The sequence below is a fragment of the Luedemannella helvata genome (assembly GCF_039528415.1).
GTDB lineage: Bacteria > Actinomycetota > Actinomycetes > Mycobacteriales > Micromonosporaceae > Luedemannella > Luedemannella helvata.
The window spans coordinates 1-57,671 of record NZ_BAAALS010000028.1; the positions used below are offsets into that span (position 1 = coordinate 1).

The following is a 57,671-nucleotide window of genomic DNA, read 5'->3' on the forward strand; positions in this document are numbered from 1 at the left end:
TCATGGCCACCGAGGGCTACCAGAGCAGCGGCAGCTCCAACATCACCGTCAGCGAGGGCAACACCCCGATCACGAGCGGCCCGGTCACGAGCGGCCCGGTCACGAGCAACCCGATCACGAGGGCTCCTACGTCCGGCGCCCCGCAGACGACCGGCGGCAGCAACCCCGGTGGCGGGGCCTGCACGGCCACCTACAACCAGGTCAACCAGTGGCCGGGTGGCTTCCAGGGCGACGTGACCGTCAGGGCCGGCAACTCGTCGATCAACGGCTGGACCGTGACGATGAACTTCGGCGGCGGCCAGACGGTCACCCAGTTGTGGAACGGCGTGGCCAGCGGCACCAGCTCGCCGGTCACCGTGAAGAACGCCTCCTACAACGGCAGCCTCAGTGCCAACGGCTCCACCACGTTCGGCTTCACAGGTTCGTCGAGCGGCAGTGCCTCGGCGCCGTCGCTGACCTGCACGAGCCCGTAACCAGGTAGTTCCCGACGGCGCGGCGGCCACCCGGCTGCCGCGCCGTCGGCTATGCGCGGACCATCGGGGTGTCGGCGCCCAGCGCCGCGGACACGTCCCGGGCCGCGGCGATCACCTCGGGTGCGCGCTGCTCCAGCCCGGCCATGTCGCTGACGATCGTCAGGGTGGAGATGGAGATGCCGCCGAGCACCTGCCCGGTGTGGTCGAACACCGGCGCGCCGACGCAGCGGATGCCCGGCTCGTTCTCCTCGTCGTCGACCGCGTAGCCCACGGCGCGGACCCGCGCCAGGTGGGTCAGCAGGTCCTCCTCGCTGGTCAGCGTGTTGGGCGTACGCCGGGGAAGGCCGGTGCGCCGGCAGATCGCGAGGACCTCGTCGTCGCTGAGCTGCGCCAGGATCGCCTTGCCGATGGCCGTCGTGTGCAGGGCGATGCCCATCCCGACGCGCGACAGCATCTGGAACGGCCGCCGGCCCTCCTGCTTGTCGACGTACACCGCCTCGTCGAGGCTGCGGATCGCGAAGTGCGTCGTGAACCCGGTGGACTCGCACAGGGCGCGCAGCGTCCCGGACGACTGGCGGGCGGGGTCGAACCGGAACATCACGCGGCCCGCCAGGGTCAGGATGCGCGGGCCGGGTTCGTAGCTGCCCGTGCCGTCGGGGCGGGCGAATCCCCACAGAACGAGCGCTTGCAGGATCCGGTGCGCGGTCGACTTGGAGACGCCGGTCGCCGCCGCGATGTCGGTGACGCGCTGGTGCTCGGCAAGCGCCTCGAGCACCGCAAGCGTCTTGTCAATGGAGCTGCCTTCCCTGGCCACCGGTACAGGATACGGGGACTGTGTCGGGGCGGCGGACGGTCAATCGGTGTTCTGCAATGGACCGCGGTGGTGCCCGTACGGACCGCTGCTTGCATGAGATGCCGGCCTCCGGCCAGTTGACCAAGGGGGTCACAATGCTGGCGGTAGTCCGATGGAGGGGCGGTCAATCGTGTCGTTCGCGCGCCAGTGGCTTCTGCGCATCAGCAGTTTCGCCCTGACGGGACTGTACGCCGCGTACCGGATCAATCCCGCCGTGTGGCGGCTGATGGCGCGCAACTACCGCCCGTGGATGGCCCGCTTCGCCCGCCTGCACGCGTGGATGACGTGCCAGTTCGCCGCGCTCGACGTGCCCGCCTACACCGAGCACCTGCGCGCCAACGGGTGGCGGTTCCGCTGGTTCGATCTGTCGTCGTACCCGCCCACCGACAAGAAGTCCTACGTCATGGCGTACCCGGAGCATCAGCGTTGCTGGAACGGTCGCATCGAGATCGAGGGCACCGTGGTCGACGAGTCGTCGGGCTCGTCGGGCACGCCGTTCAACTGGATCCGGGGCCGCCGCGAGCTGCGTACGGTGCACAAGAACCTGGCCGGCTACACCACCGCCGTCTTCCCGTCGCGGCGCCGGTTCGTCATCAACGCGTACTCGATGGGCGCCTGGGCGACGGGCACGAACACCGGCATCGCGATGTCGCGCATCGCCATGGTGAAGAACACCGGACCCGACCTCGCGAAGATCGCCGACACGTTGCGGCACTTCGGCCCCGACTTCGAGTACATCGTCGCGGCGTACCCGCCGTTCCTCAAGCACCTGCGCGACAAGCTCGACGCCGAGGACTTCCCCTGGTCGGACTACCGCATCAACGGCCTCGTCGGCGGCGAGGGCATGACCGAGGCGCTGCGCGACTACCTGGAGGAGCGCTTCCTCAAGGTGCGTTCCGGGTACGGCGCGAGCGACCTGACGATCGGCATGGCCGGCGAGACGGACCTGACCGTGTGGCTGCGCCGCCGGCTGCGTACGGACGAGCGCCTGCGCGAGGCGCTGCTCGGCCCCGGCGAGGGACGCCTTCCGATGATCTTCCAGTACAACCCGTTGGAGACGTACCTGGAGGTGACCGACGACAGCGAGGTGCTGTGCACCATCAACAGCACGGCCGTGCTCGCCCCGAAGGTGCGCTACAACGTCGGCGACGAGGGCCGGCTCATCTCCTTCCCGGACGTGATGGCCGCCACGGGACACGATCCCGGTGCGGTGGCCGCGTTCCGGGTGGACCGCATGCGGCTGCCGCTGCTGTTCCTGTTCGGCCGCAAGGACTCCACCGTGTCGTACATGGGCGCCAACATCTACCCGCAGGACGTCGAGTACGGCCTGTACCAGGGCAACCCGATGGCGCATCTGCTGGAGAGCTTCTGCCTGGCGCTGCACGAGACCGCCGACCTGGAGAGCCGCCCGGTCGTGCACCTGCAACTGCGCGCGGACGCCGGCCTCGACGAGGCCGGCCGCGCCGCGCTGGTCGAGCACTGCCGCCGGGGCGTGTTGGAGCACCTGAGCAGCGTCAGCCGCGACTTCGCCGAGTCTGTCGTCGAGGACCCGTCGGCCGCCGACATCCGGGTACGCGTGCACGACTTCGGCACCGGCCCGTTCGCCCGCCACCACGGCAAGGTCAAGAATGTGTACCTGGTATGAGAACGAGTGACTTCTCGCGGGCGCCCCGCGTGGCCCAGGCGACCGCCATGTTCGTCGGCGCCACCCGCTACAGCGGCCCCCGCTCCATCGTCGTGTTGACCATGACCTGGTTCCGGATGGTGCGCCAGATGAAGCGCCTCGACGGGTACCGCTGGCACAAGGTCTACTGGGAGTTCCCGTTCACGCTCGGCACGATCGCGTTCTTCCGCGACCGCGACGCCCTGCTCGCCTTCGCCCGCACCAAGTACCACCGCCAGCTCATGTGCTGGGTCACCGATCACGACACCCGCAACGCGACCGGCGGCTACATCCGCCTCTACAACGCCGAGGAGCAGGGCTACTCCAACGGCGTGTGGCGCGCCGAGGGCGACGGCATGGCGCACATCGACACGTTCACGCCGCTGGCGCGCGAGAGCGCCGGGCCGCCCGTGCACCGGCCGTCGTCGTGACGGCGCGCGTGTCGCGGGTCGAGGACGCCCGGGCCCTGCGCGAGTTCTGCGACCTGCCGCTGCGCCTGCACCCGCGCGACCGCTACGTACCGCTGATCCGTTCGGTGGTGCGCGACTGGTGGCGGGGTCGCGGTCCGCACGCGCGTTACGGTCCGGTCGACTTCTATGTCGTACGCGATGACGCGGGCACGGTCGTCGGGCGTACCTGCGTGCACCGCAACCCCAAGTTCGACGCGAAGCTGGGGCGCACCCACCAGCTGTTCGGGCTCACGGAGTTCGTCGACGACGACGCGGTGGCCGCCGCGCTGTTCGACCTGATCGCCGAACGGGGCGCGGGCACGGACGCGCTGTTCGGCCCGGTCGGGCTGCTGCCCAACCAGACCGGCGGGGTCATCACCTCCGGCTTCGACGAGCGCGGCTTCGTCGACTCCGCCTGGAACCCGGCCTACTACCCGCGCGCCTACGAGCGGCACGGTTTCACGCGGCGCTTCGAGGCCGACACGTGGATCTGCGAGGGCTTCGACGGCGAGCCGTACGCCTTCGACGACGCGCGCCTCGCCGCCGAGGACCTGGTGATCCGGCACGGGTCGCGGCGCGGGTTCGCCGAGCAGTTGCCGATCCTGCGCGGCCTGCTCAACGCGAGCTTCGCCCAGCTCGGCTACTACACCGAGATCGACGCCGACGAGCTGGCCGCGCAGACCGACGGGCTGGCGTACCTGCTCGACGAGGCGCTGCTGCTGTGGCTGGAGCGGGCGGGGGAGCCGGTCGCGTTCATCGTCGCCGTACCGGACATCTCCGAGTACCTGATGAAGGTCGGCGGCAACCTGAGCGTGCTCAACCAGGTACGGCTGCTCGCCACCCGGTCGCGGTACCGCCGCGACGCGGTGCTCATCATCAAGGGCACCGTGCCGGCCGCCCAGGGGCGCGGGTACCTGACGCTGCTCTCCCGCGAGCTGCACCGCGGCCTGCGCAGGCACGGGTACGCCGCGCTGCGCAGCACGTACGTGGAGCGCGACAACGCCGCCTCGGCGGCGCAGTACCGCCGCGCGGGCGGCCGGCCGCTGCACGGCTACACGTTCTACGCCAGGGATGTGGCATGACCGGCTGGGTCGACGAGCTGCGGCACCGGGAGGCCGTGTTCCGGCGCGCGCCCAGCGCCCACAACACCCAGCCCTGGGTGGTGCGCTACGGCGCGGACGAGGTGGCCGTGCACTGGGATCCGGCCCGGGCGCTGCCCGATTCCGACCCGACCGGGCGCGACCTGTTCCTGTCCCTGGGCGCGTTCGTGGAGGCGTGCCTCATCACCGCGACCGACGCCGGCCTGCCCCTGCGCGCGGAGGTCTCGGTCGACGCGGCGCGGCGCCGCGTGGCCCGGCTGCTGCCCGGTTCCTCGGGGTATCCGAGCCGCTTCACCGCCGAGGCGCTGGAACGCCGACGCTGCGCGCGGGCACGCTACCGCCCCGGCCAGCTCGACCCGGTGACCTTGGGCGAGGTCGCCGAGCAGGCGGACCTCACCGGCACCGGAGCCGAGCTGCGTGCGGTGCCGTGCCGCGACCTCGCCGGGCTGCTCCTCGACGCCGACCGGTGGATGTTCGGCACGCCTGCGGTGGTGCGTGAGCTGCGCGAGTGGTTGCGCCTGTCGCCCCGTCACCCGAGATATGCGGTCGACGGGCTCTCCGACCGTGCCCTGGCCATGTCGCGCGCCGAGGCGTCGGGCCTCGCCGCGGTGCTCGCGCCCCGCGTCTACCCGGTCGCGCGCCGGCTCGGGGCGCCGGCGCTGCTGGCGGCCGCGTCGAAAGGCCTGCTGCGCTACGACGGCAGCGTGCTCGTGCTGGTCGGCCGCGCCGAGAGGCCGGAGGATCTCGTCGAGCACGGCCGGTCACTGCTGCGCGTGTGGCTGTCGTTGGGGGAGCGGGGCCTGGCGGTGCACCCGCTGAGCCAGCTCATCGACTGCGCGTCGACGGCCCGCGCGCTGCGCGACCTGCTGCACCTTGGGCCGGAGGAGGCCCCGCTCGCGGTCTTCCGCGTCGGCCGCCCCGTCGAGGAGCCGGTCCGCTCCGCCCGCCTCCCACCGCCGTGAGCGTGAGGTTATGGATTCAATGGGTCGTTATACCGGCCGAAGGATCCATAACCCAGCGCGGCTAACCCAGGTCGTCCGCCTCGGCGTTCTTGACCTTGCTGGTGTCGCGCAGGCGCATGTAGGGCTCCTCGGCGGGCGGCTGGCCGGCCGCGATGGCGCGCTGGCGTTCCAGTTCGGCGTTGAGTTCGGCGCCGTAGAGGATGGCCAGGTTGCTCAGCCACATCCAGACGAGGAACACGATCACGCTGCCGAGCGCGCCGTAGGTCTTGTTGTACGACGCGAAGTTCGCGGCGTACACGCCGAACAGGACCGACGCGACCACCCACAGGATGACCGCCACGACGCCGCCGGGCGTCACCCAGGAGAAGCCACCGTGCCGGACGTTGGGCGCGGCCCAGTAGAGGATCGCGAACATCAGGCTGACCAGGATGACCAGCACGAACCACTTGACGATGTTCCAGGTGTCCACGACCGCGCTCGACGCGTCGAGCGCCTTGCCGATCTGCTCGGCCAGCCGCCCGCTGATCACGACGATGAGCACGCTCGCCACCAGCAGCATGCCGGTGACGATGGTGATGCCGAGGCGTACGGGCAGCTTCTTCCAGATCGGACGGCCCTCGGGCACGTCGTAGATCGCGTTGGAGGCCTGCATGAACCCGGCGACGTAGCCCGACGCCGACCAGACGCCGATGAGCAGACCGATGATCGCGGCCAGGCCGGCCTTGCCCCCGCCGGCCTGGATGTTCTCCAGCGCGCCCGTGAGGATGTCGCGGGCCGGGCCGGGCACGATCGGCGCGACCGTGTTGAGCAGCTCCCGGGTGAGGCTGTCGCTGAGCAGCCCGAGGACGGCGACCAGCACGAGCAGGCCGGGGAAGACGGACAGGATCCCGTAGTAGGTCAGCGCGGCCGCCCATACGGTCAGGTTGTCCTTCTGGAACTCCGTCACCGACCGGCGCATCGCGCCCCACAGGGACCGGCGACCCAGCTGGGCCGGGTTGTCCGGCCCGGCGTCCGGCGGCGGTGCGCTCTGCAGCTCGGGGTGCGGCTCGGCCTTGTTGTCCGCCGCGCCGGCGTGATCGTGGTCCTCGTGCGCCATGTGCCTGCATTACCCGGCTGGCGGGCGGCCAATCGCCGGGCGGCGCGGCGGGGTACTGTCGCCCGGTGGTGCCTGCAGACGATCACGTTCACAGTGAGTGGTCGTGGGACGCGCCGGGCGGCGCGATGGAGCGGACCTGCGCCCGGGCGATGGAGCTGGGCCTGCCGGCGGTCGCGTTCACCGAGCACGCCGACTACACGCCATGGGTGCTCGACCCGAGCCTGCTCGACGGGGACCACCAGCATCTGCTGGCGAATGTCGGCGCCGACAACCTGCTGCGGCCGCCACCGATCGATCTCGACGGTTACCTCGAGTGCCTGCGCCGGTGCCGGGAGAGGTTCCCGGACCTGCGCATCCTCTCCGGAGTCGAACTGGGCGAGCCCCACTGGCACCGCGACGAGGCGGCGCGGCTGCTGAGTGCCGGGGGTTTCGACCGCGTGCTCGGGTCGCTGCACTGCCTGCCGGCCGGCGACCGGTTCTTCGAGTCCGCCGACCTCTACCTGCGGCAGCCGGCCGGCGAGGTCCTGCGCCAGTACCTCGCCGAGGTGTGCCGCATGGTCGCCGGCTGGGAGGCGTTCGAGGTGCTCGCCCACCTCGACTACGCGATCCGCTCCTGGCCGGCGCAGGCGGGACCGTTCGACCCGTACGCGTTCGAGGACGAGCTGCGCGAGACCCTGCGGGTGCTGGCGGGCGCCGGGCGGGTGCTGGAGGTCAACACGCGCGGGCCGATGCACCCGGAGATCGTCCGCTGGTGGCGCGAGGAGGGCGGCGACGCGGTGAGCTTCGGCAGCGACGGCCACAGCCCGAACGCGCTCGCGTTCCGCTTCGCCGAGGCGGCCGCCATGGTGGAGGCCCAGGGCTTCCGGCCGGGCCGCCACCCGTACGACTTCTGGATCCGCTGAGGTCCGTCACCCGGCGGGCTGGAAGAGTTCCACGAGGTTGCCGGCCGGGTCGGCGATGAGGACCTGCCGCCCGCCGGGGCCGGCGACCGGTTCGCCGCGGAACGGGACCCCGGCGGCGCGCAGCCGGTCGATCTCGGCGTCCAGATCGTCGACGATGAGGTGGACGCGGTTGCGGCCCGGTGCCGCCGCGTCGGGCGGGGTGGCGCGGGCGCCGGAGCTGGCGGGTCCGGACAGCAGCAGCCGCAGCGGGCCGCGTACGACGTCCGCGAACGCGGGGGCGGGGCTGGTGTTGAGCGCGAAGCCCAGGTGCCGGGTGTAGAAGTCGACGGCGGCCGGTACGTCGTCGACGAGGTAGCGGACACTTGCGTACTGGTCGGCAGCATTCACAGGGCGGCCCTCCTGGCGATGGTCGGTACCAGTGCCATCAAACCACCCCGAACGCCGCGCGGCCGCCCGTCAGGTCAGCGACGGGCGGCCGCGCGGCCGGGGATCGCGTCTACCAGGTCAGCGGCAGGGTGCCGAGGAAGCTGGTCAACCTGTTGGCGATGAGCTGGTTGTCGCGCAGCGACGGGTGCCAGTCGCAGCCCAGCAGGTCCAGCCCGAGGGCGTTGTTGTCGTAGTACAGGGCCCTCACCCGGGTGTCGCCCCGGGCGGTGCGGGTGGCGACGACCTGCTGCACGGAGTCGGCCAACGCGGTCGTGTTGCCCAGGCTGGGGTAGGTCAGCACCAGGTAGGTGTCCGGGCCGTACCGGGCGCGCAGCGTGTCGAGGAACGTCAGGTACGACGCCTGGTAGTCGGCGACCAGGGCGGCCTGGGTGGTCCACTTCTCGCCGGCGGTCAGCGCCGTGGAGAAGTCGTTGATGCCCAGCCCGATCACGACCACCTGCGGCTTCCAGGTGCCCGGGTTGGGCCAGGTCGTGCTGTTCCACAGCGCCTGCAGGTCGGTGTCGTAGTAGCTGCGGAAGCTGGTGGCGGTGTTCTGGCCGCCGTAGTTGCGCACGACGCCGAGGCCCGACCACGCCTGGATCTGGTAGTCGGCGTTCAGGGCGCGGGCGGCGAGCGCCCCGAAGGTGAGGTCGGCGTTGGAGTTGCGGGTGACGCCGCCGTTGCTGGAGCAGTCGCGGGTGGTCGACATGTTGCCGTAGCCGGCCGTCCACGAGTCGCCGATGAACTCGATCTGGCGGGAACGCGGCGCCGGCCTGGTCAGGATCGCCCCGCCGGGCGCGGCCACGAGCCCGCCGAACTCGCCGGCCGCCCATGGGCTCTCGGTACGCTTCGCCAACCGTACGGTGTGCTCGGTGTTGCTGAGGTTGTTGACCCAGTAGGTCGTCTGGCCGGGGGTGACCAGGTTGGCGACGGTCGTCCCGTCGACCTGCACCACGTAGTCGTTGTTGGCGTCGTTGAGCACGAGCCCGACCCCGGTGCCCCGGAAGCGGCCCTCGAAGTAGACGCCGGGCCACGTGAACTGCGCCCCGGTGCCGACAGCCCGGACCCGGCCGGGCGTGTGCACCTGGTTGAGGACGCCCGGCGCCGGCGTCGTCGGCCCGGCGCTCGTGACGGGCGCGCTCGTCGGGGGCCGGCTGGTCACGGGCGCGCTGGTCGGCGGCCGGCTCGTCACCGGCGCGGAGGTGACCGTCCGCGTCGTGGTGACGGCCGTCGTCGTGACCGCGCCGGTGCACGCGACCCCGTTGACCGCGAAGGCGGTCGGCACCGGGTTCGCCGCGTTGTTCCAGGAGCCGTTGAAGCCGACCGACGCCCGCGCGCCGGTGGCGAGGCTGCCGTTCCAGGCGGCGTTGGTGACCGTGACCTGCGCGCCCGACTGGGTGGCCGTGCCGTTCCACAGCTGGGTGACGGTCTGCCCGGCCGTGAACGACCAGGTCAGGCGCCAGCTCGTGAGCGGGTCGCCGAGGTTGTCGATGTCGATGGTGGCGCCGAAGCCGCCCGGCCACTGGTTGGTCACGGCGTATGTGACCCGGCAGCCGGTGGCGGCGGAGGCGGAGGTGGCGGTGGTGATGACGGCGGCCGCGGCGACGGTGACGGCGAGCGCGGCGGCGATGCGGGACTGGCGGGGGGTGAGTCGCATGCGTTCGTCCAGATGATCGAAGCTCGTGAATCTGTGGGCGCCGCCAGTATGGCCAGTTCACGATATCGATCGCAAGCTATGGGGCAACTTTCGTGGTCGGATGGCGCCTGGGTCGTTGTGACCAGTACGGCAACCGGAAAGTGTTTCTCGCTCAGGAGCGCACGACGGTGAGTTCGGCGAGCGCGGGTGCCTGCCCGCCCGAGCGGGTGGCCGGCAGCAGCAGCCGCACCTCGTCGGCCGCGAACCCGCCGACCCGGATCCGGTCGACCAGCGCGGCCGACGACGGCACGGTGGCGATCGTGCGCCAGGCGCCGCCGTCGCGCCGCGCCTGCACCGTGTAGGTCGCCAGTGGCCGAGCCCCCGACCACGCCGCCGTGACGGCGCCGATCGCGGTCGTCGCGCCCAGCGCGACCGTGAGCGTGCCCGGCTCGGCCGGCTCGGCGCCCGCCGTCCACGCGGTGACCGGGCTGCCGTCGACGGCCGCCTCGGGCGGCCCGCTGGGGTCCGCGGCGCTCGCCGTCACCGGCCGGCACCGGGCCGCGTCACGCACCGATCCCGCCTGGGTACGGGTGGGGAGCGTGACCGGCGTGCCGACCGCCAGGGTGCGCCGCCCCGCCGGCGTGCCCACCGGCATGGCCCCGCCGACCCGCAGGGTGACCGTCGTCGTCCGGGCGCCGACGTCGATGTCGAGGATGCGCCCGTGCCAGCGCACGCCGGTGACGCGCAGCCCGCCGGCCAGCTGCGGCGGCAGCATCGGGTCCAGGTACGGGCCGCCCGCGCGCCAGCGCAGGCCCGGGTACCCGTACAGGAACTCCTGCAGGAAGCCGCCCTCGCCGGTCAGGAACGTGAACACGCCCTGCCCGGCGCGCGCCTCCGTGAACTGCTCGTACGGGCCGCGCACGAACGGGTCCACGCTGCGGCGCGTATACGTCCACGCCGAACAGTCGTCGCCCAGCCGCGCCGCCACGACGCTGTTCACCGAGTCGGTCATGGCCGGGCCGTCGGGGTCGTAGCGCGCCGCGTAGTAGCGCAGGTTGTCGCGATCCACGGCGGCCGGCTGCGGGTACTCCCACGGGTAGGTCAGCAGGACCACGTCGGCCTGCTTCACCCGCTGGCCGGCGTACCCGCGAAACTCCGGGCGCACGAACCGGTGCCCGCCCATCGGCACCGGACGGTGCACCATCAGGCCGTCGGCCACCTGCGACCAGCGCGCGGGCGGGCGTACCCCGACAATCGCGGCCGTGCGCGCCGCGATGCGCAACGTCATCGCGGCGGTCGCGTTCGTGTACGTCGAGTCGTCGACCGGCCAGTTCTGCTCGTCGGGACCCTGCACCCGCGGGATGTGCCAGCCGTCGCGGCGGCGCTGCGCGCGGCTGGCCCAGAACCGCGCCGCGCCCTCGATCACCGGCCAGCCCCGCGCGCGCAGGCGGTGGCCGTCGCCCGTGGCCAGGTAGTGCTGCCACTGGGCCAGCGCCACGTCGGCCGTGATGTGCTGCTCCAGCTCGCCCGTCTCGGCCCACGCGGGGGTGACCTCGTCGCCGGTCAGGGCGCTCTCCCAGGCGAACCGCGTGCCCGCGTACCCGGTGCGCCGCGCGTTGCGCCGGGCGCCGGCCAGCGTGCGATGCCGGTAGTCGACGACGCTTCCCGCCTCGTCGGGATGCTGTGCCAGCAGCGCCGGGTAGATCCACGTCTCGGCGTCCCAGAAGACATGGTTGTTGTACCCGCTCCCGGACAGGCCCACCGGGCTGACGCTCCACCGCACCCCGGCGCGGACGGAGGCCAGCAGGTAGAACTTCGCGGCCCGTACCCGGCGTTGCAGCTGCGGCTGGCCCGGCAGCTGGATGTCGGCCGCCCAGAGGCGCTGCCACGCCGCCGCGCTCTCCGCCAGCGCCTGCCCGGTCGCCGGAGCCTCGGCGGCCGCGGCGCGGGCGGCGGCGAGCGGGTCGCGCGCGTCCAGCGAGGTGGCGAAGCCGACCACCTTGGCGACCTCGTACGACGCTCCGGCCCGTACCGCGATGGTGGCCGTGCGGGTGACGCTTGTCGCGTCCGCCACGGCGACCACCGCGCTGCTCGCGGGCGCGCGCAGGCGGGAGGCCTGCGCCACCGTGATCCCCGTGCCGGCCGTCCGGGCGGTGAGCGTCGTCTCGGCGGGTCCGGCAGTCGGGCGCACCCGCCGCAGCGTCGGGTCGGCGCCCCCGCCGAGCACGTCGCGCACCTCGACCGTGCCCGACCACCGCGGCGTGAACCGCAGCCGGACCAGGCCCACCCGCATGCGGGCGCGATCCACCACCACGTCGTACGCGAGGTCGGTGACGCGCCCGCCGACCGACCAGGTGGCCGTCGTCGTCACCACGCCACGGCGCAGGTCGAGGCTCTGCCGGTAGTCTCGCGCGGCGGCCGCCGTGTAGGCCCGGCCGGCCACGACGACGTCGAGCCGGGTCCAGCCGGGCAGGCTCACCGAGCCCTGCGGCTGGTGGCCGCCGTGCACCCGGTCCGGCACGGCGGCATACACCCCGGCGATGTGCGTGCCGGTCGCGACGGGTCCTGACACGTAACCGGCGCCGTCGGCCGGGATGCGGGTGCCGACGTAACCGTTGCCGACGTACGCCGGTGCGGCGGCTGCGGCGGCCGGGTCGGTGGTCGACAGCGCCCATTCGCCTGCGGCCGGCTCGGCGGACCGCGCGGCGCGTGTGGCGTGGGCGGGCAGCGCGCCGAGCGCGATGAGCACAACGGCCGCGACGGCGCGCGCTGGTGCGGGGCAGGCGACCATGGGCGCCCCTCCTGGACAGGGCCAGTTCCTCCCCGCCCGGTAAGGCCACCATAGGCGATCACCCGCCGGGATCGGCGCCCACGCGGCCGGAGATCCCCGGGAACGGGTGACCCTGGTGGGGCGGGAAAGGTAGGCGGTGCACTGGCGGACAACGCGTTCTCCTGAAAGGAGCACCATGTCCGCCATCACCGCCCCGCCGCCCGGCGCGGTCGTCGAGGCCACCACCGCGCCCACGGCACGGGTGCTGCGCACCGCCGGTCGCGCCGCGCTCGCGTACGCGGGTCTGTACCTGCTGACGTTCGTCGCGAACTCGTTCGCTTCCACGATGGTCGCCAGCTTCGCGGAGGAGTACCCCACCGCGGCGCAGTTGCAGGACCAGTTGCCCATCTCCGCTACCTTCGCGGCCGTCTTCGCCGCTGCTGCGGTCCTCGGCATCGTCGCCCTGACCGGCGTCGCGACGTACATCGGCCGGGCCGGGTCGACGCTCGCGCCCGCGCTGCGGGCACTCGCTGGCGCGGTCGGCGTCGGGATGTTCGGCTCCGCCGTCGCAGCCCTCGTCCAGCGCGGCATGATCAACGACTACATCGCCGGGTCGGGCGCCGACGCCGCCGCACAGTCGGCCGTCATCCAGGGCCTGTTCGCGCTCCCGCAGACGTTCGCGGCCGTGACCGGGATCGCCTTCGCGTCGTGGCTCGTCGTCGCCGCGCTCACCGGGCTGCTGCCCACCTGGATGCGGGTGATCAACCTGATCGTGGGGCTGGTCAGCGTCCTCGCGCTCTACGTAGGGTTTCCCATCGGCCTGCTGCTCTCGATCCCGTACTTCGCGGCACTCGGGACGTGGGCCCTGCGGGCGTCCCGTACAGCGTGACCGGGTGAGGGAGATCTGATGCTCGCCGCGCAGATCCTGGTCCAGGCGGTGTCATGGCCCCTGGTGGCGATGCTCGCCTGGCCGGGTCCGCGCGCCCGCGCGAGCGCCGTCGCGGTCGTCGGCGTCGTCGTCCTCGTGGGCTCGAACGCGTTGCTGGCCACGGACGCGACGGGGGAGTCCGGGCTGGCCCGGGTCTGCGCGGCGGTCATCCAGTGCGCGGTCGCCGTGGTGTTCGCGGTCTATCCCAGCGGGCGGCCGGTGCCCGCGTGGATCGGCTGGGTCGCCGGCGCCGGCATCGCCGTTCAGGTGACCAACCTCGCGGCCGGCTTCCGCCTCGAGGCCCAGCCGTGGTGGTCGTGGCAGTACGTGCTGACCTGGTCGCTGCTGCTGTGGGGCCAGCTGTCGCGCTACCGCTCCCGCGCGGACGCCCGCGAGCGTCAGCAGGTCCGCTGGGTGCTGGCGACCTTCCTGACCATGGTCGCCGGGTTCCTAGTCATGACGATCGTGACGGTCGACGGCCTGGTCGCTGAGGAGGCGACCGAGCCGGCGGCGATGCTGCTGCTGACCCTGCCCGGGGTCGGGCTGTCGCTGGGCCTGCTGGTGCCCACGTCGGCGAACCTGGACCGCGTCCTGCGCTGGGTGCTGGCCATCGGCGGCTGGTCGCTGCTCGTGTCGACCACGATCGCGTTGTCAGCCGCGGCCGCCGCAGGGCTCTCCGCCGCCGGTACCCGGTGGGTTGTCGCCGGCTGCGCGGCGGCGGTCGGCGCCGCCGGCTGGCGCGCGGCCGGCCGCCTGGCCGAACGCGTCGTGTACGGGCGCCGCCGCGACCCGCTCGGCGCCCTGACCGACCTGGACGGCATGCTGGCCGCCCACCACGACGCCACGGTCGTGCCGCAGACCGTCGTCCGGGTGATCGCCCAGGCCCTCGGCGTGGAGCGGGTGGAGATCCGGGCGGGGGACGCGTTGCTGGCGGCGGAGGGCCCAGCGCCGGACGGCCCGGTGACGGACTTCCCGGTCGTCTACCGGGGGGAGCGGGTCGCGACGGTCGGCGTCGCGCCCCGGCGCGGCGAGCAGACCCTCACGGCCGCCGACGTCGCGGTGGTCGCGCGGGTCTGCGCTTACGCGGGCCCCGCGCTCCAAGGGGCCCGCGCGCTGGTGGAGCTCGTGGAGTCGCGGGCCCGCACCGTGCTGGCCCGCGAGGAGGAACGCAAGCGACTGCGCGCCTACCTGCACGACGACCTGGCCCCGACATTCAGCGGCCTGGGCCTGTCGGCGGCGGCGCTGGAGCAGTTCGCCCTGGCGGGTGACGCCCGCGCGATCGCGGTCGCCCGCCGGTTGGCGGACGAGTTGGCGACGGCCACCCGGCAGCTGCGCGAGGTCGCCTACGACCTGCGCCCGCCCGCCCTCGACGACCGTGGCCTGGTGGCCGCGCTCAGCGACCGGATCGTCGTGCCGGGCAGCACGCCGCAGGTGCGCCTGACGGCCCGCCTCGACGACGCCCGCCTGCCCGCCGCGGTCGAGGCGGCCGCGTTCCGCATCGTCTCCGAGGCGGTGATGAACGTCCGCCGGCACGCCGCCGCCCGATCGTGCACAGTGGACCTGCGCGCGGCGGGCGACCGGCTGGAGTTCGCCGTCGCCGATGACGGCGTCGGCGTGGGCCCGGCGGTCACCCCCGGGGTGGGGGTGCGGTCCATGCGCGAGCGGGCCGCTGAGCTGGGCGGCGACCTGACGCTGAGCCGCGGGCCCGACGGCGGCACGATCGTCGCCGGCTGGCTCCCCCTGACGACGGCGACGACCGCGACAACCGCGACGGCCATGACGACTGTGACGACGGAGGCGACGCCATGACGCGGCTCGTGATCGTCGACGATCATCCCGTGTTCCGCCACGGACTGGTCGCGCTGTTCGAGTCCAACGGGTTCGAGGTCGTGGGCCAGGCCGCCGGGGCCGCCGAGGCGGTCGCCGTCGTCTCCCGCGAACGGCCCGACGTGGTGCTCCTCGACCTGGGCCTGCCCGACGGCCGGGGCGCGGACGTCGCCGCCCGGCTCACCGGCATGCTGCCCGAGGTGCGCGTCGTCGTGGTGACGATGTACGACGACGATGGTTCGGTCCGCGAGGCCCTTGCCGCCGGGGCGACCGGGTACGTGGTGAAGGACGCCTCCCCGGCCCAACTCGTCGCGGCCGTACGGGCGGCCGAGCAGGGCGCGGTCGTCCTCGGGTCGGGCGTGGCGCCCACGGCGGGGCTGCGGGTGCGGGCCCCGGCGGCGGATCCGTTCGGGCTCACGCCCCGCGAGCGCGACGTGCTCGACCTGCTCGTGCGTGGCCTGTCCAACCCGCAGATCGCGGAGCGGCTCGCCGTGTCGGGCAAGACCGTGAGCAACAACGTGTCCGCGCTCCTCGCCAAGCTGGGTGCGGCCGACCGTGCGGCGGCGGCCCGCATCGCCCGTGAGACGTTCGGCGGATGAGCTGTCGCCGAAGGCTACTGGCCGGTAAGTTATGCGGGCATGAGCGTCGTTGCCCGCGAGTTCCATCTCGCCTCGCGTCCCACCGGCTGGCCCACGGCGGACAACTTCCGGTTCGTCGAGACCGAGCTGCCGCCGCTGGAAGAGGGACAGGTCCTGGTGCGCAACCGGTACGTGTCCGTGGACCCCTACATGCGCGGGCGGATGAACGACGCCAAGTCGTACGTCGCGCCGTTCGCGCTCGACGCGCCGCTGGAGGGCCACGCCGTCGGTGAGGTCGTCGAGTCCCGCTCGCCCGAGCACGCCGTCGGCGACCTCGTGCTGCACAGCGCCGGCTGGCGCGACTACGCCGTCCTCGACGCCGGCCGCGCCGCACTGGTCGCCGACCCGGTCGAGCCGGTGTCGTACTACCTCGGCGCGCTGGGCATGCCGGGCCTCACCGCGTACGCCGGCATCGTCGAGGTGGCCGCGATGCGGCCCGGCGACGCGGTGTTCGTCTCCGGCGCGGCGGGCGCCGTCGGCAGCCTGGCCGGGCAGATCGCCCGCCTGCGCGGCGCCAGCCGGGTCGTCGGCAGCGCCGGCTCGGCCGCCAAGGTCGAGCATCTCAGGGAACTCGGCTTCGACGCGGCCTTCTCCTATAAGGACGGCCCCGTGCGTGCCAGCCTCAAGGCGGCCGCGCCGGACGGCATCGACGTGTACTTCGACAACGTCGGCGCCGAGCACCTGGAGGCCGCGCTGTCGTCGCTGCGCCCCTTCGGCCGCATCGCGGTGTGCGGGGCGGTCGCGCAGTACAACTCGGAGCCGCCGGCCGCGCCGCGCAACCTGGCCCTGGTCATCGGCAAGCAGCTCACCATGCGCGGCTTCCTGGTCGGCTCGTACGGGCACCTGCGCGACGAGTTCCACGCCCAGATGGCGGGCTGGCTGCGCGACGGGTCCATCCGCATCGACGAGACCGTCGTGGACGGGCTGGAGCGCATGCCGGACGCCTTCCTGGACATGCTGCGCGGCGCGAACACCGGCAAGATGGTCGTCAAGGTGAGCTAGCGAGCACGAGCATCAGCTCGAACCGGGCGGTCGGGTCGTCGAGGTCGTCGCCGAGCAGCTCGCGCAGGCGCTTGAGCCGGTAGCTGACGGTCTGCGGGTGCACGTACAGCTCGGCGGCCACGTCGGCGCGCGAGCCCCAGTGGCGCAGCCAGCTGCGCAGGGTGGCGAGCAGGCTCTCCCGCTGGGTGGGGCGCAGGTGCGCGAGCGGCGCGAGCCGGCGCTCCGCCAGCACGGCCAGCGCGCCGGTCTCGCCGCCGAGGGCCAGCGACGCGAGGCGGTCGTCGACGAACACGACGTCCGCCGGGTCCGGCGAAACGAGCTCGGCCAGCCGTACGGACTGCGGGACCCGGGCCCAGTCCAGCGCCGGGCCGACCACGGCGCCCCGCCCCCGTAGCGCGTCCGCGAGCTGCTCGCGCCGGGCGCGCGGGCCGTCGCGCAGCAGCAGCACGGCGTCGCGTTCCCGCTCGGCCACGACCCCGTCCGGGCCGTACCGGAACCGCGCGTCGCGGGCCTGGTCGCGGGGCAGCAGCACCGGCACGACCGTCCCGATCGTGCGCCAGCCCACCCGGGCGGCCGCGGCGGCGACGGTGTCGGCCGGGGCGTTGCCGCGCAGCAGCAGCTCGGCCAGCTGGCGCCGGCGGTCGTCCTCGCCGGCCAGCTCCCGCACCTGGAGCGCGAACCCGTCCGTGCTGGCCGCCGCCAGTTCGTCGATGAAGGCGCTCACCGCGTCGGACAGGTCGATGAGGGCGCCCGCGCCGACCGGACCCAGGTCGGACAGCGCCTCCGAGGCCGTACGCAGCATCAGCCGCGACGCGAGCCGCAGCGCGGTGAGCAGCGCCTCCGGCCCGCGGTCCTCGCGGGCCTCGGCGGCGCCGAGGGCGACGAACACCTCCCTGATGCGGGGCGGCAGCGCCGGCTCGTCGGTCCCGATCAGGTCGAGGAAGCGGTCGAGCGCCGTCCGCACGGCCGCGCGCACGTCGCGGGCGACCTTGGCGTCGCCGGCGGCGAAGGCGGGCACGCCCCCGGCGATCGCGTCGGCGATGGCCGAGACCGTGGCCGGCACGCGCGGCCGCATGACGGCGGCAAGGCCTCCGGGGAGTCTTTCCCAGGGCGCAGGGGACAAGTGCACACCGCATTTTGTCACGCGGTGATAAAAGCAGCGCCGGAGGTCGCTGGCGGCGGGACGGTGCTCAACCAGGCGCCGAGGGGGACGATGTAGCCTCCGTCACCCCGGTTGCGAGGAGTTCTCGTGAAACACCGCACCTCTCGCGAGCACGTCGTCGCCATGTGCCGCACGATGCTCGAGCGCGGCTACCTCAAGGCGACCGAGGGCAACGTCTCCGTGCGCATCCCGGGCCACCGCCTCTACGCGGTCACGCCGAGCAACTACGACTACGACAGGATGCGCGTCGAGGACATCTGCGTCGTCGACTTCGACGGCAAGCACGTACCGGATGAATCGGGCGCAGCGCTCAAGCCGTCGATCGAGTGCGGTATGCACGCCAACATCTACCGCGAGCGCCCCGACGTGAACGCGATCGTGCACACCCATCAGCCGTACGCCTCCGCGCTGGCCGTGCTGCGCAGGTCCATCCCGGCGCTGTCGGACGAGCAGGTGCGCTTCCTCGGCAAGGAGGTCGCGGTGGTCGACTACGCGCCGTCGGGCACCGGGTTCCTCGCCAGGAACGTGCAGAAGAAGGTCGCGAGCGGCGACAACGCGTTCATCCTCGCCAACCACGGCATCGTCGCCCTGGGCACCGACCCCGACCGGGCGGTGTTCAACATGGCGCTGCTGGAGAAGGTTTCCATCGCCTACCTGATGGCACTGGCCACCGAGTCGGGCAAGGTCTACACGATCCCGACCGCCATCCGCGAGATCGCCTTCGGCAAGCTGCGCGCCGACGAGAAGCGCATCGCCGCCCAGATCACGCGGGCCGTCGAGCCCGTCCGGGTGCCCGTGGACGAGGTCCTGCCGAGCGTCGCCGAGGCCCCTGCGCTCCGGGACGAACAGCACGGCTACGCCATCTCCGAGTACCTCGACGTGGACGACACGATGCGCCGGCTCAAGGCCCTCGTCAACCAACCGGTGCGCGGCCTGCGTCACGACGCGCTGCTCGACGTGCTCAACTACTTCGAGACGAAGTGCCGCGCCAGCAAGGAGATCACCGACCGGGCCAGGACCCGCATCCCCGGCGGCGTCCAGCACAACCTCGCCTTCAACTACCCGTTCCCGCTCGCGATCGCCAAGGCCGAGGGCGCGTACCTCACCGACCACGACGGCAACACCTACATCGACTTCCTGCAGGCGGGCGGCCCGACGATCCTCGGCAGCAACTACGGCCCGGTCAACGAGCGGGTCGCCGAGGTCATCAGGTCCTCCGGGCCGGTGACAGGGCTCTTCCACGAGTACGAGCTGAAGCTCGCGGAGATCATCCACCGGTACCTGCCGCACGTCGAGATGTACCGGTCCCTGGGTTCGGGCACCGAGGCGGTGATGGCCGCCGTGCGCGGGGCGCGCGCGTTCACGGGCAGGAAGATGGTCATCAAGGTCGGCGGCGCGTACCACGGCTGGTCCGACACGATGGTCTACGGCCTGCGCGTGCCCGGCAGCTTCCGGATGAACGCCAAGGGCATCCCGTTCGGCGCGACCGCCCGCACCCGCGAGACGTTCCCGCACGACCTGGGCACGCTCAAACGCAAGCTCATCGAGAACCGGCTGCGCGGCGGCACGGCGGCCGTCATCGTCGAGCCGGTCGGCCCCGAGTCGGGCACCCGCCCGGTGCCGCGCGACTACAACGCCAGGGTGCGCGAGCTGTGCGACGAGTTCGGCGCGCTGCTCATCTTCGACGAGGTCGTCACCGGCTTCCGGCTCGGCATGGGCGGCGCGGCCGGCTACTTCGGCGTCACGCCGGACCTGACCGTCCTCGGCAAGGCGGTCTCCGGCGGGTACCCGATGGCCGGTGGCGTCGGCGGACGCGCCGACATCATGGCCGTCTACGGGTCCGGCCTCGACGGCAGGAGCGGCGCGCACGTGCAGGTCGGCGGCACCCTGTCGGCCAACCCGCTGTCCTGCGCGGCCGGGTACTTCGCCATCGAGGAGATGGCCCGCACGAACGCGCCCGTCCTCGCCGGCCGCGCGGGCGACCGCCTCGCCCGGGGCCTGCAACGCCTCATCGACACGTACGGGCTGCCGTACGTCGCGTACAACCAGGGTTCGATCGTGCACCTGGAGTGCAGCGGGGTGATGCTGCTCGACACGCGCAGCCCGATCAAGCTGCTCAAGGAGAACAAGGCGCGCAAGCGCCTGATGGAACAGATGGGCGCCGCCTACACCGCGCACGGCGTCATCACCCTGGCCGGGTCGCGCATGTACACCTCCATGGCCGACACCGACGAGGTCATCGACGACGCCCTGTCGCGGTTCGACCAGGTCTTCGCCCAGGTCGAAGGGGTCTGAGTGGGCACGACGCCGCCGCGGGTCCTCGCGATCGACCTCGGCACCTCGGGGATGAAGGCCGCCCTCGTCGCCGCCGACGGCACGGTCACCGGCTGGGCCGAGCGGCCCGTCCCGCTGGTCGTCCTGCCGGGCGGTGGCGCCGAGCAGGACCCCCACGCCTGGTGGGCCGCGCTGCGCGAGGTCGTAGCCGACCTGGGCCGGCAGCACCCGGAGGCGTTGGCGGCGGTCACCACGGTCTGCTCCTCCACGCAGGGCGAGGGGACGATCGCGGTCGACGCGGCCGGGGAGCCGCTCACCCCGTGCATCAGCTGGCTCGACATGCGCGGCGCCCCGCACCTGCGGCGGCAGTTCGGTGGCTTTCCGTCGTACGCGGGGATGTCCGTACGCCGCATCGCCCGGTGGCTGCGGCTCACCGGGGGCATGCCGTCGCCGACCGGCAAGGACCCGGCCGCGCACATGCTGTTCATCCGGGACGAACTTCCCGACGTGTACGCCCGGACCGCGACGTTCCTCAACGTCCTCGACTGGATCAACCTCAAGCTGACCGGCCGGACCGTGGCCACCGTGGACTCGATCCTCACCTCGTGGGTGACCGACAACCGCCGGATTGACAAGATCGACTATTCCGGGCCGCTGGTAGCCGACTCGGGCATCGACCGCGACAAGTTGCCGCCCATCGTGGCCTGCACCGAGGTGATCGGCACCCTGTCGCCGGCCGCCGCCGACCACCTCGGGCTGCCGGCCTCGGTCCAGGTGGTGGCCGGGGCCATCGACAACACGGCCGCCGCGGTCGGCGCCGGCACCACGGGCGACAACCAGACCCACCTGTACGTCGGGACGTCGTCGTGGATCGCCGCGCACGTACGCCGCAAGAAGACGGACGTGTTCTCCTCGATCGCGTCCGTGCCGTGCGCCCTGCCGGACCGGTACCTCATGACCGCCCTACAGGCCACCGCCGGGGTCAACCTCACCTGGCTGCGCGACAAGGTCGTCGAGCACCCCGACCCGCTCGTCGGTGCCGGCCACGTCACCCGTGACGAGGGCACGATCTTCGACGCGTTCGACCGGATCCTGCCCACCGTGCCGGCCGGCGCGAACGGTGTCCTCTACACCCCCTGGCTGTACGGGGAGCGCGCCCCGGTCGACGACCCGAACCTGCGGGCCGGCTTCTTCAACATCTCCCTCGCCACCAACCGCTCGGACCTGCTGCGGGCGGTGTTCGAGGGCGTGGCGCTCAACACCCGCTGGCTGGCCGGCGCCGTCGACCGGTTCCTCGGCTCGCCGGTGTCCACCATGGTCATCACCGGTGGCGGCGCGCAGTCCGACGCGTGGTGCCAGATCTTCGCGGACGTCCTCGGCGTCGAGATCCGCCGCGACGCCCACCCGGTCGCGGTCAACGTGCGCGGCGCGGGCTGGATCGGCGCGGTCGGCGCCGGCCTGGTGAGCTTCGCCGACATCCCGGGCCTCATGCGCAACGACCACGTTTTCGCGCCGACGCCGGCGCACCGGGCGACCTACGACGAGGTTTTCGCCGTCTACCAGGACCTGCACAAGAGGCTGGCCCCCGTCTACCGCCGCCTCAACGCCTGACGGCGCGCGACCGGACACCGAGGACGGCACGTCCGGGCCTGTCGGGGTTCGGTGGCGCGGTTGGCCAGCCTCCGCGCCACCGCCCCCGTTATCAGGCCGCCGTACCGGTGTCGCGTCGCTTGCGGGCGAGCAGAAGTGCGGCCCCCGCAGCGACCATGCCCGCGCCGACCGCCAGCAGGACGCCGAGGGAACTGCCGGTGACCGGCAGGCCGCCCGAGGCCGGCGAGGTGGACGGTCCCGGCGTCGCCGGAGCGACCCCGGTGGTCGGCGCGCCGCTGGTCGGCGGCGCGTCGGTGGTGCCGGGCTCGCTGCTGTCCGGTACCGGCGTCGTCGCCGTGGCGGTCGTCGGCGGCACCGTCGTGGCGGCGGGCTTGGTGGGCGCCGGCGTCGTCGTCGCCGGCGCGGTGGTCGGGGTGCCGGCCGGGCAGGTGTGCGTGAGGACGAACTGGGGCTCCGGCTTGGTGACCACGGCGGTGGCGGCGGTGAGCTTCCAGCCGGCCGGGGTCGTGACGAAGCCCATGCTCGTGCCGATGAACACGATCGTGCCGTCCGGCGGGATCGTCTTCGTGACCGTCCCGGCGCCCGTGTCGAAGGTGGCCGTGATGGACTCGAACCGGGACTTCTCGGCCGCGGAGCCGCTGCTGGGCAGGTTGAAGACCCAGACGTCCTGGCCGGCGTAGGGTCCGCCGCCCTGGTTCGCGTCGCAGGACTGGTCGCCGAACGTGCTGGCGGACGTGCCGCCGGGCGCGATGTTGCCGGGGTTGATGGAAATCGTTACGGAATCTGCCGAAGCTGGGGAAGCGAACCCGAACACGACCAGGCCGGCGGTGCCGACGGCGGTCATGAAACGGGCGCGCCAGGCGCTCGCCATGGGGTGTCTCCGAGGGGGTGTGACGGTGGGGGGTGGTGCGAAGAGGGACGCCCTTCACCCCAACAGCGCTGTGGGCTCGCGTTTCGTCACTCCGGCTTCGCCGGCGCCCCCGTAGGGTGCGCCGGGGTGGGCCGGGCGGGGCTGCTCTTCACCTTCGGTGACGGCGCCGTAGCGGCCGCCGTCGTGAGCCGTGCGCAGAAGTCGTCGACCCGGTCCGCGCCGCCGGCGGCCGTCACGAGGGCCGCGAAGGAGCGGTTCTCGAGGGCCTTCTCCGGATTCTTGCCAGCGACGGTCGTGTACGCCTGACACAGCCCCGCGAGGGACGCGGCGGCCGTGGCGGCGTGGGAGGCGGGCGGCTGGGCGGTCGTCAGGGCGGCCGTGGTCCGGGGCGCCCCGGCGGCCGGGCGCGTCCCGGTGGCGGCGCCGGACGTGGCGACGCCCGGCCCCGGACCGCTGGGGCGGTCGCCACCGGGGGTCGGCAGGACTCCCGTGCCGGCGGCGATGGCGACGCCGCCGACGGCGAACGCGGCGATGGTGGCCGCCTTCACGGTGAGCAGGCGGGTGATGACCCGCCTGCGGGCCGCGCCCCGGCCGGGCGTGGCGGGCTGAGCCGCCCGGAACGCGGCCAGCGCGGCCGCCTCCCCGGCCAGTTCGGTCGGGCGGGCGGGTGCGGATGCGCGAGCCAGCAACTCCACCAGCTCGGGCGGCCCGTCCCGGCCGCCGTCGAGCAGCGACTCCGCGGCGGCGGCGTCGAAAGGTGGCCGGAGGCGTTCGGTACCCATGTCGTCTCCTTCAGCGCCCCAGCGCCCCAACGCGTCACGCACGGAGTCGACCGTCCGGGTCGGGCGTGGCCGCGAGCGTGGCCGCCGGGGCCTGATCGAGCAGCCGGCGGGCCAGCGTCTGCAGGCCCCGGTGCGCCGCCATGCGCACCGCGCCGGGTCGCTTGCCCAGGATCTGCCCGGCCGTCGCGGCGTCCAGTCCCATCACGGCGCGCAGCAGGACGGCCTCCGCCTGGTCGCGCGGCAGCGTAGCGATCATCGCGATCGCGGCCCGCGTGCCCAGCGCGTCCACCGCCCGCGCCTCGGTGTCCTCGTCGGCGGGCAGGTCCGCGAACGTCTCCGACGGTGCGGCGACCGAGGGCCGGCGGCGCTGCCGGCGCAGGTGATCGAGCGCCCGGTGCCGGGCGATCGTGACGGCCCACCGCCGGAAGCCGTCCCCGTCGCCCTGAAACGACCGGATGTCGCGGGCGATCTGCTCCCACGCCTCCGCGGCCACATCCTCCGCGTCAACGCCCACCAGGCCGGTCAGGTAGCGCAGCAGGCCCGGTTGCAGGAGCCGGTAGAGGATACGGAAGGCCTCCTCGTCGCCGTGGCGGGCGCGCGCGACAGCGCTCGACATGTCCGCCGGGGGTTGGGCCTTCACCGGCGCCATCATGCGCGAAGACCCGCCCCACGGAAAGTCCCGTTTGTTGAGGACCGGTCCCGAACCAGGCAAGCCCGGACATTAACGGTGCGGGCGGCCTCGCTGACCAGCGGAGGTGAGAACGTCAGGCCGGGCTGGCGAGCTGGATGAGGTTGCCGCAGGTGTCGTCGAGGACCGCCGTCGTGACCGGGCCCATGTCCGCCGGCGGCTGGGTGAACACGACGCCCAGCGCGGTCAGGCGCTCGTACTCCTGGCGGACGTCATCGACGGCGAACGCGGTGGCCGGGATGCCGTCGTCGACAAGAGCTTGCCGGTACGGGCCGACGGCCGGGTGGCCGGCGGGCTCCAGGAGGAGTTCGACGCCCTCGGGGTCGGCCGGCGAGACGACCGTGAGCCAGCGGTGCTCGCCGAGCGGGACGTCGTTCTTCGTCCGAAAGCCCAGGACGTCGGTGTAGAAGGCGAGCGCCTTCGCCTGGTCGTCGACGAAAACGCTGGTCAGGTTGATGCGGATCATAGCTTTTCCTCCGGAATCGGCCACCGGTCCACGACCGCGCGCAGCGGCCGGAAATCAGCGTAATGAAACTTGTATCGACCATTTCGCTCGGCTCGGACGAGCCCGGCCCTGGCGAGGATGTCGAGGTGCTGCGAGATCGCCTGCCGCGACGATCCGATGCCGTGCCTGGTGGTCAGCCGGGTGCAGATCTCGAAGAGCGTCTGCCCGTCGCGCTCGGCGAGCTCGTCGAGGATCGCCCGCCGGGTCGCGTCGCCGATCGCCACGAACACGTCATCCACCGGCATGCCGCCACCATAGGCAAGCTACAGCTTGCCTGTCAATCCGGACCCCGGCGCGGTTGTGGATCGTGTGGCCGGCATGGGGGACAGCGACACATCCCCACGGTCGAACGCACAGGTCACGCGTGCCGTGCGCGGACAGGCTCGGGCTTTCCGCGTACCCGGCGCGCGTGCCGCGCGCCGGGTACGCGGTCCATGACGGTTCAGCCAGTCGTGCCGGTGACCGTGCTTCCTGATCTGGTCACGTGGTAGGTGACCAGGGTGCCGCTCCAGAAGTGGAAGGTGAGCGTCACCCGGGCGCCGTCGGTGAGTGTGTTGAGGAAGTCGGACTTCAGGGTGATGGTGTTGGCCGGGTAGTCCGGCATGAAGGCGCCGCTGAACTCCTGGTAGGGCGTCCAGTTGGCGGTCCCGGCGTTGCTGCCGTCGGCGTACCTGGCCTCCATCGTGGCGAGCAGGTCACCCCGGAACTGGGTGGGGATGGTGAGCCCGCTGGTCGTTCCGCTGGCGCTGGACAGCACCGGGGCGTCGTACGTCAGCACATGGACCGACCATGGCACACCCTGGGAGAAGACCGCCTGCACGGTGGCGTTGACCCCGTAGGCCCGGCTGCCGGCCAGCCTGGTCAGCGCGGAGGCGGTCACGGTGAGTCGGTCGCCGCTGACCGTGTAGTCCGTGCCGGGTGTCAGTGCTGTGTTTCCCTGTCGCAGCCCTTGGAACGTCGTGCCGTTCAGGTTCAGCGTGAGCGTCCTGCTGGTGATCGGGCCCGACTTCGGCAGGAACACCAGATCGCTGGAAGCCGTGCCCGAGCGGGTCGTCCAGCTCGACGTGATCTGGGCCAGCAGGTCGGGGTCGCGCCACTGCAGGGTGTTGCGGTGGAGGAACGAACCCGCGTCCCACAACATGGTGGTGACCTTCTTCGTCCGCGCCTGGTAGCCGAGTTCCTCGAAGAACTTCTTCACCTCGCCGGCCTCGATGACTCCCGGTCGGGTGTAGTCGTAGCTGAGTAGGCCGTACTCGCCGAGGATGACCGGGATTTCCTTGCTGACGAACGTGTTGTACATGCGGTCGAAAGCGACGACCATGTCGTTCTTGGTGTCGGCGTCGAAGGTCGTCTTGCCGGCGATGTTGACGCTGAAGGGCCAGAACCCGTAGTAGTGCACGGTCGCGATCAGGTTGCGGTCGTTGAGCGCGCTGAGCGTGCCCGTCAGGGCGTCCATTCGGGCCTGGTCGGGTGAGCTGCCCAGGGCGGGCAGGACGAGCAGGCGGGTCGCGTTGTTGCCGCCCGAGGTGCGTACCGTGGTGTAGAAGGCTTTGTTGAGCTCGTCGAGCAGGGGAGCCGCCTGCTCGTCGGTGACGTTGGCGAACTGCGGCTCGTTCACGCTTTCGAAGGTCAGCTTGGCCGGTTCATCCTTGAGCGCGGCAGCGATCTGTGCCCAGGTCGCCTTGAAGCGGGCCAGTACGTTGTCGTGGTCGGTGGGCATGCTGCTCATCCACTGCCACGAGTCGTGATGCACGTTGAGCAGGACGTAGAGGCCGTCGGCGAGCGCCCAGTCGACCACCTGCCTGACGCGGCCGAGGTACGCCGGGTCGATGGTGTAGCTGGGCGCAGGACCCTGGTGGTTGCTCCACGTGACCGGGATGCGGACGCTGTTGAAGCCCTGAGCGCGGACGGCGTCGAACATCTCTTTCGTGATCGCCGGGTTTCCCCATGAGGTTTCGTCGGGGATGGCGTCGAGGGTGTTGCCGACGTTCCAGCCGGGCTGCATCGCGGCCACGGCCGCCATGGCGTTGACCGGGGGTGCCGAGGTGGGCGGCTGGCTCGACGGCGGCCGGGTGGACGGCGGCGCGCTGCTCGGGGGCGCGCTCGTCGCAGGGCGGCTGGTAGGCGGGGTGCTGGTGGCGACCCTGCCGGTGCAGGGGACCCCGTTGAGCGAGAACGACGTGGGCTTGGGGTTGCTGCCCGTCCAGGAGCCGAGGAACCCGAACGATGCGCTCCCGTTCGTCGGGATCGCGGCGTTGTAGCTGACGTTCGTCGCGGTGACCTGGGCACCGGACGATGTCGTCGTCGCGTTCCACACCTGCGTGACGCTCTGCCCCGCCGCGAAGGTCCAGGCCAGTCGCCAGCCGTTGACCGGGTCGCCGAGGTTGGTGATGTTCACGTTGGCCTGGAAACCGCCCGACCACTGGCTCGGGACGTCGTAGGTCACGGTACAGCCGGCCGCCGCGTTCGCGTTCGTGGCGAGCACCGCCGTGCCGACGAGCAGGCTGGTGAGTCCGCCGATGACGACCCCGACCCGTCGCAGGGCCCCGCGTGTAATGCGTTGTCGCATGGTTCCTCCAAGTCTCAGGACGAGTAGGTGGTACGAGCCGGGGTGGCGCATCATGTGCACCCCGCCCGGGCCGGCGCGGCGACTGCGGTGAGCAGGGCATTCCCAGGTGCCGCGGCGGTGCCCGCCGCCAGCCGGGGCCGCCGTCCACGGCTGCGGGACGTTGTCAGGTACATACCTACCGGCCCTTCTGGCGTGTACATGATTTTCGTCGGCGTCCGCGAGTGTTCGTGAGTTCGTCCGCGACGCCGCCCCATCGCTGCGATCCGGTCGCCGGGCGCGCAGTCGCCCCATCGGGATTCACAACGATCGCTGCGTTCATGACGTGCCGACTGTCGTCGACATGGGCCTACCTGTCAATGTGTGGCTCGTTCGGCGCTCGGGCGCCACCTCACCGATGCCGAGCCACCCGCGTCCGCGTGGGCGGTGGGCGACTGGTCCGGCCACGTCGGAGTGCGGCCGGAGACTCGTTCCGTCCGGCGGAGTGTTATTGAGATGTCCGGGAAGCGTAGAAAGTTTCCGCGAAACTCTGCGATCAACGCACTCGACGGATCGGGACAACCTCGGCACCGGCACGAGCGCCGGATACGACCTATCCTGGCGACGACCAATCCCGCCGGACATGGGAGCAGACCTTGTCGGAGGCCGAACCGCCCGGGCATGCGGCAGCGGACGAGCAGATCCGGGGCGACGCCTCGCGGCCGGTCACGATCGCCATCATCGCCGAGTCGGCCGGCGTGTCGGTGCCCACCGTTTCGAAAGTGATCAATGGGCGGTCGGGGGTGTCCGCGGACACCCGGGCGCGAGTCGAGGCAGCCCTCGGCAAGCACGGATACCGCCGGCCCGCCACGGCTACCCGCACGAGGATCATGGAGCTGGTCTTCCGCGAGCTGGAGAGCGTCTGGGCCGTTGAGATCATCCGAGGCGTCGAACGCGTCGCGAAGAAGAACCGCGTCCAGGTCTTCATATCCGACTTCGGCTTGCACGACGCCTACCGGCCCGACTGGTTGCAGCAAGCGCCCGCCCACCGTCCGACCTGCGTCATCTCGGTCGCACAGCTGTCCGCCGAGGAGCGCGACGAACTCAAGGCCCGGGGCGTTCCGTTCGTCGTTTTCGACCCGACCACCGAACTGCCCGGTGACGTTCCGTTCGTGGGCGCCACCAACTGGACCGGCGGTCAGTCCGCCGCACGGCACCTGATCGAACAGGGGCACCAGCGCATCGCGATGATCGCTGGCCCCGACCACATCCTGTTCTGCCGCGCGCGGCTGGCCGGTTACCGATCGGCGATGGAGTCAGCGGGCCTGTCCGTCGATGCCGACCTCGTGCTGAACACGGAGCACCTGACCCGCGACGCCGGCCACGCGGCCACGCGGGCGCTCCTGTCCCGCGAGCCCCGCCCCACCGCCATCTTCGCCAGCAGCGACCTGCAGGCGATCGGCGCGTACCAGGCCATCCGCGAAGCCGGGCTGCGCATTCCGGACGACATCAGCGTGGTGGGCTTCGACGATCTGCCGATCGCCGCCTGGGTCGACCCGCCGCTGACCACAGTCCGCCAGCCACTGACCGAGATGGCCGCGACCGCCACGGAAATGGCCCTGGCCATGGGCCGCGGAGAACACGCTACCCAGGTTGGCGTGGAGCTGGCCACCCGTCTGGTCGTCCGGGCCAGCACGGCGCCACCACCGAGCTGAGTCGACGGCCAGCTCGTACCCACCGGATCCATCACCGCGGCGGTTACGATGCGGCCGTGAGTTTCGACCTTGGCGTGTGGTACGAGGCGGCGCCTGTTTCGGCCGGGCACGCCGGCAACACGTACGAGCTGTTGTGTCGCGCGGACACCTCGACGGTGTCGGCGCATCCGGCGGTCAGCCAGTTCTACGAGGAGGTCGTCGCGCGGTTCCCGGAGCCGGACGCCTTCGATGCCGCGCCCGCCGGGTCGGACACGCACGTGATCCTGCCGATCAGCTGGTCGCGGCTTGAGGAGGTCGCCGAGTTCGTGTACCAGCGGGCCGGCCAGCTCGGCCTGGTCTGCTACGACCCGCAGGCCGGCGAGGTCGAGCTGCCCGAACGTGTCGACTGGTCGGCTTGACCGTCGTGCAACCGCCGCGTCGGCCCGCCGTGGCCGGGGCGGGTGCCGTCCCGGAGCGATCTGCGCGCGCGAACCCTGCTAGCGGGTCCGGGCGCGCAGGAGGCTCTGGGCGGCGCCGCTGCGCACCATGCGGTGCCACGGCAGCCGCACGCCGGCCAGCGCGGTCACCACGGACTGCACGACGACGAGGTACATGAGCTGCCGGTACACGAACTGTTGCAGCGGCAGCGACCACAGCACGCGCAGCCGTTCGCCGTCGAGGCGCAGGGCGTACGCGGCCGTCAGGGCGCCCAGCGCGGTGAACGCCAGCCACGGGACGGCCACCTGCGCGAGCGGCAGGAACAGCAGGCCGTAGATGGCGTAGACGTCGACGGCCGGCGCGGCCAGCGGCAGCAGGACCTGGAACACCGTCAGGTACGTCAGGCCGCGCCGCCCGAGCTGGCCGGCCGGGCCGCGGCGGGTGAGCGTGTCGCGGTGCTTCCACATCGCCTGCATGGTGCCGTAGCACCAGCGGTACCGCTGGCGCCACAGCTGGCGCAGCGTCGACGGGGCCTCGGTCCACGCGATCGCCTTCTCCTCGTACACGACGCGCCAGCCGGCCCGGATGACCGACATGGTCAGGTCGGTGTCCTCGGCCAGGGTCGCCGACGAGACGCCGCCCGCCCCCATGAGGACGCCCCGGCGGAAGGCGCCGATCGCGCCGGGGACGGTGGGCATGCACCGGCCGATGTCGAACATGCGGCGGTCGAGGTTGAAGCCCATCACGTACTCGAGGTGCTGCCAGCGGCCGAGCAGGCCGCCGCGGTTGGCCACCTTGGCGTTGCCGCTGACGGCGCCGACCTCGGGGTCGCGGAACGGCTGCACCAGCCGGCCCACCGCGTCCCGCTCGAAGATGGTGTCGCCGTCCACCATGATGACGAGGTCGGTGTGGGTGTGCGCCAGCCCGTTGTTGAGGGCCGCCGGCTTGCCGGCGTTGTCCTGGCGGATCACCCGTACCCGCGGCAGGCGCAGGTCGCGCACGATGCGGAACGTGTCGTCGGCCGAGCCGTCGTCGACGACCAGGACGTACACCTCGGGGTAGTCGCTGGCGACGAGCGAGCGGACGGTCGCCTCGATGTTCGCGGCCTCGTTGTACGCCGGAACGATGACGGTCACCGGCCCCAGGAACACGGGCCGGTGCCGCTGCCGCCGGGCCCGTCGCCGGTGTGCCCGGGCCGTGGCGAGCTGGAGCACGAGCCGCAGCAGCCCGAGCGCGAGCGCCGTGCCCAGCAGGGCGGTCATCGCGTGGTTCAGCCAGCCGCTGAGCGTCTGGGCCGCCCGCAGCGTGTCGCCGCGCAGCCGGTCGCCGGGGCCGGCCACGGCGGGCGGCGGCAGCGCGAGCGCCTCGGACACGGTGGTGAGCTGGTAGCCGTGCCCCTTGAGCCGGTCGAGCAGCGGGCCGAGCGCGGCCACCGTCTGCGACCGGTCGCCGCCGGAGTCGTGCAACATGACCACGCCGCCGCGACCGGCCGGTGGCAGGGCGCCGGCGACGATGGCGTCCACGCCCGGCCGGCGCCAGTCCTGCGTGTCGCGGTCGGCGAGCACGACGAGCAGCCCGGCGCCGGCCACGTCGCGCAGGGCCGCGAAGTCGTCCGCGCTCATCGCGTCGGGATGCGACGAGAACGGCGGCCGCATCAGGACGGCCAGCTGCCCGGTCGCGCCGGCGAGGGCGTTCTGGCTCAGGGCGATCTCGGCCCGCCGCCGCCATGCCGGCACGGCGGCCAGGTCGGCGTGCGTGAACGTGTGGATGCCGATCTCGTGGCCCTCGGCCAGGATGCGGCGGGTCAGCTCCGGGTACCGGTTGACCTTCGAACCGACGACGAAGAACGTCGCCCGGGCCTGCGCGCGGGCGAGCTGGTCGAGGATCTGCGGCGTCCATCGGGGGTCCGGGCCGTCGTCGAAGGTGAGCGCGACCGTGCCGGGCGGCAGGTGCCGGGTGGCGACGTCGCTGCCCGCCTCGATCCGCAGGACCGGCCCGCCGCCGCGCACCGCCTTCGGCGCAGCCGGTCCCGTGGCCGCCGCCCGCGGGGCGCCGCCCTCGCCGCCGACACCGTTGACGATGCCGCCGAGCGCCAGCTCCGCCAGCAGGGCCAGCATCGCGAACAGGAGCAGCGCCCAGTGCGCCCGGGGCACCTTGGCACCCGCGCGCGGGTCGCGGTGCCGGCTGGAATACCGCGCCACGTCCGCTACCGGTCCGTCGGCTTGCCGCGGTGCGTCGGTGCCCGGCCCGGCCGTGAGGTCGGCGCTTCGGAGGTGCCCGTCGTCCGCGCGGCCGCGCGCGTCGTGCTGGTCGCGGGCCTGGTCCGCGTGGCGGTCGGGGTGCGCGTCGGGGCGGCGGTCGTCGGGCGGGCGGCCGGTCGCGTGGTGACGCCGGCACCCGCCGCCCCCGGCAGGTCCGGGGCCGTGCCAGCGGGCGCGCCGGACAGGGCGAAGGCCAACATGCCCAGGGTCGCGGCGAGCAGGACGGCGACGCCGACGCCGACCAGTCGGGTGAGCCGGAGCCGCCGACCGGTGCGGTCGACGAAGACCGGTCGGCCGCGTCCCGGGGACCGGATCTGTCGCGGTTGCGGGGCGGGCCGGAGAGGCCGGGGCGAGGCCACCGGTGTCCGGTTCGGACCACGATGGGACCGTCCGGGGATCCTGTCTCTATTCATGTCACCGGTAATAGCGCCGTGCGCGCCGGAGGTGTCACACACCACCCTCGACCCGGTGAAGGCTCCCGCGCGTCAGAAGGTGACCGGGTCGCGGATGATGGGACACGTCATGCAGTGCCCGCCGCCGCGCCCGCGCCCCAGCTCCGCGCCGACGATCGTGATGACCTCGACGCCCGCCTTGCGCAGCAGGGTGTTCGTCAGCGTGTTGCGGTCGTAGGTGAACACGACGCCGGGCTCCACGGCGACCGCGTTGTTGCCGCTGTCCCACTGTTGGCGCTCGGAGGCGTACACGTCGCCGCCGGTCTCGATGACCCGCAGCTCGCGTAGGCCCAGCGCCTCGGCGACCACGTCGACGAAGGCGCGCGACCCGTGGTCGACGACCTCCACGCCGGGGGACCTGTCCGACGGGCGCAGCGAGAAGGTGTGGATCGCGTCCACGATGGTCGGGTACAGGGTGACGAGGTCGCGGTCGGCGAAGGTGAAGACCGTGTCGAGGTGCATGGCGGCCCGCAGCTTGGGCATGCCGGCGACGACGACATGGTCGGCCGCCTGCTGTTCGAAGAGCGCCGCGGCGACCTGGGTGATCGCGTGCCGGGAGGTGCGTTCGCTCATGCCCATGAGGACGGTGCCGTTGCCGACCGGCATGATGTCGCCGCCCTCGAAGGTGGCCTGCCCCCAGGAGAGTTCGGGATCGCCCCACCAGACCTTCGAGCCGACGAAGTCCGGGTGGTACTGGTAGATCGCCTTCATGAGCAGGGTCTCGTCGTGTCGGGCGGGCCAGAACAGCGGGTTGAGGGTGAGGCCCCCGTACAGCCAGCAGGTCGTGTCGCGGGTGTAGAGGGTGTTGGGCAGCGGCGGCATCAGGTACTCGCGCCCGCCCGCGGACTCCCGGGCCAGGGAGACGTACCCGGGCCGGAAGTCGGCGGGCAGGTCGTCGGTGGCGAGCCCGCCGATGAGGTATTCGGCGAGCTGGCGTGGCGCCAGGCCGTCCAGGAAGGCCCGCGTGTCGTCGATGAGGCCCAGGCCGACCTCGTTGCGATTGATCTTGCGGTCCAGCAGCCATGCCTTCGCCTCCGGGATGGCGACCGTCTGCGCCAGCAGCTCGTGCAGCTCGACCACCTCGACGTCGCGCTGGCGCAGCTTGTTGACGAAGTCGGCGTGGTCGCGTTGGGCGCTCTCCACCCACATCACGTCGTCGAACAACAGGTCGTCGGCGTTGGTGGGGGTGAGGCGGCGGTGGGCCAGGCCGGGCGCGCAGACGAGGACCTTGCGCAGCCGGCCGACCTCGGAATGCACGCCATAGTTGGACGACACGGGCTGCGTGTTCACGCTGATCTCCTTCGCGTTCGGGACGGTGTCAGATGGTGATCCAGCCGGCGATGAGGGCGACGATCCCGACGATCGCGCCGGCGACGGAGACGATGAAGAGCGCCAACTCGGCGGGGGAGAACACGCGCCGACCCTGTTCGCGGCGGGTGAGCGCGAACAGGATCGTCGCGGGGGCGTAGACGATGAACGACACCAGCACGTACTTCAGGCCGGCCGCGAAGAGCAGGAACACGACGTAGACGGTCGCGATGACGCCGATGGTCAGCTCCCGCCGGGTGCCCCGGGCCACGTTGGCGTGCCCGAGCGCCACCTTCACCGCGTACGCCGCGGCGAGCAGGAACGGGATGAGCGTCAGCGCGCTGGTCAGGTCGAGGGCGAAGCTGAACGCGTCCTCGGAGAAGAGGGTGACGATCAGGAACACCTGCGCCAGCGCGGTCGACATGATGAGCGCCGGGACGGGCACGTCGGCGGCGTTGATGCCACGCAGGAACCGGGGCATGTCGTCGTCCTTGGCGGCGACATAGAGCACCTCGGCCGCCATGAGCGTCCACGCCAGGTACGCGCCGAGCACCGAGACGATCAGGCCGATGCTGACGAAGACCTTTCCCCACGTGCCGACGGCCGCCTCCAGCACGCCCGCCATGGACGGCTGGCGCAGCTCGGCGATCTGCTCGATGGGCAGGATGCCGTACGAGACGATCGTGACCGAGGCGAAGACGGCGAAGACGCTGAGGAACCCGAGGACGGTCGCGCGCCCCACGTCCTCGCGGCGCTTGGCGTGCCGGGAGTAGACGCTCGCGCCCTCCACGCCGAGGAAGACGAACACCGTGACCAGCATCGTCCCGCGCACCTGGTCGAACAGCGACCCGTACGTCGCGCCGGTGAAGTTGTCGGCGAACACCTTGAGGTCGAGGTAGAACAGCGCGATCAGGACGAAGACCAGGATCGGTACGAGCTTGGCGACCGTGACGATCCGGTTGATCGCGGTCGCCTCCCGGATGCCCTGTTTGATCAGGAAGAAGAAGCCCCACAGGCCGATCGTCGACAGCAGGAGGGCGAGGAACGTGTCGCCCTCGCCGAGGGCCGGCCAGACCGCGCCGACCGTCGACATGATGAGCACCCAGTACGTGACGTTGCCGACGCACGCGCTGGCCCAGTAGCCGAACGCGGCGAAGAAGCCCGGGTACTCCCCGAAGCCCTCCTTCGCGTAGGCGTACACGCCGGCGTCGAGGTGCGGCTTGCGCACGGCCAGGGTCTGGAAGACGAACGCGAGCATGAGCATGCCGGCACCGGCGACGGTCCAGGCGATCAGCGCGCCGGCGATGCCGGTCTCCTGCGCGAAGCGGCGGGGCAGGGAGAACACGCCCGCGCCGACCATGGAGCCGACGACCATCGCCGTCATGGTCCAGAAGGTCAGCTTGGCTGTCAGTGGTTGCTGCGTCTCGGTTGCCACGTCGTCAGCTCTTTTCGATCCGGAAACCGGTCACGCCGTACAGGACGCTGAGCGTCGGGCTGGCGTAGTTGAAGATGGCGAACGGCAGGTAGGACAGGGTCGGCACGCCGAGCACGGCGCTCATGAAGGCGCCGCACGAGTTCCACGGCACCAGCGCCGAGGTGACCGTGCCGCTGTCGGCGGCCAGCCGGGACAGGTTGGCCGGGTGCAGCCCACGGCGCTGGAACTCCAGCCGGAACACCTTGGTCGGCAGCACGAGCGCGATGTACTGGTCGCCCGCCACGACGTTGAGGCCGAAGCAGCACGCGAAGACCGTGAGGAACAGCCGGCCGGTGCTGCGGGCCGACCGGATCAGCGGGTCGACCAGGCGGCTGATCATGCCGAACTCCTCCAGGATCGCGCCGAAGGTGACCGCGCCGATGATCAGCCACAGCGTGAGCAGCATGCTGTCCATACCGCCCCGCGACAGGAGCTGGTCGATCTCGCCGATGCCGGAGTTGATCGAGAATCCGTTCGCCATCGCCGACCAGATGCCCTTGATGGACCCGACGACGGCGTGGTAGTCGTCCCCGCCGACGAAGTCGCGCACCACGCCTGGCTGCAGGAAGGCCCCGAGGAACCCGGCGAACAGCGTGGACGCCATCAACGCGAGCGTCGCGGGGACCTTGCGCAGGGACAGAAAGGCGAGCAGTACGAGCGGCAGCAGGTTCAGCGGCGTGATGCGGTAGATGCCGTCGAGGCTGTTCAGCTCCACCTCCTCGCCGACCGGGTTGCGCACGTCCGGGGCCTTGGCCAGGCTGATGACCAGCAACACCACGAAGGCGATGGTGAATGCCGGGATCGACGTCCACGCCTGGCGCTTGATGTGCTGGTGCACGTCGACGCCGGCGAGCTGGGCCGTCAGCACCGTGGTCTCCGACAGCGGGGAGAGCTTGTCGCCCAGGTACGCCCCGGAGATCACCGCGCCGGCCGTGATCGCGGGCGACACGCCGAGCATGGTCGCCACGCCGAGCAGCCCGACGCCGATCGTCCCGGCGGTCGTCCAGGAGCTGCCGATGGTCATCGCGACGACGCCGCAGATGAGCGCGGTCGCCGCGTAGTACCAGGTGGGGGACAGCGCCTGGATGCCGTAGTAGACCAGGGTCGGGATCGTGCCGGACAGGTTCCACACCCCGATGAGGGCGCCCACGGCGAGCAGGATCAGCACCGCGCTGGTGATCGACGTGAACGCCGACCGGGCGGCGCGCTCCACGTCGGCCCACGTATGGCCGTTGCGCATGCCGATGAGCGCGGCCACGAGGACGCAGATGATCAACGCGACCTGGACCGGCCCGTCGAGGGCGTCGAGCCCGAACAGTGCCAGCGACGCGGCGATCAGCCCGGCGAGTGTGATCAGCGGGATGACGGCGTCGACGAGCGACGGCTCACGTACGGGGCGCGCCGGGGTTTCCTGCTCCTGCTCCGCCATCCGTCCGCCGCCCTCATGTCGATAGCCGTAAGAAAGCATTATTACGACAAATCGGTATTCATGGCGTCGATATCGCGGCACTGGGTCTGTCCGACCCGTCCGGTGCGGTTCCGGGCGCTGGCGGCGGCGGCCTGCTCGGCGGACCCGCGCGCCTGCCCTGTCGGTGGGGCGACGGTACCTGGATCGTCGTCGGTCCAGGTGCCGTCGCGGATGACGCTGGAACCGGACTACGCCGGCGTCAGCACTTCGACCCCGTGCATGTCGTCTCCTCGGGCCGCGACTGCTCGTCTTTCGACGACGCGTTGAAGAACGCCGCGAGAATGACCGCGATGCACAGGCCGATGAAGAGGTTCTTCACGGTTACCTCCGGTAGCCGCCCAACAACCCTCAGTTGTAATGACGGTAAGGGCTGTGCCGCCCGGCGGACCGTGATCGCGCGTGAGTGAACGGGTTCAGTCACCACCGGTGGCCGGCCGGCCCTGTCGGGCTGGCCGGCCACCGTCGGGAGGTGCCGCCTCAGGCGGGCTCCGGCCCGGCCACGCGGGCGACGGTTTCGCGCCGAGGTCGGCGCCCACGCAGGACCTTGACCGCGATGGTGGGGGAGAACAGCTTCTGCGGCGGGTCGATCAGGTTGGCCACCCGCAGGAACGCGCGGCCCACGGCGGCGTCGCGTTCGGCCACCCGGTGCAGCCGTCCGATGTACCAGTTGAGGAAGCGGACCTGCCCGGTGCGGGGTCCGACCACGCTCGGGAAGCGCAGGTCGGCCGTGACCGAGATGCTCCACGGGATGGCGATGATCTTCGCTGCCGCCCGGAAGTAGCGCCGGGCGAGGTCCTCGCGGCCGGCCGCGAGGCAGGTGCGCAGCGCGTCCGCCTCCACCGCCGCGGTGGTCATTCCCTGGGCGTACGCCGGATTGAGCGCGCACATCGCGTCGCCCACGACGACCAGGCCCGCCGGGAAGCGGCGCAGCTTGTCGTACCGGCGCCACGTGCTGGCCGGCAGGCGCATGCGGTGCGGCTCCTCCACCGGCTCGGCGTCGTCGATGACGCCGTGCAGGTCGGGGACGGGCAAGCCCGCCGCGTACGCCAGGTAGCCCGCCTGATCGGTCGGCGCGACGTCGTCGCCCATGCCCATCAGGGTGACCATCCAGCGGTCGTTCTCCACCCCGACGACCACCCCGCCACGCGGGTTGCCGGTCGTCATGCCGACCACCACGGCCGCGCCGTCGTAGTCGTCCGGCTTGCGCCGGTACGTCGACGACACGTACGTGAGGCCGGCGTCTACCTTCTCCTCTTCGGGCGCCGCGTAGCCGAGCGCCTTGAGCCAGGTCGGGCCGCGGTTGCTGCGACCGGTCGCGTCCACGACGAGATCGGCGTCCAGAGTGGACTCCGTGCCGCCCTCGCGGACGCGTACGCCCGTAATGGTGCTGGCCCCCTCGTCGGCGACCAGGCCGAGCGCCTCCGCCCTCGTCACGATGGTGACCTCGGGCACCGCCGCGAGGCGGGTGCGGACGTACCACTCCAGCAGGGGACGGCTCACCGACAGGGCGATCATGTCGGCGGCCTCCTGGCACAGGAGGTGGCCGTCGTTGAACCAGGCGACGTCGCGCTGCGCGTCGCACGCCACGGCGCCGTGCTCGCGGACGAGGTCGTCGGTGAGGCCCGGGAACAGGTCCTCAAGGATCTCCCGGCCCCGGGCGAGCAGCCCGTGCGCGTGCCGGGCCTGCGGCACGCCGCGCCGGGCCAGGGGCCCGTCAGGCAGGGTGTCGCGGTCGACGACCGTGACCCGGGCGAAGGACTCCGTGAGCACGCGGGCGGCGAGCAGCCCGGCCATGCTGGCCCCGACCACGACCGCGTGCCCCGTGCGCTGTGCGGATTGTGCGACCATCTCTGGCTCCTGTGTGAGGTTTCTGTGTCCGTCACACGGTGTGCCGACGTGCTTGCGGAGCGCTTGACGCGGGCTTGGGTTCGGCTTACCCGGCCGCCGGGACCGGGTGGCTCGCCACGAGCAGCCCGCCCGGGTCGACGGCGGCGCGGATCGCGCGCAGCCGGTCCCACGCCGCCGGATCGAACCCGGCGCGCACGTCGCCGCGTTCGGCGGCCAGGCCCAGGTAGCGCCGCCCGGTCGCGTACGGCGTCAGCGCCGCGAGGCCGTGCCGGGCCGCGGCGGAGCTGACGAGCAGGAACTCACCCTCCACATGCGACAGGGCGCCCGCGTTCGGGTGCCGATCGGCCAGGGCGCCGCCGAGGTGGCGCAGCTCCACGTCGGCGCCCGCCGCGACGGCCAGCAGCGCGTCGGCGTCGACCGACCCCAGCAGCAGGCCGTCGCGATCGTCCGGGCGGGGACCCTCCGGCTCCAGGTGCAGGCGGGCCAGCGCGGCCGGCTGAACGGCGGCGAACGTGTCCACCTCCGGCCGCAGCGCGCGCAGCGGCGCGAGCGGCGCGCCCGCCGCGCCGGTCACCGCCCCGCTGATCACGACGATGCGCCGGCCGCGCAGCTCGGCGGGCGCGCCCGCCGGCGCGGGCATCACCCGCAGCGTGGTGGTCGCCGTCCGCGGGGCCGTCGCGGCCCACGCCACCCATTCCGGGAGTACGCGCTCAGCGCGCGCCGCGTCCCACGCGAGCATGCCGGCGGTGACCTCGCCGACGTCGTGCAGGGCGAACTCGATCGCGGTCACGACGCCGAAGTTGGCGCCGCCGCCCCGCAGCGCCCAGAACAGGTCAGGCTCGTGGCCGGCGTCCGCGCGTACGGCGTCGCCGCCGGGCGTCACCAGTTCCACCGCGGTCACGCTCGTCGACTGCAGGCCCCGCTGCCGGCCGTACCAGCTCAGCCCGCCCGACAGGGAGTAGCCGACCACGCCGACGTCCGGGGCGGCCGGGTGCAGGGCCGCCAGCGGCGACACCGCGCCGACCACGTCGGCCCACAGCATGCCGGCGCCGACCCGGGCGCGCCGGCCGGCCCGGTCGACCGACAGCCCGGTCATGGCGGCCGTGCGCAGCAGCACGATGTCATCGAGCGGCCCGAGCGCGGCCGCGAGGTGGCCGGTGCCCTGTGGCGCGACACGCAACCCCACGGCGCGCGCCGCGCGCAGCAGCGCCGCGACCTCGCCGGCGTCCGCCGGATAGGCGACCGCGGCCGGCCGCTGGTCCACGGCCGTGTTCCAGGGCGTGCGCGCGAGGTCGTACGCGGGATCGCCGGGCAGGTGCACCGCCCCGCCGCACAACCCGCGCAGCGTCACCTGCGCCGCCGTCGGCTCCTCGATCATTATGGGACCCTGCCCCGCGCCACTTGGCGCCGACTTGACGCCTACTGAACGAGGCCGCGCTCGCGCAGCGCCGCGAGCGTCGTCTGCACCAGGCGCGGGGTGACCAGCAGCGCCTGGGCGATGGCGCGCTCATCCGCGCCGGCCGCCGCGTGCTCGGCGACCAACCGCTCGGTGCGGGTCAGCGCCGCCTCGGCCACCGGCGGGGGCGGCGGGACCCCGGCGGCCGCGAGCCGGGCGGCGACGGCCGAACGCAGCCCGTCCGCGCCACACCGCTGCGCGATGTCGTACGCCTCGGTGAGCAGCGGCACGGCCGCCGCCCGGTCGTGATGCGCCGCCAGCGCCGCCAGCGCCCGCCCGTACTCCAGGCGCGCCCGGCTGCCGGCCAGCAGCGCCACGGCCGCGCGCAGATCGTCGCCGCCCTCGGGCCCCTTGACCTCACCGACGACGCGCAGCGTGCGACCGACGAGGCCGGGCGTGCCCCAGGCGCGGGCGGCCCGGAGCTCCTCGGCGAGCAGCACCAGCGCCTCGTCGCGACGGCCCAGCCCGGCCAGCGCCAGCCCGCGCAGCGTCCGGGCGGGCCGCCACACCGGGTTGCGGGTGGCCCGCTGCACCAGGCGTACCTCGTCGAGGGCGGTCAGCGCCGCCTGGTGGTCGCCCTCCTCGATGAGCAGCCGCGCGTGCGCCTCACCGAACAGCCGGGACCCGTCGCCGTAGCGCGCCCGGTGCCGCACGCCCTCCAGGAAGGTCCGCGCCCCGGCCACGTCACCCCGGTCGATGAGCATGCCGATCGTGAACGCCTCCGTGTACGGCAGCCCGACGCTCGAGCCCCAGATCGCGGACTGCTCGTGGGAGGTGGTGACCGACTCCAGGCCGGCGCGCAGGTCGCCGGACTCCCACTCCGCGTACCCGCGCCACAGGTGGGTGGCCAGCGCGGAGAACATCGCCCCGCGCTGGTGGGCCCGTTCGAGCGCGCCGTCCCAGAACGCCGTCGTGTCCTCGCCGGCCATGTGCAGCACGACGCCGGCCACGACCCACAGCAGCCCGATGTCGACGTCCATGAGCACCCCGTCGGCGAGGGCGAACCGGGCCAGCTCCACCGCCCCGGCGCGGTCCGTGCCGTCGATCAGCTTCTCCCAGGCCAGATCCGCGGCGAGCATCCGGGCACCGGGGCCGTCGCCGACGACGGCCGGGTTGCCGACGCGCCACAGGCGCGGGTCGAGGTCGTGCATGTAGCCGCCGATGCGCTCCAGGCCCTTGAGCCCCTGCCACTCGTCGACCAGGTCGTCGGGCAGTTCCCCGGCCGCCCGGGCGGCGAACGCCGTCGCCGACCCGGGGGTGCCCGCGAACACCATCGTGCGGGCCAGCATCTGCGCGACCGCCGCGCGGCGTGCCGGGTCCGTGATCAGGTCGTACGCCGCGCGCAGGTCGGCGATCGCGGCCGGCCCGTCGGCCATCGACTCCAGGCGGCCCAGTTCCTGCAGCACGTCGGCGCGCGCGTCCGCGGGCGGCGGTTCGAGCAGCGCGCGGCGCAGGTACCGGGACGCCGCGTCCGGCGTGCCGCGGTCGGCGGCCGTGGCGGCGGCCGAGCGGAGCACGGCCACGACCCAGGGGTCCGCGCGGTGCGGTACGTGCATGAGGTGCGCGGCCACGCGTTCGGCCGGCGCATGCGCGTCGTGCAGGATCCGGGCGGCCCGCTCGTGCTGCAACTGCCGCTGCCCGGGCGGCAGGTCGCGGTACACCGCGTCGGCGACCAGCGGGTGCACGAACCCCAGCGGGTACTCGTCGCGGAGCACCTCCGCCTTCGCGAGCGTGGCCACGACCGCGGCCGCGTCGTCCTCCGTGGACCCGCACAGGGCGGCCACGGCGGGCAGCGTGGCGCCGTCGCCGAGCACGGCGATCGCCCGCGCCGTCGCCGTGGCGGCCGGTGGCATGCGGCCCAGGCGCATGAGGACCAGGCTGGAGATGGCCCGCGAACCGATCGCGGTGACCGTGTCCGCGTGTGACGAGTCCGGCCGCACGGCCTCGGCCTGCAACGCGCGCAGCAGTTGGCGCAGCAGCAGCGGGTTGCCCGACGTGGTGCGGTGGCACGCCGTCACGAACGCGGCGTCGGCGTCGGCGCCGAGCCGACCGCGCACGAGGTCCGCGACGCCCGTGGCGCTCAGCGGGCCGGGCCGTACCGTCACGGTGGCCGGGTCGTGCGCGAGTTCGGCGAGCAGCGCCTCGTCGGCGTGCGGCTCGCCCGTGCGCAACGTGGCCACGACGAGTACGGGCAGGTCCTCGACGCGGCGCACCAGGTAGGCCAGGAAGCGCAGCGAGCCGCTGTCGCACCACTGCACGTCGTCGACCGCGAGCAGCAGCGGCGCCCGGGCGGACAGGTTCACGGTCAGCCAGTACAGGCCGTGCAGGGCGGCCAGCGTGCCCTCCGAACGCGCCCGGGTCGCGTCGCCGGCGACGTCGAACACCGGGGCGGCCGACGCGGCGGCCCCGGCCATCAGCTGGCCGGCCGCGTCCGGATCGGCGACGACCGGCTCGAACAGCTGGCGCACCGCGCCGAAGCCGTACTCGCGCTCCAGTTGGCTGCCGCGCGCGGTGAGGACGCGGATGCCGTCCCCGGCGGCGATTCGCCGCGCCTCGGCCAGCAGCCGGGTCTTGCCGATGCCGGCCGGTCCCTGCACGAGCGCCAGCCGGCCCTGCCCGGCCAGCACGTCGTGCAGGCACGCCCGCAGGTCCGCCATCTCGGCGCCCCGCTCGACCAGCGCCTCGCCGGCCGGCGAGGCGCCGATGACCGGCTGTTCGGCGGTGAGCGGTGCTGACGCGGGGGCGTCCGGGCGGGCGGGCGGTGCGACGGGCTGTCGCGGCAGGGCCAGGGCCGGGGACTGGGCGAGCACCTCGGCCTCGAGTTCCCGCAGCGCCGGGCCGGGATCGACGCCGAGCTCGTCGGCGAGGACCTGCCGCGCCCGGCGCAGCGCGGCGAGCGCGTCCGCCTGCCGGTGGGCCCGGTAGAGCGCCAGGACCAGCAGCCGCCAGCGTTCCTCGCGCAGCGGCTGCTCGCCCACCAGCCGTTCGATCTCGGGTACGAGCACGGCGCTCTGCCCGCAGGCCAGGCGCGCGGCCACGAGCTGTTCGCGGGCGACCTCGCGCAGCTCGCCGAGGCGGGCCGCCTCGGCCTGAGCCCACCGGTGGTCCGCGTACTCCACGAGCGCCGGTCCCCGCCACAGGTCCAACGCGGCACTCAGGACGGCCGCGGCGACGGCGGGGTCGGGCTGCCCCGTGGCGCGGTGCAGGTCCCGCTCGAAGCGCCACGCGTCCACGGCGTCGTCCGGTACCCGCAGGGCGTATCCGGGGCCGACACTGACGATCACCGTGCCGCGCGACCGGGCGGTGCGACCCGGCTCCAGCCGGCGACGCAGGTGCGACACGAACGCCTGCAGCGCGCCGGTGGCCGTGGTCGGGGCGTCCTCGCCCCACAGGTCGTGCACGAGCCGGTCGGCACCCACCGCGTCGCCGCGGGCGAGCACGAGCAGGGCGAGTACGGAGCGCTGGCGGCGCCCGCCGAGGTCGAGGGGTTGCCCGCCACGGGCGGCGCTCACCTCGCCGAGGACGCTGATGTGCAGGGCCGACTCGTGGTGCCCGCCGTCAGGCATTCATCCCTCCGACCCGGCTCGCGCGTCCGCCTTGGTGCACGCTGAGCATAGTTGGCTGAGCGTTCTGTGACGGTCGGCCGAATCGGCAGGGTTGCCGGCGGCCCACGAGGGACAGCTGGTGTGGGCGCACCGCTAGTGCTGCGGCGCTTTGGCGGGCCGTTCCGTCCGGACGTGGGGCTCGCGGTCGATACGCAGCTCGCGCTCGAGTTCGGCGACCAGCTCCCGCAGGTCGTCCAGGCGCTGACTGATCATGATGCGGTCGATGTCGTCGGGGACGCCGTCGTGGTCCTCATCGGTGCCGAGGCTCTCGGTCATCTCCAGCCGGCGCGCCTCCTCCATCGAGTTCACGATGACCGCGATCAGGATGTTGAGCAGCAGGTTCACCGTCACGATGACGTAGCTGATGTAGTACACCAGCGTCCACGTCGACAGGGCCATGCCCTGCTCCATCAGGTCGGGCAGGGTCTCCAGCGACAGCAGCACGAACAGGGTCAGGACCGCCTGGCCGAGCGTGCCGTAGTCGTCGGGCTGATGCTCGGCGAAGATGAGCCAGCCGGCCATGCCGTACACGTAGAGGGTGACCACGGCGAGGGCGAGGAACCCCGTCACACCTGGCAGGCTGCGTAGCAGCGCGGCGACGATCGTACGCAGGCCGGGAAAGAAACGCACCAGGCGCAGGACCCGCGCGATGCGGATGACGCGCAGCATCGCCGAGTCGCCGTGCAGGCCGGGCAGGAACGCGGCGACGATGACGACGAAGTCGAAGATGTTCCAGCCGTGTTTGAAGAAGTCCTGCGGCCGCCGGCCGTAGGCCAGGACCCGCAGTGTGATCTCCGCGACGAACACCACCCGGAAGATCCACTCAAGGGTGCGCAGGAGCGGCGCGGCGACGCCGAGGTCCGGGTACGTCTCGATGCCGAGGACGATGGCGTTGGCGCCGATCAGGACGATGATGGCGATGTCGAACGGTCGCGACTCCGTCACCCTGGCGCACCACGCGGTCAGCCGCTCGTGCGTCACTTCCTCTGCCTCCTGACGGCCCAGCGGCCGACCATCCATAATGGACAGACCGGCACCCGCGTTGGCGTGCGGTCGGTCATGTTACCGGCATCGGATGGTGTTCGGTCTGACGATAAAGCGGGGGCGCCCGCCGTTCGGCGGACGCCCCCGGACGCGTCAGTTCTCAGGCAGCCGCGCAGGTCAGGGTCGGGGCGCTGTTCGTGCCGGTCGCCGACGCCAGGAACCCGAACTCGGTGCTCGCCCGGGCGGCCAGGTTGCCGTTGTAGCTCACGTTGCGGGCGGTCACGGCCGCGCCGGAGGTGGTGACCGTGGCGTTCCACGCCTGGCTGATCGCCTGTCCGTTGCCGAACGTCCAGGTCACCGTCCAGCCGGTGAGCGGCGCGGCGCCCGCCACCACGGTCACGGACGCCTGGAAGCCGCCCGGCCACTGGTTGACCACGGCGTACGTCGCCGTGCACGCGCCGCCGGCCGTAACCGGAGCGCTGGTGACCGGCTGGGTCGTGACGACCGGGCTGGTCGGCGGCCGACTCGACACCGCCGCCGAGGTGACCGGCGCCGACGTGACCGGGGCGGAGGTCGCCGGCCGGGTGGTGGGCGGCGTGGACGTGGGCGTGCCGTTGGAGATGCTGCCGGGGACCGATCGCAGCGCCGCGTACCAGGCGGCGGCCATCTTGTCGTACCCGGTGGCGTTGGGGTGCACGTTGTCCGCGAGGTCGGCGGTGGTCAGCGCGGCGTACATGTCGACGAAGTGCACGCGGCGTCCGGCGTTCACCTTCGCCTGCACGATGCCGGGGATCGCCGAGTTGAACGATCGCACGCTGGCCTGCATGTTGCCGTAGCCGATCGGGATGATCGAGGCGACGAAGACCTCCGCGTTGGGCGCCGTTGAGGTGATCTTGTCGATCAGCCCGGAGAGCCGGTTGGGGGCGTTGGACAGGTCGCGGTTCTGCGTGATGTCGTTCGTGCCGATGTGCAGCAGTACGGTGCGGGGCGTGTAGTTGCGCAGCCAGGTGACGATGTTGGCGTCCAGCTGGTCGATGCGCCAGCCGGAGTGGCCCTCGTGGTCGTGGTCGCCCAGGCTGGCCGGGCCGTTGAACTGCGAGCCGACGAAGTCGACGGTGTAGCCGCCGCCGACGAGGCGCTGCCACAGGCCGTTGCGGTATCCGCCGGGCACGTTGAAGCCGTCCGTGATCGAGTCGCCGAGCGGCATGACGCGCACGCCGCCGTTGGACTCCGCGTACGCGGACGTGATCGTCGTGACGGCCGCAACCGCCGCGAGGGCGACGGCGGCGGCCGCGCTGATCAGTTTCCGACTCGCTTTCGACATGGTTCCTCCACCGATCCGACGTGGGCGAACGCGCGGGATCGAAACATATCCACGTCTGCCCTTCCATGGGAACATATTCCAGAGAATCGCCGAAACATTTCGGATGCGGTGCGGCAGGAGACACATCTGCCGGCTGGCCCACTGGAACTCTCAACGCCGGCCCCGGCGGCGCTCAGATCGCGCGTCGCAGCGTCACGAGGCCCGCGACGGCCACGTCCCCGAGCCCGGTGCCGGTGGCCGCGTCGAGCACCGCCACCCGATCCGGTAGCCCCACGTACAGGCGGCTGCCGTCGCGGCTGGCCGCGAGCCCCCGGATCCCGCCGGCCACCGGCCAGGTCGCCAGCACCGACCCGTCGCGCGGACGTACGACGTGCACGGACGAGTCCCCGGACAGGAACAGCAGGTCGCGGGCCGCCGCGGCGTACGCCGTGCCGCCGGAGCGGGGCACCGACACGACGGCCGGCTGCTCCGGCGTGCCGGAGCCCAGCAGGGCGGCGTTGATGACGGCCAGCGAGCCCGACGCGGCGTCGAGCACGTAGACGGACCGCTCATCGGGGTCGGCGGCGATCGTGTGGGCGGTGCCGGTGCCCTCGCCGAACGGCGCGGGCAGGTCCACGCAGTACGCCCACCGGGCGATGAGGTTCAGGCTGTGCACGAAGGCGTGCACGCCGGTGGACCGGCCGGCGAGGCGGTCGCGGGTGTGCCGGTGATCGGGCTGGTGGGTGTAGAGCGTGTAGAGCATCGACTGCCCCGGGTTGAACACGGCCAGGCGGCCCTCGCCGGCCATCTCCTCCTCCGCGCCGGGCGGCACCGGCACCTTCGCGATCGTGTTGAGGGGCGTGAGCGCACGGCTGGCGAGGTCCACGCAGCGCACCCGGTAGTGGCGCGGCGCGGTGGCCGGCAACCAGTCGAGCACGAACAGCCCATCCCCGCCGGCCGTGAACGCGTCCGGCACCAGGTTGCCGGGCAGGTCGAGGCGGACGGGCTCCGTGTCGGCGCCGGCCACGACGATCTCGGTGCGCCTGCGGCCGGCCGGCAGAAAAGCGGTCGCCCCGGGGCCGTCGGGGGCGGTCAGCGCGACGAGCCGGCCGTCGGCGGAGCCGGCCCGGGGCACCCACCGGCCGGCGAGCCGCCGCGTGTCCACGACGCTGCCCGACCGGGTGTCGATCGTGTGCAGGGTCGTGTCGTCCCCGGCCGCCTCCGCGCTGAACAGCCGTGCGCCGTCGAGGCTCAGCACACCGGCCGCGAGGGCCGGCGCGACCCGCGCGCCGCGCACGGCCGTCACCCCGTCGGCGACGTCCACGACGAGGACGTCGCCGACGCTCACGGGCGTACCCGCTGGTTTCGTGCCTGTGGTGTCCCGGCAGCCGACGAGGGCGACCGCGGTGCCGATGCCTGCGGTGGCGAGCAGGCGACGTCGAGTCATCATGTGCCGTTGACACCGTGGGAACCGGATCGGTTCCCGCGGTGTCGGTGAGGTGAGAACCTCGACACCGGGAGGACGCGGTGGAGGACACCGAGCTTGTGCGGTTGGCCCGCAACGGCGACCGGGCGGCGTTCGACACGCTGCTCGCGCGCCATCTGGCGGCCGCGCGCCGGACCGCGACCCTGCTCGGCGCGGGCGACGACACCGACGACGTGGTCCAGGAGGCGTGCGTCAAGGCGTACCGGCGGCTGGGCGACTACCGGGGTGAGTCGCCCTTCCGGGCCTGGCTGCTCGCCATCGTCGCGAACGAGACGCGCAACCTGCACCGCTCGCGCCGACGCCGCGACGACATGACCGCCCGGATGGCCGCCGTGACCGGCCGTGGCGAGACGGTTCCCGACCGCCCGGTGGACTCCGCGCTCGTCGCCGCCGACCGCCGGTTGCTGGTCGACGCCGTGCGCGGGTTGCCCGAGGGCGAGCGGGACGTGGTGGTGCGCCGGTTCCTGCTCGACATGAGCGAGGCCGAGACCGCCGAGGACCTCGGGGTGCCCCGGGGCACCGTCAAGTCGCGCGCCTCGCGCGGCCTGGCCAAGCTGCGCCTGCGGCTGGGCGCGGCCGTGGCCGTCCTGGCCGCCGTGGCGGTCGTGATCGCCGTGCCGCCGGCCCGCCGGGCCGTCGCCGGCATGGTGGAGGACGTGCTGCGCTTCGCCGGCATCGAGGTGGACCTGCGCGCCGCGCCCGTCCAGCTGCCGCCCACGCCCGCCCCGCTGCCGTCGGCCGAGCCCACCGACCTCGCGGCCGCCCGCGCGGCGGCCCGCTTCCCGATCGGGGTACCGGCGGCGTGGGGCGTGCCCGAGCGGGTCGAGGTCGCCGACCCGGGGCCGGACGGGTCGCCCCGCGTGGTCTCCCTGATCTACCGGGGCGGCGCGGCGCGCGTCGACCAGTTCGACGGCGTCCTGGACGGCGCCTTCGCCAAGTCCGCCCCCGACGCCGAGTGGACGGACGTCGGAGGCAACACGGCGATGTGGCTGCCGTCCCGGCACCCACTGACCTACGTGGACCGTGACCTGCGACGACACACCGAGTCGGCGCGGTTGGCGGGGCCGACGCTCATCTGGCAGGTCGGCATGGTCACCTACCGGTTGGAGGGGGTCGCCTCGCTGGACGAGGCCCGGGCGGTGGCGGGCTCGGTGCGATAACTCACCGGACGGTGGCTTGTGCGTCGCCGTCCCGGCTGGTCAGGATGGCTTGTGACCTGGTCCACGACCGACGACGTGCACGCGTTCCTCGCCGCGGCCGGCGGGTTCCTCACGGCCGACCCGGTGGCCAACACCGCGCTGCTCACCGAGGCGGCCTACCTCGCCGCGTGGCCCGACGACGACCCCGATCAGCGCTACGGCTGGTGGCAACCGGACGGTGACGCGGTCGCGGGGGCGTTCCTGCGCGCGCCGCGCCACAAGCCGATCCTGTCGACCCTGCCGGACGACGCCCTGCCGGGGCTGGCCCGGCTGGACCCGAAGCTGCCCCCGCTCGGCATCGACGGGCGCCTGGCGGAGGCGGCCGTGGCGGCGTGGCGCGAGGTGGGCGTGGAGCTGGCGGAGCGGTCCCGGGTCCGCCTCTACCGACTCGACAGGTTGCGCGCCCCGATGCCGCCGCCCGGCCGGCCTCGGGTGGCCGACGAGGGCGACCGGGACCTGCTCGTGTCCTGGTACGAGGCGCTCATGGCGGCCCACCCGGACGACCCGAGCGATCGGGCCTACGTGGTGGACGACCCGCTCGCCGAGGGCGGCATCACGCTGTGGGAGGTCGACGGCGTGCCCGTGGCCATGGCCGGCCGCAGCCGCGTGGTCGCCGGCATGACCCGGCTCAGCGCCGTCTACGCGCCCGAGGACCCGCGACACGGCGATGCCGCGTTCGTGGCCGCGTGCGCGGCCGCCCAGCGGGTGGCCGACGACGTGCTCGTCTTCGCGGACGCGACCGACCACGCCGCCGACGGGGCGTACCTGCGGTGGGGCTTCGTGCCCGTCCTGGACCGCGTCACGATCGGTTAGGCGGCGGCCCCGGCGGCGCGCTGGTGGCGGGCGATCACGCGCAGGGTCTGGGCCAGGCTGATCGCCTCCAGCGCGGACAGCTCCGGTCGCAGCAGCTCCACCGCGTACGAGTCGGGCCGGAAGCTGAAGGCGCGGGTGGTGGGGGTGATCCGGCCGACCAGCCCGACCGTGTCGCCGAATTCGAAGGTGCGGTCCGACCAGGCGCTGACCTGTCGGATCGTCAGGGACCGGCCGCGGGCCAGGGCCACCTCGGCGCCGTTGAACGGACGCCAGCCGCCGGGGCGCACCGCGACGACCTCGCGTCCGTCGGGGGTCATCACCGGGTACCGGCGCCGGAAGAAGCCGTGCGGGCGGCACTCGGCGACCAGTGCGCCGACCGCGTCCAGCACCTCGAAGCGCTCGGCCCACGTGTGCCAGAGGATCGTGGCGACCGCCTGGCCGTCGGGCAGCAGGACCGGCGAGCCCTGCACGCGGAACTCCTTGTCGGGCATGTGGAGGGTCCCGGTGAACGGCGCTTCGAGCTGCATGTCCTCACGGTAGGTTGTCGTCACAACCGGCGCGCATAAGATCATCGGTGTGCCGATGAGCCCCGAGGCCGCCTTGCGGCCGGCGTACCCGATCCGGACCGAGCGGCTGACGCTGCGCCCGCTGACCCCCGCCGATGCCGATGACCTGCTCGGTTACCGCAGCCGGGCGGACGTGTGCCGGTACCTGCCGTTCGAACCGATGACCCCCGAGGCGATCGCGGGCCGGCTGGCCGGCGACTGGGCGCGGGTGGCGCTGACCGACGAGGGGCAGGCGCTGACCCTGGGCGTGGCGGACACCGCGACCGGCGAGCTGGTCGGCGACGTGGTGCTGTTCTGGCACAGCCGCCTGCACGGGTCCGGCGAGATCGGCTACGTGCTGCGGCCGGACGTCGTCGGGCGCGGGTACGCCACGGAGGCGGCCACGGAGCTGCTCCGCCTCGGCTTCGACGGGCTGGGCCTGCACCGGATCGTGGCGCGCCTCGACGAGCGCAACGAGCCCTCCGCGCGCCTGGCCCGGCGCCTGGGCATGCGCGGGGAGGCCCGCCTGGTGCACAACGAGTTCTTCAAGGGCGAGTGGAGTACGGAGCTGGTGTTCGCCTTGCTGGACGTCGAGTGGCGGGCACGCGCCGGCTAGGACAGTGCCCGCTCGTAGTACTCGATCTTCGCGGTGATGTACCGGCGGCGGTCGCGCAGCGTCGCGATCTGCTCGCCGACCCGCTCGTCGTGCTCGCGCAGCAGCGCGATGCGCTCCGCGAACGTGTGGTCGCCCGCGCGGACCAGCTCGGCGAAGCGCAGCATCTGCGCGATCGGCATGCCGGTGTCGCGCAGGCAGCCGATCGTGCCCAGCCACTCCACGTGCGCCTCGGTGTAGCGGCGCTGGCCGGCCGCCGTGCGCTCGACGTCGCTGAGCAGGCCGATCTTCTCGTAGTACCGCAGCGTGTCGAGGCCGAAGCCGGTCTTCTCCACGACCTGGGCGGGGGTGTAGGCGCTCACGCGGCCATCGTTACAGCTGGAGTCCGCTCCAGGTCAAGCGGTTGACCTGGAGCGGACTCCAGCTCCGAGAGTGGTCGGCATGAGAATCGCACTCGGCACGATCCCCCTGGGCAGCGCGGTGAGCCAGCGGGACAGCTTCGCCATCCTGGACCGCTTCGTCGACGCGGGCGGCACCCTGCTCGACACCGCCAACAACTACCCGTTCTGGGTCGAGGGCTGCACGGGCGACGAGAGCGAGGCCACCATCGGGGCCTGGCTCGCCGCGCGCGGCAGCGCCGTGCGCGACCGGGTGTTCGTCGGCACCAAGGTCGGCGCCCGGCCGGTGGTCCCGGGCGACCGGACGCTCGACAACACCGAGGGCCTGTCCGCGGCCGCCATCAACGCGGGCATCGAGGGCAGCCTGCGCCGCCTGCGCACCGACCGCGTCGACCTCTACTGGGCGCACGTCGAGGACCGCTCCGTCCCGCTGGAGGAGACGCTCGGCGCCTTCCACGGCCTGGTCAGCGCGGGCAAGGTCCGCGAGCTGGGCGCGAGCAACCTGCCCACGTGGCGGCTGGAGCGGGCCCGGGCCCGCGCCGCGACGCCCTACACCCACGTCCAGCTGCGGCACACGTACCTGCGCCCCAGGCCGGGGGTGGCGCTGCCCGAGGGCGGCCACACGCTCGCGTCGGAGGAACTTCTCGGGTACGTGCGGGAGGAGCCCGACCTGACGCTCTGGGCGTACAACACGCTCATGTTCGGCGCGTACACACGGGCTGACCGGCCCATTCAGGAGATTTTCGACCACCCGGGCACGACGGCGCGCCTCGCCGTGCTGCGGGAGGTGGCCGGCGAGCTGGGCGTCACGGTCAACCAGGTGGTGCTCGCGTGGCTGCTCGCCGACAACGTGGTCCCGATCGTGGGGGTGTCCACGATGGACCAGCTGGAGGAGGCGATCGGGGCGGCCGACGTGAAGCTGGACGCCTCGGTTCTGGCGCGGCTGGACGCGCCGGCGTGACGGCGGGGCGTCCGGCCGGCGGCGCGGCGTTAGCGGCGTGACGGCGTTAGCGGCGCGACGGGGGCGGCCAGTGGGCCGGCAGCTCAGCGTTGCCGGCCCCCTGGCCGGGGGCGCGCGGCGTCCATCGGGGGAGGACTACGCCGCCGCGCCGGAGTGGGCGAGGGTGTTGGTGCGCCGCTCGCCCGGCCGGATGGGGCAGAGCGCCTCCGGCCTGGTCTTCCTGGTCCCCGCCATGCCCCCATCGTGCTGGCGGCGCGGGAGCCCGACCACGGCTGACGGACACCCGTCCGGGTGACCAAGGTCCTCAATCGGACAAATCTTGCAAATCCACAGTGGGTGGTCACTGGGTGAGGGTGCGGAGGCGGGCGCTCAGGGCCTCCGCGCGCTTGATGTACGCGGAGTAGTCCGTCTCGCGCCGTTCATCGGCTTCGGCCACGTCGGTGAACAGCGTCACGTAATCGGCGGCGATCGTCTGGTACCGCGCGGCGAAGTCCGGCGGGCTGCCCGGCCGCCGGCGCTTGGCGCGCTTGGCACCGCGGGCCGCGACCACCGGCTCGGGGTTGGTGACCCGTTTGCCGGCCAGCGCGAGCTGGTACTTCCCGTCCAGGTCGATGATCTGCTGGGCGACGACGGCGGCGGCCGCGCTGAACTGGGTACGGCTGTCCGCGGCGTCCTCGCGGCGGGTGTGCGTGGCGAGCACCGCGCGCCCCGCCCGCCGCGCCGCCACGAACAGCAGCAGCGAGCCCAGCGCCACACCGCCCAGCGCGGCGCCGGCGACGAGGAAACGCGGCAGCGAGGGGCTGATCGTTCGGGCGCCGTCCGGAAGGTAGCCGAGCTTCACCAGTTGGTCGTAGTTGACGACGACGACCTTCACGGCGTCGAGCCACCGGTCGGCGAACGCGTCGACGCCGTCGGACACGGTCGTCTCCACCACGGCCCGGCGGCCGAGGGTGCCGCCGTCGATGGTCGAGCAGCCGTACGTGTCGACGTCGTCGCCGCCGTCGGCCTTGAGCAGGACGACGAGGGTACCGGCGGCGGCCCGTTTCACGTCGTGGCACGTGTCGCGGAGGTCGTCGGCGGGCGACATGATGATCACCACGAGGTGCCGGTACCCGATGACCCGCTCGGCGGCGGCCTCGTCCAGGTCGACGCCCGGCGCCGCGTACACGGACGAGGTGCGTACGTCGCGGGCGACCGCGGTGTCGAAGACGCCGCCCGACCACAGCGCCCAGCCGGCCAACCCGAGGCAGGCCAGGGCGGCCAGGCCGAACGGGGTGGGCAGGAGTCGCGCGATCATTGTCCTCATGCCAGCCGCTTCCGCAGGTACTCGCTGGGTCGCAGGCCGGGGTAGGGCAGCCGGCGGCCGATGTCGTCGAGCTCGCGGTGCGCGTCGTTGAGCAGCGACCGCGCGACATGATCGGGGACCTTCTCCGACAGCGATTCGCGGGCCACCGCGAGCGCGCCGATGGCCCGGATGACCGCCGGGTCGTCGCGCCCCTCCGGCAGGCCGGACACCTCGACCGCGAGCGCGGTGAGCCCCGCCAGCCGGGCGCGCAGGTTGGCGGTGCGCAGGGTGCCGAACCGGCCGCGGGCGAGCGGCGCCGGGTCCAGCAGCGAGCGTACGGACAGGGCGAGCAGGGCCACGACGCACGCGGCGAACAGCCAGGGCAGCGCCGGCAGCGCGACGCGCAGCGGGTCGAACGGCTGGTCGGGCAGCGGCTGGTCGAACAGCCCGCCGTTGCGGATGTCCGCGACCCGGCCCAGGTAGACGTTGAGAATGTTGCGCTGCGGGTACGCGTAGCGGCTGAGCCGGTCGCCGTAGCGCGCGTAGACCCCGGCCGCCGCGATGTCGGCGAACTCGGCCGCGTGCGGGCCGTGGTACTCGATCCAGTCGCCGTACATGACCACGATCGGCCGGTCGGGGAACTCCCGGGCCAGCGCCGGCCCGTAGTCGGGGGCGGGCCTGTCGCCCGGCAGGGCGGGCAGCACCGCGAACAGCGCCTCGGCGCCGAACGCCTCGGCGGCCAGTGCGCGCGGCACCTCCGTGAGGGTGGCGCCGGCCGCGATGTGCGCTCCCGTGGCCCGCAGGTCGGCGACGACCGGGGCGAGTTCGGCGGCGGTCGGCTCGCGCCATGGCGCGTACACGGAGGTGTCGACATCGGGCTGGTCGGTCAGCGCGGGGATGAGGGCCAGCAGGCCCGATGTGATGTCGTGGCGGCCGAACTGGGCGCGCCAGTCGCCGGCCCGGTCGCCCACGGCGACATAGAAGTCGCCCGTCACCCGCGTGCCGATGATCGTGATGGTGGCGTTCTCGACCTCGTTGACCTGCTTGCGCTGCTCCTCCGTCAGCCCCGGCGGGGCCACCAGGATGCGCACGTCGTTGCCGGCGATCGCGGCCGCGACCGCCGCGGCGTCCCAGTGCGCGACCGCGCCGTCGAGCCGCACGACCGGGTCGGCGGCGACCATCGCGGTCATCTGCTCGACCGACGGCAGCGTCGTGTCCGTCAGCTCGCCGGCCGACCCCTCCGGAATCGTCTCGCGCGGGGGCAGCTGGCCGTAGCGCACGTCGGCACTCTGCCGCTGGGCCAGGAGGAAGACGGCGACGAACGTGGCGGCCAGGCCCAGCAGCAGCCAGCGCAGCCAGGGTGCGGTGAGGCGGTCAAGCATCCGCGGCCGCCCGCCACAGCTCGTCGGCCTGCCGTGCGTAGCGCGTCGCCGCCCGCGCGGCCGACCGCCCGCCCCGGTGCGCGGCGATCGTCTCCGCGCGGCTGAGCAGCTGGTCGGCCGCGGCGACGGCGGCAGGGACCGCGTCGCGGCTGATGGTCGCGCTCTCGATGGCGGCCCGCGCCCGCGCCCACGCCGCGCGGCGGTCCGCCGACCGCCGCCGCCAGCGCGGCACGAACGCGGTGGCGAACCCCGCGACCAGCAACAGGACCGCGCCGATCACCCAGACCGGCCAGTACGACGGCACGACACCCTCCCCCAGGTCGGCACACGTCCGGCCGATTCTTCCGGATCATGTCAAGGGACGGGTCGCCGCCACGTGGGGCGACGCGGTGGCCGGTCGGCCGTCGATGCTCGTGGGGTCGACGCTCCACGCGGCCGCGACCGCCATCACGTCGTCCTCCGACACGAGGATGTCCAGGTCGTCGTCGAGCGTGGCGGGCAGGCCGGCGGCCAGCTCGGCCGCGTCCGGCTCGCCGTGCCAGACCACGACCTCGCCCCGGTCGCCGGCGTGCTCGAAATCCCGCAGCACGAACCCGCCCACCGCGCGCGCCCAGCGGTGCGTCTCCGAGACCCGGTGCGTGGCGAACAGCTGCACCTCCGTGCCCAGCGTCGTCGACAGCGCGCCGAGGTCGAGCGTCCGGTATGCGCGCAGCAGCAGCCACCGGCCCGCCACCAGCAGCCAGGGCCCGCCGGCGCCGGGCAGGGGCGGCGTCACGACGACCCGGTCGTCGGTGAGGTAGGCCATGTCGACGGCCGTCCGCCACGGCGCGGGGCCGAGGTCGCGCAGCCCCAGCGCGGCCACGACCGCGGCCGGGTCGCCGTCGCGCACCGCGAGCCACGCCTGCTTGAACCCGAAGCCCATCATCGTCTCGCCGCTCACGCCCCGACTGTAACGAGATCAGGACGGTGGCAGCACCAGGCGTGGTTGCACGATGCGGAACGAGGTCGGCGCGCCCGGCCCGCCGCCGCGCCGGGCCGCGTACTCCGGTACGCCCACGCACGTGAACAGCAGCGTCACGAGGTCGTCGGGCTCGCCGAGCAGCCCGGGCACGAGCGAGTCGATGAAGGTCATGCCGGTGGCGCTGGCGCCCAGGGCGTACGCGGCCAGGTGCAGGCGGCCCTCCACCAGGCCGGCGGCGAGCTGCGCGTCCCGGTAGGCGCGGTCGTCGAGGTCGGCACCGGGCGTCGCGGCGATGACGACGAACGCCGCCTCGCCCGCGAGGCCCTGGTCGAGGCAGATGCGGGTCAGCTCGTCGCGCAGGTCGCCGGTGCGCAGCGGCCGGTCCAGGTCCGGCCACCGGTAGACGCCCGGCTCGACGCCGTCGACGCCGTGCACGACGACCCAGTGCGGCACGTCGACGCCGCGCAGGGCCGCCCGCAGCGACCAGTCGAGCAGCGCGCGGGGCAAGGTTTTCGTGCGGTCCATCCGCCGCTGCGAACCCCGCCGGAGCACGACCTCGTCCAGCGCCGGCGACGGCGGCACGTCGGGCAGCGCCCCGCCGGCCGGCCAGGGCGCGCCCCACTCGTCGCGGTCGCCGGCCCGCTGCGCGATCGTGCACACCGGCAGCTCCACGTCGGGCAGCTCACCGGTGGCGGCCGGGCCGGTGGCGGCCAGGGCCGGCTCGCCCTCGCCGAGGCTGAGCAGAAAAACCGGAAATTCGTGTACGCCGTCGGCGCCGACGAGCGCGCGTACCGGCTCGTCCGGGAAGCGGCTGCGTGGGCGGGGGTCCAGGCCGGCGCTCGCGGCCGCCGCCCACAGTTGCGCCAGCAGCGTCCCGGCGTCCCAGTACACGTGGCGCCAGCCGCGTTCGGCGTAGCGCCAGCCGCTGCGCCACGGCACTCCGGTGACGACGATGGTGGTCGCCTCGCCGCCGGCCGCCGGCCCGATCCGCACGAGGGCGTGCTCCAGCGGGTCGTACCAGTGGACGCCGTCCGGCACGCCCGCGACGCCGCGCGTGCTGACGTAGACCTCCAGCGGGAACCGGTTGCCGGCCGAGCCGGACGCGCGGAACAGGATGCGCCGGCCCTCGGGCTCGAAGACCCGCACGACGCCCGCGCCGAGGAACAGCACGCGGCCGAGCTGCGCGGCGTCCAGCGGCCGGGCCGGCGCCGGGCTGCCGGCGAGCGCGGCGGTCGCGGACATCCCCACCTCGGGCAGGTCGCGGGGGAGCGCCACGACGGGCAGGCCGGCCGGGTACGACTTGATGGCGGGCGGCCGGGTCGCTGGGTCGTTCTGCGCCAGGTCATGGCGCAGGCGCGGGTCGTCGGGCCGCTCGTCCCACTCGCGGTCCGGCACGTAGGACGTCAGCCGGTGCAGCAGCCCGGCGCCCGATTCGAGGTTCACCTCCGGCATCCTGCCAGGTCACAGGCGTACGGGTGACGGCGCGGTGGCGGCCGGCTGGCGCCGCGATGGCGACCGCTGTCGGCCGCGCGCGGTGCGTGTCAGCCTGAGGCGATGAGTCGGACCCTGGACAGCAAACCGGTCAGTGACCTGCGCCGCGACGACCTGCACGCGAGCCTGTCCGACCCGGTGCTCGACACGATGAACTTCCTCAACGAGGTGACGCTGCGCTACCCGAAGGCGATCTCGTTCGCGCCGGGTCGGCCGTACGACGGGTTCTTCGATGTGGAACAGATCTTCGCGCACTTCCGCCGGTACCTGGAGTATCTGGCGGCCCGGGGCGGCGGCGAGCGCGAGATCCGCGACGCGCTCTACCAGTACGGGCCGACGGCGGGGCAGATCCGCGACCTGATCGCGCACTCGCTGCGTGTCGACGAGGACATCGACGTGCCCGCCGAGGCCATCGTCGTTACCGTGGGCAGCCAGGAGGCGATGGTCCTGGCGCTGCGGGCGCTCATGTCCGGCCCCGACGACGTGCTGCTCGTGTCGAGCCCGTGCTACGTCGGCATCACCGGCGCCGCCCGCCTGCTCGGGGTGGCGGTCACCCCGGTGGAGGAGCGCCCGGACGGGTTCTCGTGCGCGGACCTGGAGGCGGCGATCCTGGCGGAGCGGGCGGGCGGGCGGCGCCCACGGGCCTTCTACGTCGTGCCCGACCACGCGAACCCGACCGGCACGACCATGCCGGCGTCGACCCGCGCCGACCTGCTGGACCTGGCCGTGCGCCACGACCTGCTGATCCTCGAGGACAGCCCGTACCGGTTGGTGGCGCCGGGGTCGCCCGTGCCGACGCTGAAGTCGCTCGACGCGCACCGGCGGGTCATCCACCTCGGTTCGTACTCGAAGACGCTGTTCCCGGGGGCGCGGGTCGGCTTCGTGGTCGCCGACCAGCGGGTCCGGCACGCCGACGGGACGGTCGGCCTGCTCGCCGCCGAGCTCGCGAAGATCAAGAGCATGGTCACCGTGAACACGTCGTCGTTGAGCCAGGCGGCCGTCGCCGGGGCCCTGCTGGCGGCGCGCGGCCGGGTGTCGGAACTCAACGCCGACACGGCGGCGTACTACGGCCAGGCCATGGCG

The 57,671-nt window shown here is 73.1% G+C and carries 49 protein-coding genes (1 of these 49 running past the window's edge); 19 read left to right on the top strand and 30 right to left on the bottom strand.

Features of this window, described 5'->3' with window-relative positions; translation table 11 throughout:
• Positions 1-473 (top strand): cellulose binding domain-containing protein (locus tag ABD191_RS23310; RefSeq protein ID WP_344086003.1); only part of this gene is annotated, 473 nt, incomplete at its 5' end.
• 49 nt (positions 474-522) lie between these two features.
• Here the strand turns inward: ABD191_RS23310 and ABD191_RS23315 are convergent.
• Positions 523-1,287: an IclR family transcriptional regulator gene (locus ABD191_RS23315; RefSeq protein WP_344086006.1), complete on the bottom strand. Its 765-nt coding sequence runs from the start codon at positions 1,285-1,287 to the stop codon at positions 523-525.
• Between the two features lie 151 nt (positions 1,288-1,438).
• On the opposite strand from ABD191_RS23315, the gene ABD191_RS23320 reads away from it, so the two are divergent.
• From ABD191_RS23320 to ABD191_RS23335, 4 genes are read left to right on the top strand one after another with little or no spacing between them, the layout of a single operon-like run.
• On the top strand, positions 1,439-2,971 hold the full coding sequence (locus ABD191_RS23320) for a phenylacetate--CoA ligase family protein (protein ID WP_344086009.1): 1,533 nt from the start codon (positions 1,439-1,441) through the stop codon (positions 2,969-2,971).
• Entirely contained in the window at positions 2,968-3,420 is a 453-nt protein-coding gene (locus tag ABD191_RS23325; RefSeq protein WP_344086013.1) for a DUF4188 domain-containing protein, read from the top strand. The genes ABD191_RS23320 and ABD191_RS23325 overlap by 4 nt, the downstream gene beginning before the upstream one ends.
• On the top strand, positions 3,417-4,520 hold the full coding sequence (locus tag ABD191_RS23330; RefSeq protein WP_344086016.1) for a hypothetical protein: 1,104 nt from the start codon (positions 3,417-3,419) through the stop codon (positions 4,518-4,520). Before ABD191_RS23325 ends, ABD191_RS23330 begins: the two co-directional genes overlap by 4 nt.
• Positions 4,517-5,500 (top strand): nitroreductase family protein, encoded by a 984-nt coding sequence (locus tag ABD191_RS23335; RefSeq protein WP_344086018.1) that lies wholly within the window; start codon positions 4,517-4,519, stop codon positions 5,498-5,500. The genes ABD191_RS23330 and ABD191_RS23335 overlap by 4 nt, the downstream gene beginning before the upstream one ends.
• A gap of 61 nt (positions 5,501-5,561) precedes the next feature.
• On the opposite strand, the gene ABD191_RS23340 is transcribed toward ABD191_RS23335, so the two are convergent.
• Positions 5,562-6,596 (bottom strand): YihY/virulence factor BrkB family protein, encoded by a 1,035-nt coding sequence (locus ABD191_RS23340; protein ID WP_344086023.1) that lies wholly within the window; start codon positions 6,594-6,596, stop codon positions 5,562-5,564.
• Between the two features lie 65 nt (positions 6,597-6,661).
• Between ABD191_RS23340 and ABD191_RS23345 the strand changes: the two genes are divergently transcribed.
• Positions 6,662-7,498 carry a PHP domain-containing protein gene (locus tag ABD191_RS23345; RefSeq protein ID WP_344086026.1) on the top strand — a complete coding sequence of 279 codons (837 nt, stop codon included), beginning with the start codon at positions 6,662-6,664 and terminating at the stop codon, positions 7,496-7,498.
• A gap of 6 nt (positions 7,499-7,504) precedes the next feature.
• Here ABD191_RS23345 and ABD191_RS23350 read toward each other — a convergent pair whose 3' ends face one another.
• The 3 genes from ABD191_RS23350 to ABD191_RS23360 form a co-directional block, all read right to left on the bottom strand.
• On the bottom strand, positions 7,505-7,885 hold the full coding sequence (locus tag ABD191_RS23350) for a VOC family protein (protein WP_344086029.1): 381 nt from the start codon (positions 7,883-7,885) through the stop codon (positions 7,505-7,507).
• Positions 7,886-7,994: 109 nt separating this feature from the next.
• Complete coding sequence (locus ABD191_RS23355) at positions 7,995-9,581, bottom strand: cellulose binding domain-containing protein (protein WP_344086032.1); 1,587 nt, start codon at positions 9,579-9,581, stop codon at positions 7,995-7,997.
• A 151-nt stretch (positions 9,582-9,732) separates the two neighbouring features.
• Positions 9,733-12,351: a discoidin domain-containing protein gene (locus ABD191_RS23360; protein ID WP_344086035.1), complete on the bottom strand. Its 2,619-nt coding sequence runs from the start codon at positions 12,349-12,351 to the stop codon at positions 9,733-9,735.
• A gap of 175 nt (positions 12,352-12,526) precedes the next feature.
• Between ABD191_RS23360 and ABD191_RS23365 the strand changes: the two genes are divergently transcribed.
• From ABD191_RS23365 to ABD191_RS23380, 4 genes are read left to right on the top strand one after another with little or no spacing between them, the layout of a single operon-like run.
• Positions 12,527-13,219 carry a hypothetical protein gene (locus tag ABD191_RS23365; protein ID WP_344086038.1) on the top strand — a complete coding sequence of 231 codons (693 nt, stop codon included), beginning with the start codon at positions 12,527-12,529 and terminating at the stop codon, positions 13,217-13,219.
• Positions 13,220-13,237: 18 nt separating this feature from the next.
• Positions 13,238-15,067, top strand: coding sequence for a sensor histidine kinase (locus tag ABD191_RS23370; RefSeq protein WP_344086041.1), 1,830 nt, complete (start codon positions 13,238-13,240; stop codon positions 15,065-15,067).
• Positions 15,064-15,684 carry a response regulator gene (locus tag ABD191_RS23375; RefSeq protein WP_344086044.1) on the top strand — a complete coding sequence of 207 codons (621 nt, stop codon included), beginning with the start codon at positions 15,064-15,066 and terminating at the stop codon, positions 15,682-15,684. Before ABD191_RS23370 ends, ABD191_RS23375 begins: the two co-directional genes overlap by 4 nt.
• Positions 15,685-15,723: 39 nt before the next feature.
• Complete coding sequence (locus ABD191_RS23380) at positions 15,724-16,725, top strand: NADP-dependent oxidoreductase (protein WP_344086047.1); 1,002 nt, start codon at positions 15,724-15,726, stop codon at positions 16,723-16,725.
• On the opposite strand, the gene ABD191_RS23385 is transcribed toward ABD191_RS23380, so the two are convergent.
• Positions 16,712-17,869: a PucR family transcriptional regulator gene (locus tag ABD191_RS23385; protein WP_486341498.1), complete on the bottom strand. Its 1,158-nt coding sequence runs from the start codon at positions 17,867-17,869 to the stop codon at positions 16,712-16,714. The genes ABD191_RS23380 and ABD191_RS23385 overlap by 14 nt on opposite strands.
• A 105-nt stretch (positions 17,870-17,974) precedes the next feature.
• On the opposite strand from ABD191_RS23385, the gene ABD191_RS23390 reads away from it, so the two are divergent.
• Entirely contained in the window at positions 17,975-20,182 is a 2,208-nt protein-coding gene (locus tag ABD191_RS23390) for an aminotransferase class III-fold pyridoxal phosphate-dependent enzyme (protein ID WP_344086053.1), read from the top strand.
• Entirely contained in the window at positions 20,183-21,772 is a 1,590-nt protein-coding gene (locus ABD191_RS23395) for a xylulokinase (RefSeq protein ID WP_344086056.1), read from the top strand. It begins immediately after the preceding gene.
• A gap of 91 nt (positions 21,773-21,863) precedes the next feature.
• Here the strand turns inward: ABD191_RS23395 and ABD191_RS23400 are convergent, their stop codons facing one another.
• The 6 genes from ABD191_RS23400 to ABD191_RS23425 all read right to left on the bottom strand — a co-directional run bounded on the left by ABD191_RS23400 (position 21,864) and on the right by ABD191_RS23425 (position 27,187).
• A complete protein-coding gene (locus ABD191_RS23400) occupies positions 21,864-22,643 on the bottom strand; it encodes an LPXTG cell wall anchor domain-containing protein (protein WP_344086059.1) in 780 nt (259 codons plus the stop codon).
• Between the two features lie 86 nt (positions 22,644-22,729).
• Entirely contained in the window at positions 22,730-23,425 is a 696-nt protein-coding gene (locus ABD191_RS23405) for a hypothetical protein (RefSeq protein ID WP_344086062.1), read from the bottom strand.
• 34 nt (positions 23,426-23,459) lie between these two features.
• Positions 23,460-24,074: an RNA polymerase sigma factor gene (locus ABD191_RS23410; protein ID WP_425560835.1), complete on the bottom strand. Its 615-nt coding sequence runs from the start codon at positions 24,072-24,074 to the stop codon at positions 23,460-23,462.
• 115 nt (positions 24,075-24,189) lie between these two features.
• The gene (locus ABD191_RS23415) at positions 24,190-24,576 is read right to left on the bottom strand and encodes a VOC family protein (RefSeq protein ID WP_344086191.1); all 387 of its coding nucleotides are present in this window, start codon (positions 24,574-24,576) and stop codon (positions 24,190-24,192) included.
• Positions 24,576-24,863 (bottom strand): ArsR/SmtB family transcription factor, encoded by a 288-nt coding sequence (locus tag ABD191_RS23420; RefSeq protein WP_344086068.1) that lies wholly within the window; start codon positions 24,861-24,863, stop codon positions 24,576-24,578. Before ABD191_RS23420 ends, ABD191_RS23415 begins: the two co-directional genes overlap by 1 nt.
• Positions 24,864-25,060: 197 nt before the next feature.
• Positions 25,061-27,187, bottom strand: a complete 2,127-nt coding sequence (locus ABD191_RS23425; RefSeq protein ID WP_344086070.1) for a cellulase family glycosylhydrolase — start codon at positions 27,185-27,187, stop codon at positions 25,061-25,063.
• Positions 27,188-27,819: 632 nt separating this feature from the next.
• On the opposite strand from ABD191_RS23425, the gene ABD191_RS23430 reads away from it, so the two are divergent.
• Together ABD191_RS23430 and ABD191_RS23435 are read left to right on the top strand one after the other, a co-directional pair.
• A complete protein-coding gene (locus ABD191_RS23430) occupies positions 27,820-28,878 on the top strand; it encodes a LacI family DNA-binding transcriptional regulator (protein ID WP_344086073.1) in 1,059 nt (352 codons plus the stop codon).
• 56 nt (positions 28,879-28,934) lie between these two features.
• On the top strand, positions 28,935-29,276 hold the full coding sequence (locus ABD191_RS23435; RefSeq protein WP_344086076.1) for a hypothetical protein: 342 nt from the start codon (positions 28,935-28,937) through the stop codon (positions 29,274-29,276).
• Positions 29,277-29,354: 78 nt separating this feature from the next.
• Here ABD191_RS23435 and ABD191_RS23440 read toward each other — a convergent pair whose 3' ends face one another.
• The 11 genes from ABD191_RS23440 to ABD191_RS23490 form a co-directional block, all read right to left on the bottom strand.
• Positions 29,355-31,496 carry a bifunctional polysaccharide deacetylase/glycosyltransferase family 2 protein gene (locus ABD191_RS23440; RefSeq protein ID WP_344086079.1) on the bottom strand — a complete coding sequence of 714 codons (2,142 nt, stop codon included), beginning with the start codon at positions 31,494-31,496 and terminating at the stop codon, positions 29,355-29,357.
• 5 nt (positions 31,497-31,501) lie between these two features.
• The gene (locus ABD191_RS23445; protein WP_344086082.1) at positions 31,502-31,915 is read right to left on the bottom strand and encodes a hypothetical protein; all 414 of its coding nucleotides are present in this window, start codon (positions 31,913-31,915) and stop codon (positions 31,502-31,504) included.
• Between the two features lie 126 nt (positions 31,916-32,041).
• Positions 32,042-33,298 carry an arginine deiminase gene (locus ABD191_RS23450; protein WP_344086085.1) on the bottom strand — a complete coding sequence of 419 codons (1,257 nt, stop codon included), beginning with the start codon at positions 33,296-33,298 and terminating at the stop codon, positions 32,042-32,044.
• A gap of 28 nt (positions 33,299-33,326) precedes the next feature.
• Complete coding sequence (locus tag ABD191_RS23455) at positions 33,327-34,751, bottom strand: basic amino acid/polyamine antiporter (RefSeq protein ID WP_344086088.1); 1,425 nt, start codon at positions 34,749-34,751, stop codon at positions 33,327-33,329.
• A 4-nt stretch (positions 34,752-34,755) separates the two neighbouring features.
• Positions 34,756-36,219: a Na+/H+ antiporter NhaC gene (gene nhaC / locus ABD191_RS23460; RefSeq protein ID WP_344086091.1), complete on the bottom strand. Its 1,464-nt coding sequence runs from the start codon at positions 36,217-36,219 to the stop codon at positions 34,756-34,758.
• A gap of 516 nt (positions 36,220-36,735) precedes the next feature.
• On the bottom strand, positions 36,736-38,106 hold the full coding sequence (locus tag ABD191_RS23465) for an FAD-dependent oxidoreductase (protein ID WP_344086094.1): 1,371 nt from the start codon (positions 38,104-38,106) through the stop codon (positions 36,736-36,738).
• Positions 38,107-38,191: 85 nt separating this feature from the next.
• Entirely contained in the window at positions 38,192-39,484 is a 1,293-nt protein-coding gene (locus ABD191_RS23470; protein WP_344086097.1) for an FAD-binding oxidoreductase, read from the bottom strand.
• A gap of 41 nt (positions 39,485-39,525) precedes the next feature.
• Positions 39,526-43,128 (bottom strand): ATP-binding protein, encoded by a 3,603-nt coding sequence (locus ABD191_RS23475; protein ID WP_344086099.1) that lies wholly within the window; start codon positions 43,126-43,128, stop codon positions 39,526-39,528.
• A gap of 132 nt (positions 43,129-43,260) precedes the next feature.
• The gene (locus ABD191_RS23480; RefSeq protein ID WP_344086102.1) at positions 43,261-44,112 is read right to left on the bottom strand and encodes an ion transporter; all 852 of its coding nucleotides are present in this window, start codon (positions 44,110-44,112) and stop codon (positions 43,261-43,263) included.
• Positions 44,113-44,311: 199 nt separating this feature from the next.
• The gene (locus tag ABD191_RS23485) at positions 44,312-45,475 is read right to left on the bottom strand and encodes a cellulose binding domain-containing protein (protein ID WP_344086105.1); all 1,164 of its coding nucleotides are present in this window, start codon (positions 45,473-45,475) and stop codon (positions 44,312-44,314) included.
• A 172-nt stretch (positions 45,476-45,647) separates the two neighbouring features.
• Positions 45,648-46,904, bottom strand: coding sequence for a YncE family protein (locus ABD191_RS23490; RefSeq protein ID WP_344086108.1), 1,257 nt, complete (start codon positions 46,902-46,904; stop codon positions 45,648-45,650).
• A gap of 77 nt (positions 46,905-46,981) precedes the next feature.
• Between ABD191_RS23490 and ABD191_RS23495 the strand changes: the two genes are divergently transcribed.
• Positions 46,982-48,100: an RNA polymerase sigma factor gene (locus tag ABD191_RS23495; RefSeq protein WP_344086111.1), complete on the top strand. Its 1,119-nt coding sequence runs from the start codon at positions 46,982-46,984 to the stop codon at positions 48,098-48,100.
• Positions 48,101-48,151: 51 nt separating this feature from the next.
• On the top strand, positions 48,152-48,952 hold the full coding sequence (locus tag ABD191_RS23500; RefSeq protein ID WP_344086114.1) for a hypothetical protein: 801 nt from the start codon (positions 48,152-48,154) through the stop codon (positions 48,950-48,952).
• Here the strand turns inward: ABD191_RS23500 and ABD191_RS23505 are convergent.
• The gene (locus ABD191_RS23505) at positions 48,949-49,479 is read right to left on the bottom strand and encodes an LURP-one-related/scramblase family protein (protein WP_344086117.1); all 531 of its coding nucleotides are present in this window, start codon (positions 49,477-49,479) and stop codon (positions 48,949-48,951) included. The two genes, ABD191_RS23500 and ABD191_RS23505, sit on opposite strands and share 4 nt — an antisense overlap.
• 55 nt (positions 49,480-49,534) lie before the next feature.
• On the opposite strand from ABD191_RS23505, the gene ABD191_RS23510 reads away from it, so the two are divergent.
• Complete coding sequence (locus tag ABD191_RS23510; protein ID WP_344086120.1) at positions 49,535-50,113, top strand: GNAT family N-acetyltransferase; 579 nt, start codon at positions 49,535-49,537, stop codon at positions 50,111-50,113.
• Here the strand turns inward: ABD191_RS23510 and ABD191_RS23515 are convergent.
• A complete protein-coding gene (locus ABD191_RS23515) occupies positions 50,110-50,472 on the bottom strand; it encodes a MerR family transcriptional regulator (protein WP_344086123.1) in 363 nt (120 codons plus the stop codon). The genes ABD191_RS23510 and ABD191_RS23515 overlap by 4 nt on opposite strands.
• Before the next feature lie 79 nt (positions 50,473-50,551).
• Between ABD191_RS23515 and ABD191_RS23520 the strand changes: the two genes are divergently transcribed.
• Positions 50,552-51,469, top strand: coding sequence for an aldo/keto reductase (locus tag ABD191_RS23520; RefSeq protein ID WP_344086125.1), 918 nt, complete (start codon positions 50,552-50,554; stop codon positions 51,467-51,469).
• Positions 51,470-51,809: 340 nt separating this feature from the next.
• Here ABD191_RS23520 and ABD191_RS23525 read toward each other — a convergent pair whose 3' ends face one another.
• The 5 genes from ABD191_RS23525 to ABD191_RS23545 are packed head-to-tail and all read right to left on the bottom strand — an operon-like array spanning position 51,810 to position 56,540.
• Positions 51,810-52,766 carry a hypothetical protein gene (locus tag ABD191_RS23525; protein ID WP_344086127.1) on the bottom strand — a complete coding sequence of 319 codons (957 nt, stop codon included), beginning with the start codon at positions 52,764-52,766 and terminating at the stop codon, positions 51,810-51,812.
• Positions 52,767-52,771: 5 nt separating this feature from the next.
• Complete coding sequence (locus ABD191_RS23530) at positions 52,772-54,136, bottom strand: hypothetical protein (RefSeq protein WP_344086130.1); 1,365 nt, start codon at positions 54,134-54,136, stop codon at positions 52,772-52,774.
• A complete protein-coding gene (locus ABD191_RS23535; protein WP_344086132.1) occupies positions 54,129-54,440 on the bottom strand; it encodes a DUF6403 family protein in 312 nt (103 codons plus the stop codon). Before ABD191_RS23535 ends, ABD191_RS23530 begins: the two co-directional genes overlap by 8 nt.
• A gap of 45 nt (positions 54,441-54,485) precedes the next feature.
• Positions 54,486-55,076: a hypothetical protein gene (locus ABD191_RS23540; protein ID WP_344086133.1), complete on the bottom strand. Its 591-nt coding sequence runs from the start codon at positions 55,074-55,076 to the stop codon at positions 54,486-54,488.
• Between the two features lie 18 nt (positions 55,077-55,094).
• Entirely contained in the window at positions 55,095-56,540 is a 1,446-nt protein-coding gene (locus ABD191_RS23545; RefSeq protein WP_344086135.1) for a nitroreductase family protein, read from the bottom strand.
• 111 nt (positions 56,541-56,651) lie between these two features.
• Between ABD191_RS23545 and ABD191_RS23550 the strand changes: the two genes are divergently transcribed.
• Positions 56,652-57,671, top strand: partial view of an aminotransferase-like domain-containing protein gene (locus ABD191_RS23550; protein ID WP_344086137.1) — the 5' portion only. 330 nt of this gene lie beyond the right edge of the window; only the first 1,020 of its 1,350 coding nucleotides appear in the window; it begins with the start codon at positions 56,652-56,654; its stop codon lies off the right edge, out of view.

Bases quoted from the DNA above. Each gene is read 5' to 3' on its own strand.
- ABD191_RS23320 (WP_344086009.1), top strand. From the start codon at position 1,439: ATGGAGGGGCGGTCAATCGTGTCGTTCGCGCGCCAGTGGCTTCTGCGC.
- ABD191_RS23325 (WP_344086013.1), top strand. From the start codon at position 2,968: ATGAGAACGAGTGACTTCTCGCGGGCGCCCCGCGTGGCCCAGGCGACC.
- ABD191_RS23335 (WP_344086018.1), top strand. From the start codon at position 4,517: ATGACCGGCTGGGTCGACGAGCTGCGGCACCGGGAGGCCGTGTTCCGG.
- ABD191_RS23340 (WP_344086023.1), bottom strand. From the start codon at position 6,596: ATGGCGCACGAGGACCACGATCACGCCGGCGCGGCGGACAACAAGGCC.
- ABD191_RS23355 (WP_344086032.1), bottom strand. From the start codon at position 9,581: ATGCGACTCACCCCCCGCCAGTCCCGCATCGCCGCCGCGCTCGCCGTC.
- ABD191_RS23360 (WP_344086035.1), bottom strand. From the start codon at position 12,351: ATGGTCGCCTGCCCCGCACCAGCGCGCGCCGTCGCGGCCGTTGTGCTC.
- ABD191_RS23365 (WP_344086038.1), top strand. From the start codon at position 12,527: ATGTCCGCCATCACCGCCCCGCCGCCCGGCGCGGTCGTCGAGGCCACC.
- ABD191_RS23370 (WP_344086041.1), top strand. From the start codon at position 13,238: ATGCTCGCCGCGCAGATCCTGGTCCAGGCGGTGTCATGGCCCCTGGTG.
- ABD191_RS23375 (WP_344086044.1), top strand. From the start codon at position 15,064: ATGACGCGGCTCGTGATCGTCGACGATCATCCCGTGTTCCGCCACGGA.
- ABD191_RS23380 (WP_344086047.1), top strand. From the start codon at position 15,724: ATGAGCGTCGTTGCCCGCGAGTTCCATCTCGCCTCGCGTCCCACCGGC.
- ABD191_RS23400 (WP_344086059.1), bottom strand. From the start codon at position 22,643: ATGGCGAGCGCCTGGCGCGCCCGTTTCATGACCGCCGTCGGCACCGCC.
- ABD191_RS23405 (WP_344086062.1), bottom strand. From the start codon at position 23,425: ATGGGTACCGAACGCCTCCGGCCACCTTTCGACGCCGCCGCCGCGGAG.
- ABD191_RS23410 (WP_425560835.1), bottom strand. From the start codon at position 24,074: ATGGCGCCGGTGAAGGCCCAACCCCCGGCGGACATGTCGAGCGCTGTC.
- ABD191_RS23420 (WP_344086068.1), bottom strand. From the start codon at position 24,863: ATGCCGGTGGATGACGTGTTCGTGGCGATCGGCGACGCGACCCGGCGG.
- ABD191_RS23425 (WP_344086070.1), bottom strand. From the start codon at position 27,187: ATGCGACAACGCATTACACGCGGGGCCCTGCGACGGGTCGGGGTCGTC.
- nhaC (WP_344086091.1), bottom strand. From the start codon at position 36,219: ATGGCGGAGCAGGAGCAGGAAACCCCGGCGCGCCCCGTACGTGAGCCG.
- ABD191_RS23465 (WP_344086094.1), bottom strand. From the start codon at position 38,106: ATGGTCGCACAATCCGCACAGCGCACGGGGCACGCGGTCGTGGTCGGG.
- ABD191_RS23470 (WP_344086097.1), bottom strand. From the start codon at position 39,484: ATGATCGAGGAGCCGACGGCGGCGCAGGTGACGCTGCGCGGGTTGTGC.
- ABD191_RS23475 (WP_344086099.1), bottom strand. From the start codon at position 43,128: ATGCCTGACGGCGGGCACCACGAGTCGGCCCTGCACATCAGCGTCCTC.
- ABD191_RS23485 (WP_344086105.1), bottom strand. From the start codon at position 45,475: ATGTCGAAAGCGAGTCGGAAACTGATCAGCGCGGCCGCCGCCGTCGCC.
- ABD191_RS23490 (WP_344086108.1), bottom strand. From the start codon at position 46,904: ATGATGACTCGACGTCGCCTGCTCGCCACCGCAGGCATCGGCACCGCG.
- ABD191_RS23505 (WP_344086117.1), bottom strand. From the start codon at position 49,479: ATGCAGCTCGAAGCGCCGTTCACCGGGACCCTCCACATGCCCGACAAG.
- ABD191_RS23510 (WP_344086120.1), top strand. From the start codon at position 49,535: ATGAGCCCCGAGGCCGCCTTGCGGCCGGCGTACCCGATCCGGACCGAG.
- ABD191_RS23520 (WP_344086125.1), top strand. From the start codon at position 50,552: ATGAGAATCGCACTCGGCACGATCCCCCTGGGCAGCGCGGTGAGCCAG.
- ABD191_RS23525 (WP_344086127.1), bottom strand. From the start codon at position 52,766: ATGATCGCGCGACTCCTGCCCACCCCGTTCGGCCTGGCCGCCCTGGCC.
- ABD191_RS23530 (WP_344086130.1), bottom strand. From the start codon at position 54,136: ATGCTTGACCGCCTCACCGCACCCTGGCTGCGCTGGCTGCTGCTGGGC.